The sequence below is a fragment of the Alishewanella sp. WH16-1 genome (assembly GCF_001441695.1).
GTDB lineage: Bacteria > Pseudomonadota > Gammaproteobacteria > Enterobacterales > Alteromonadaceae > Alishewanella > Alishewanella agri.
On sequence record NZ_LCWL01000009.1, the window covers coordinates 1 to 56,566 of the forward strand.

The window sequence follows — 56,566 nt, forward strand, 5'->3', positions numbered from 1 at the left end:
CCCGGCGCACGCATAAAAAAACCCGCCGCAGCGGGTTTTTTATTCCTAAGCAACTAGCTTACAGAGTAATGCCTTTGACGCGGGCTTTCTCTTTAATATAACCTTCGTAGCTGTTAGCTTGACGCGCAGTCGCAGAGTCACGTTTGGCTTGCTGCAATGCAGCAAAGGCTTCACGCAGTTTACCCTGGCTCAGATACGCATCTACCATGCTCATATGCACCCGACCAGCATTGCTAGATTCACGCGCTAACGAAGCTTCAAAGGCTTTGATGGCATCGTTATAACGTTGAATCGACATATATGCAAAGCCTTGGCGACGATAGGCGTCAGCTTCGTTGGTCAGAGCTGCCAGCTCACCGTAGTATTGCGCAGCTTTGCCAAACTCACGCGCCGCCTGGAAGTTAGAAGCAATGGCCGTCAGCATAGTACGATCTTTTTTGATCTTACCGCTCTTTACGTATTTTTCATAAAGAGTTGCTGCTTTGTATGGAATATTGTTATTCGCATACATCTGACCAATTAACTTTAACTCCGACTCTGATTCCAAATAGCCGTTGTTATAGGCAATTTGTAACGCACTAAGCGACTTCTCGTAGTTTTCTACCAGAGTGTAAAAGTTACCCAGGTATACCCAGAACTGGCGCTCTTCTGGGAACAATTGCACCATAGTTTCTACGGTTTCGACTGTCTTTGGATAATTCTTTGACTCGTACAGTGCGCCCATCTTCAACATATAATGTTGCTTATTGGGCTCTCTGGCATACCGAATCGCATTATCAATCGGCACCAGCACTTTCTGGTAGTCCTGCAGTTGATAGTACGCGTTGGCAATACGCAGGTAGACGTCGGCATCATTTTCACCGGTAAAACGCAGCCAGGATTCATAGTTTTTGATTGCTTCCCGATGCATATTTTCCATCGATTGCAAATCAGCAACTAACTTAAGCGAGCTTGCCTGGTCGGCAAAACTCAGCACATCCGGCTTAGTCGCCTGTTCCAGATATTTGATCGCCTGCTTAGGGTCTTTCTGGGCGTATAAGTTACCAATAAAGCGCGCTAAGAAGGCATTATCGAAATCATTACCACCACGGATTTCCAATAGTACCTGCAGCGCTTCATCAACTTTTTCTTCGTTGTAAAGCTCAAAGGCTTTGGTAACACCACGGCCCACCCGTTCACCGGGCAGCTGTGTTTTACGGCTTTTACGCTCTTCGATACGGGCGCGGTCTGCGTCAGTCAGTGTTACTTGTGCCATCGCCGGCACGGTAAAACTAACGGCCGCAGCGACCATTAATGCTGAAGTAAGCAGAGATAATTTTTTCATACCTTAGCCTCCCTGAGCCATATCTAAAGTAAAGTCCAGCTGTACCTGTTGGCCAGGCTGACGCACTGGTTTACCGTCAACAACTTTCGGGCTGTATTTCCAGCGCCGTAACGCACGAATTGCTTCACGGTCAAATACGCGGCGTGGTTCAGCTTCAATCACTTCAACCTCGTCTACGCTACCATCTTCCATAATAGTAAAACGTAATCTTACCCAACCTTGCAAACCATCACGTGCAGCCTGCACAGGGTAGCGCGGTTCAATCCGGACGATAGGTGTTGCATCACCGTCACGTAATAATGAACCCGGGTCGCCCAAACCTGTGTTAGCGCCTAAATCCAAGCCTGGCATATTGAATGATACTGCACCGGCAGTATTACTCATCTCAGGCTCCGGCTGCGGCTGCTTTGGCGGTTGCGCTGGCGGCGGCGGTGGTGGTGGCGGCGGTGGACGCCGTACCTGCGTATCTGAATCCGGCGGTGTCGTATTAATCTCGATGATAATACGCTCCTGCTCAGGAGCCCGGCGTTCGCCGCTGCCCTCAATGAGCAGCGCCATAATCAGAAACAACAGGAACGTTACCACGGCACCGATAATTAACGATGTTAGGAAACGTACCATAATTAGTTGTTCTCCCCGGCAACAGTAATGACCAGTGACGGGTCAGCTGCTTTAATCTGATCCATAACTTCCATTACTACACCGTGTTTAGCTTCCTGATCAGCCTGGATAATAATGGTATCCGTTGGTGATTCAGCTCTTAAACGTTCGATGTTTGCAGCTACCCGCTCTACGTCAACCGGACGCTTGTCCATCCATACTTCACCATTTGCACGGATTGCAATAAAGATGGTTGCACTAGGCTTCTGCGTGGCTTGAGTCGCTTCAGGTTTGTTGACGTCAATACCGGCTTCCTTCACGAATGAAGTGGTTACGATAAAGAAAATCAACATAATGAAAACGATATCCATCATCGGCGTAATGTCGATTGCGGCTTCTTCGTCTTCGCGTATACGTTTACGTGCCATACAAATTCTCTCTTAATGATGCGGTAAGTGGTCAACGAGATCTGCTTTTTCCCGTTTAACTTTCACTTCCAGCCGCGAACTGAAAAATACACCCGACAAGGCAGCAACCATACCGGCCATTGTTGGAATAGTTGCCATGGAAATACCCGCCGCCATAGTGCGTGGGTTACCGGTACCTTGGGTGGCCATAATATCGAACACCGCAATCATACCGGTTACTGTTCCAAGCAGACCCACTAAGGGGCACATCGCAACCAGTGTTTTAATCAGTAACATTCTTTGATCGAGTAGATCCTTAGCTTCAGAAATCCAGCCGTCACGGATTTTATGCGCATACCAGGAAGTCGTATCTTCCCGGGCATCCCACTTCGCAATGATTTCCGCTTTTAACTTCGGAAACACCGACGTGACATACCAGTAGCGCTCAATCATCAATACCCACATAACGAAGAGCACTATGGCGACAACGTACAGGACGTTGCCTCCCGTATGGATAAAATCCTGTACCGATTCCCACAGCCCTGCTAGCTGGAGTATCATTAGGCTTTCTCCTTCTCCGCGTGAGCAGCGATAATACCAGCGCTTTGCTCATCCAGAATTTGTAAAATTGACTTAGCACGAGACTGTACAATGCTGTGTGCGAACAGTAATGGTAAGGCACACACCAGACCCTGAGCAGTTGTTACCAGAGCAAGAGAGATTGAACCGGCCATCAGTTTCGGGTCACCAGTACCGTACAGCGTAATTTGCTGGAACGTCAGGATCATACCGATAACGGTACCTAACAGACCCATCAGCGGACCAACAGCAGCAAACAGTTTGATCAAACCAATACCACGGTCAACTTTTGGTGTTTCACGCAGGATAGCTTCATCCAGTTTCAGTTCCAGGTTTTCCACATCAGCAGTTTTGTTGTCATGGTAAACTTTCAGGATACGACCCAGCGGGTTGTTGTCTGAAGGATTGTTCAGGTTCTTCAGCTGAGCGCGCATCTTGCCGCCAACTGCTGACAATACCAGCAACCGCTCTAATGCAATCAGTAAGCCTACAGCTAATAACGCAATGATTAAGTAACCAACGGTACCACCCTGATGGAAGTATTCCATAAAGGTTGCGCGCTGCTGGTTCAGACGTAACAGAGAGTTACCTTTGGTTGGGTCTACGTACAGGCTAGACAATTCACCTGCAGACGCGCTGTTAAAGGCGGCAACAGTGTTATGAATTTTAGACTGTGGAGCACGGCCCAAAGGTTGGATCTGGTCAGTGTCTACGTTACGGATTAAATAGTCGGTAGCAGTCGTCAGGTGGAAAGCACCAAAACGGGTCACGCGCTGAGTTGAAGTACCACCAGCCAGCTCAACCACTTCGGCATCAAACTTGGCGATCTTACCTGATTCAGTCATCTCGGTTAACATCGCTACCCACAGATCTTCCATCTGCTCTAAGGTTGGCAGTTCGGTTGCTGCAGCAACTTCGCGCAGAGACACATCACGGCCAGGGTATTGAGCGCTGATAATTGAGCTGCTAATGGCACCTACAGTTTTGTTTGCAGTCTGGCGAACCACACCGAACACTTCACCCATGGTACCTAGTGCACTTTCTAATTCCTGTTGCTTTTGTGCAATAAGAATGTCGTTTTGTGCATATTCTTGCTGTAAACGTTTACCGCGGGCTTCTTCTTCTGCCAGCTGACGTTTAGCAGTGTTTAACAGTGCTTGTTTATCAGCACGCTCTGCCAGGAAAGCACGTTCACGCTCCTGGTTGATACGGCCTTCAACGGTACGTTGCTGTTGAATTTGCTGTAATAACTGATCCAGCTTTTCAGTGTTTGCAGTCGCGTTAAAGGCTACTGAAGCAGAAAGGGTAACTGCCGCAGCGACGACTAAACTTTTAATTGCCATTTTCATCTATTCTTACTCCGCTGCGAAAAGTGGTACACGATCCATCTCAAGCGTGGCTTCACGACGTGCCATCTTGATGAAATTGCTGACCGAAGTCAGGTATGAATCAGGTAACTTATCCCAGCTGCCGCTGCTCTTATTGTAAACCCAAGCTGAAGCGCCATCCAATGCCATTGCCATCAGTGCTAAACGACCGATATGCACGTAATCAACAGTAATTTCGCTACCACCGTTGTTCAGCGTGCCTTGGAAAGCGGCTAATTCAGTGCCGTAGCCCATTTCAATTTCATAGGCTTCCAGGATTTGGCGGAATTGCTCAGAACGCTGTACGTCTGAACGGGCCATCAGGTCACGCAGACGCTGAACACGCTCTAAACGACGCTCAGTACGCAGTGGGATGTCGGCATTAATAAACTGCTCTAACGAGTCAATCATGCGGAACATCAAAGGTACAGTGCCTTGGTTGGTTTTTTCTAAACCGTCGATTTGACGCTGGATAGAATTGATCTGACGTTGCTGGTCAGCAACCAGAGTTGCTAAGAAGTCGTTGTATACTTTCAGGTTGTCTGTCTGATCTACAACAACACGGTATTCACCCAACAGTTCCTGAGTCTGTTCGTAAATCGTGTTGATCTTTTCCTGAGATTGTACTGCCGCGCGCTGGATTTGCGCGTTGGCCTGATGCAGATCTTTTAAGTCTGCTGCTACAGCTGCGCCAGCGAAGGCAAAACTGCCCGCCAGTGCTGAGGCAACGAGGCTCATATGAATTTTTTTATTAAACATAGTTCCCAACCAATTATTGCTGATTAACGTAACCTGATGTTGTAAGGGTCGCCGTTTAACAACGACAGCAGACCCTCGTTTAGAGGGTAAACCGCCCGCATCATTACAGGTAAAACGCGGGTTGTCAACACACACCCCGCGCTTAAAAGGCTGTAATCATGCGCCTTGAGCAGCGGTTTAGCACCAATTTTAAGCAGCGATAAACAGAATCATCATTTTGTTTATCGCCTATTAAAAACTCTGGTTATTTAATGTTCGGTGTTAACTTCCCCGAGACATATAAATCTACCATCGCATCCAATGACAACGGCTTGATTTTACTGCCTTGCCCGGCACAACCAAAGGCTTCATAACGGGCAATACAGATATCCGCCATTGCTTTTACGGATTCCTGTAAATATTTGCGCGGATCGAATTCCGCCGGGTGTTTTGCCAGATAACGGCGAATCGCACCGGTAGAGGCTAAACGTAAGTCAGTATCAATATTAACTTTACGCACCCCGTATTTGATCCCTTGCTGGATTTGCGCAACCGGCACACCATAGGTTTCCGGAATAGCACCACCATATTCATTGATAACTTCTAACCAATCCTGTGGCACGGAAGACGAACCATGCATCACCAAATGCGTATCCGGGATCCGCTGATGAATGGCTTTAATGCGATCGATCGCCAGAATGTCATCTGTTGGTGGCCGGCTGAACTTGTAAGCACCATGAGAAGTGCCACAAGCAATGGCTAACGCATCAACCTGCGTTTCACGCACAAACTGCGCCGCTTCTTCCGGATCGGTCAACATCTGGTCATGACTGAGCTTACAATCCGCGCCGATGCCGTCTTCCTCACCCGCTTCGCCGGTTTCCAACGAGCCCAGACAACCTAATTCACCTTCAACTGACACACCACAGGCATGCGCTATTTCCACAACGCGACGCGTTACTTCGACGTTATAAGCATAGTCCATTGGCGTTTTGCCGTCTTCACCCAGTGAGCCATCCATCATCACTGACGAAAAGCCCAGTTGGATTGAGCGCTGACACACCGCCAGTGAAGTGCCATGATCCTGATGCATTACCACCGGGATATGCGGAAACTCCTCTACCGCGGCCAGAATTAAGTGCCGCAGGAAAGGCGCACCGGCGTATTTGCGGGCACCGGCCGACGCCTGCACAATCACCGGGCTGTCGGTTTTGTCTGCCGCCAGCATAATGGCACGCATCTGTTCAAGATTGTTTACGTTAAACGCCGGCACGCCATAACTAAATTCGGCAGCGTGATCCAACATTTGCCGTAAGGATATCAGAGCCATGAGGTCCTCTCTTTTATACTAAGGTACAGTTTCAGAATAATAGTTTTATGTCTTTTTTATGAATTTTATCGATGAAGCCAGGTTATTTTAAATTCTGCGCCCGTTCTTCCAAAATTGCCACTGCTGGTAAGGTTTTTCCTTCCAGAAATTCCAGAAATGCACCACCACCGGTCGAAATATAGGAAATTTGCTCTGCCACACCATATTTATCAATCGCCGCCAAAGTGTCACCGCCACCGGCAATTGAAAACGCCTCGCTTTGTGCGATAGCTTCAGCCAGCGCCTTGGTACCGGCACCAAACTGGTCAAATTCAAACACACCGACCGGACCATTCCAGACAATGGTACCGGCGTTTTTCAAAATGGAGGTTAATTCAGCGATGGTGGTCGGGCCAACATCAAAAATCATATCGTCAGCAGCTACGGCAGCGACGTTTTTCAACTCAGCCGTTGTTTCGGCACTAAAGGCTTTACCTGTTACCACATCGGTTGGTACCGGGATATTACCACCCCGGGCTTTCGCCTGCGCCATTAGGCGCTGTGCTTCCGGGATCAGGTCGTTTTCACACAGGGATTTACCGACATTGTGGCCCTGAGCGGCAATAAAGGTATTGGCAATACCGCCCCCCACAATGAGCTGATCAACAATACCGGACAGTGACTCCAGTACGGTCAGCTTGGTGGAGACTTTAGAACCTCCGACGATAGCAACCAGTGGTCGTTTTGGATTTTTCAAAGCGGCAGCCAAGGCGTCCAGCTCTGCGGTCAGTAACGGACCGGCGCAGGCGACCTTAGCATACTTGGCGACACCATGAGTCGACGCCTGAGCGCGGTGCGCTGTACCAAAGGCATCCATCACGAACACATCGCAAAGCGCGGCCAGTTTTTGCGCCAGCTCATCGTTGTTTTTGCCTTCGCCTTTATTAAAGCGTACGTTTTCAAATACCACCACTTCGCCCTGTGCAACCTCAACACCCTTTAGGTAGTCTGCCACCAGCCGCACCGGTGCCGTTAAGGCTTTAGCCAGATAGTCTGCTACCGGCTGCATTGAGGATTCGGCGTCAAATACGCCCTCTTCCGGCCTGCCCAGATGTGACATCACCATCACCTTCGCGCCCTTAGCCAGCGCCAGTTCAATGGTAGGAATTGCGGCTTTTAAGCGTGCATCTGAGGTTACCACGCCGTCTTTAACCGGTACGTTTAAATCTTCGCGGATCAGTACACGTTTACCGTGCAGATCTAAGTCGCTCATACGGATCACAGACATCTTTCTCTCCCTGGGATTAAACTCGAATTAAGGTTGCAATTAAAAATTTTGGCTCATCACTCTGGCGGTATCCAACATCCGGTTAGCAAAGCCCCATTCGTTATCGCACCACACCAGGCATTTCACTAATCTTTTGTGGCTAACGCGGGTTTGGCTGCCATCGACAATGCAGGAGTGCGGATCATGGTTAAAGTCGACCGACACCAGCGGCGCTTCAGTGTAATCTAAAATGCCGCTCAGTGCGGTCTGACCGGCTGCACGCAATACCCGGTTAATCTCGATGATGGTCACGTCCTGATGCAGGGTAACGCTAAGATCCATCGCCGTAACATTAATAGTGGGTACCCGCACTGCGATGGCTTCAAAACGCCCGGCCAGATGCGGCATAATCCGCTCGATGCCGAGCGCCAGCTTGGTATCCACCGGAATAATCGAATGGCTGGCAGCGCGGGTGCGACGTAAATCCGGATGATAGGCATCAATCACCTGCTGGTCATTCATCGAGGCATGAATGGTCGTAATAGTACCGCTTTCAACACCAAAGTGCTGATCCAGTACCTGGATCACCGGTACAATACAGTTAGTGGTACAGGAACCGGCCGATACCACCTGCATCTGCGCGTCTAGCAAATGCTGATTAATGCCGTAAATTACTGTTGCATCGATATCGGCGTCCGCCGGGTGCGAAAATAACACTTTTTTGGCACCGGCCTGCAAATGCCAGTTGGCATGCTCCCGGCTGTGAAAAACACCGGTACACTCCAGCACAATATCCACCTCAAGCTCGCGCCAGGGTAACTCCAGCGGATCAGGCTCATTAAAAAGTGCAATCTTGTCGCCGGCGACACTCAAGCCACCCGGGATCGCCGCAACCGGATAGCGAAAACGGCCATGGGCACTGTCGTAACGTAACAGATGCGCCACACCTTCGGCTTGCGCCAGCTCATTAATCGCCACCACCTGTAACTGCTGTTGCCAGCCGTTTTCATAAATGGCGCGCAAAATGTTGCGACCAATACGGCCAAAGCCGTTTATTGCCAGTTTAATTGTCATAAGCTCAGCATGAAAAAACGGGCCCGGTGAGGGCCCGTTACAAAACCAGAATTACGCCAGCAAGGTTCTGGCAGTCGCCAGCACGTTGGCGGCAGTAATACCAAAATGTTCAAATAGCTGCTCAGCCGGTGCCGACTCACCAAACGTCTGCATGCCGATCACAGCGCCATTTAAACCGACATATTTATACCAGGTATCCATAATACCGGCTTCCACCGCAATCCGCTTGCTAACACTGGCTGGCAGCACGGCTTCACGGTAACTGGCATCCTGTTGCTCAAACACATCAGTCGATGGCATAGAGACGACTCGCACCGCCTTACCTTCGGCTTGCAACGTTTTAGCAGCCTGCATCGCCAGCTCGACTTCGGAGCCGGTAGCAATGATAATCAGCTCAGGCGTCGCGGCAGAGTCCAGCAGCACATAGCCACCGCATTTAATGGCAGCCAGTTGCTCTGCGGTACGGGCCTGTTGTACCAGATTCTGGCGGGTAAAGATCAGCGAGCTTGGGCCATCATGGCGCTCAATCGCTTGCTGCCAGGCCACCGCTGACTCCACCTGATCACAAGGGCGCCAGTTCATCAGATTCGGAGTGACTCGTAAGCTGGCCAGCTGCTCGACCGGTTGATGTGTTGGGCCATCTTCACCCAAACCAATTGAATCGTGAGTATAAACAAAGATCACTCTTTGCTTCATCAACGCAGCCATCCGCACTGCATTACGGGCATATTCCATAAACATCAGGAAGGTCGCGCCGTAAGGCACAAAGCCACCATGCAGCGCGATACCATTCATCATGGCAGACATGCCAAATTCGCGCACTCCGTAGTAAACATAGTTACCGGCGGCATCGTCTCTGGTCAGCGGCTTAGAACCTGACCATATGGTCAGGTTGGAGCCGGCTAAGTCGGCCGAGCCCCCCATAAACTCCGGTAATAGCGGGCCAAAGGCATTCAGTGCATTTTGTGATGCCTTACGGGTGGCGATAGTTGCCGGGTTAGCTTGTAATTGCTCAATATACGCCTGACTTTGTGCTGCCCAATCGGCAGGTAAGGTACCGGCATTGCGACGCTCAAACTCAGCAGCCAGTTCCGGATAAGCTTTTTCGTATGCCGTAAAGCGCTGTTGCCAGCTTTGTTCTGCTGCCGCGCCAGCCGCCTTGGCATCCCAGTCAGCATAGATATCCGCCGGGATTTCAAAGGGGGCGTAGGGCCATTGTAAAAATTCGCGGGCAGCGGCAATTTCCGCTTCACCCAGCGGTGCACCATGGCAGTCATGGCTGCCACCTTTATTCGGTGCGCCATAACCGATCACAGTTTTGGTACAGATCAGTGTTGGTTTGTCGGTCACGGCGCGTGCCTGTTCAATGGCCGCTTTAATCGCTTCCGGATTATGGCCATCAACATTGGCCACCACATGCCAGCCGTAGGCTTCAAAGCGCGCCGGGGTATTATCGGTAAACCAGCCTTCGACATGACCATCAATCGAAATGCCGTTATCATCCCAGAATGCAATCAGCTTACCTAAACCAAGGGTGCCCGCCAAGGAACAGGCTTCGTGCGAAATACCCTCCATCAAACAGCCGTCGCCCAGGAACACATAAGTATAGTGGTCAACAATATCAAAACCGGGACGGTTAAACTGCGCCGCCAGCGCTTTTTCGGCCAGCGCCATCCCCACCGCATTGGTAATACCCTGCCCCAGCGGTCCGGTGGTGGTTTCTACGCCCGGCGCATAACCAAACTCCGGATGGCCCGGGGTTTTAGAATGCAACTGGCGGAACTGTTTTAGATCATCCAGTGACAATTGATAGCCGCTCAGATGTAACAGCGAATAGATCAGCATCGAGCCGTGACCATTCGACAGTACAAAGCGGTCGCGGTCGGCCCAGCCAGGGTTTTGCGGGTTATGTTTCAGATAGTCACGCCATAACACTTCGGCAATATCGGCCATCCCCATAGGGGCGCCCGGGTGGCCTGATTTAGCTTTTTGCACCGCGTCCATACTTAAGGCACGGATGGCATTGGCGAGTTGTTTACGAGATGGCATGCAGACTCCTGACAAATTGCGCTGATTATTCAGACTTGAGGTTTGCAGTGTAACCCGACACAGGCTGTTACCAAAATGATTACTGTGGGGGTTTAGATGGCCGTATTTTCACCCAGCCGCCGCCAGATGGCAAATGATTATCTGTGGCCTTTTTTGCAGCGCGGTGATCTGGTAGCTCGCGTTTACGTAATTTCCGGCATGAAAGACGTCTGGGCGTAAATTTTTCTGGTAATCGCCGGGGGCTTTCACTAAAATAAGCGGCTATTTTTTTGGCGCCTGCCGGCTAAACTGAACTGGCAACAGCTGCGCCTGCTTAATCTCAGCGCTGTGACGGTGTCACGGCGCTTTATGTATTAACTAACGTGGTGGAAACTAACAGATGGCACAACATATTTTCACGTCTGAGTCTGTATCTGAAGGGCATCCGGATAAAATCGCTGATCAGATTTCCGATGCGGTACTGGATGCGATCCTGGAACAAGACAGCAAGGCGCGTGTTGCCTGTGAGACCTTCGTTAAAACAGGTATGGTGTTAGTCGGTGGCGAAATCACGACTTCTGCCTGGGTTGATATCGAAGAGCTGGTACGCAAAACCGTACGTGAAATTGGCTATACCCATTCTGATATGGGTTTTGACGCCGACTCCTGCGCTGTATTAAATGCGATTGGTAAACAATCACCCGATATCAATCAGGGTGTAGATAAAGCTGACCCGCGCGAGCAAGGCGCGGGTGACCAGGGTTTAATGTTTGGCTACGCCAGTAACGAAACCGACGTGCTGATGCCAGCGCCTATTACCTATTCACACCGTCTGGTACAGCGTCAGGCCCAGGTGCGTAAAGACGGTACCCTGCCGTGGTTACGCCCGGATGCCAAGTCGCAGTTAAGCTTTATTTACGAAGACGGTAAGCCAGTCGGTATCGATGCTGTAGTATTATCTACCCAGCACTGTGACACCATCAGCACCGCTGACCTGCGTGAAGCGGTAATGGAAGAAATCATTAAGCCAGTATTACCGGCGGAGTGGTTAAACAGCAAAACCAAGTTTTTTATCAACCCAACCGGTCGTTTTGTGATCGGTGGCCCTATGGGTGACTGTGGTTTAACCGGCCGCAAGATTATCGTAGATAGCTACGGTGGTATGGCGCGCCATGGTGGTGGTGCTTTCTCTGGTAAAGATCCATCAAAGGTTGACCGCTCAGCGGCTTATGCTGCCCGCTATGTCGCGAAAAACCTGGTTGCGGCTGGCCTGGCAGAGCGTCTGGAGCTGCAGGTATCCTATGCTATTGGTGTTGCCGAACCCACTTCAATCAGCCTGGAAACCTTCGGTACCAGCAAACTGAGTGAAGACGAGCTGATCAAACTGGTACGTGAGCATTTCGATCTGCGTCCTTATGGCCTGATCCAAATGTTGGATCTGGAGCGGCCAATTTATCAGCCGACGGCGGCTTATGGCCACTTCGGTCGTAACGAGTTCCCGTGGGAGAAAACCGATAAAGCTGAGCTGTTACGTCAGTACGCAAAGTAAGCGACTTAATGCTTAACAGCTGAAAAAGGAGAGGAGACTCTCCTTTTTTCTTTTTAATTTGGCGCTTCAGCCGATTTGCCGCTTACCCGAGGCGCGCTTTTGTGTATTATTAGGGCGTTTTAGCCTCCAGGGTCTGATTGCTGCTGGCAATCACACAATAAAAAAGCAAGAAAAAGGAACTGCTATGTCAGAACAAACCGCCGCCGTGAAAAACGGCTGGATGAACCGTGCGCTCAATACCATTGAGGTGATCGGGAACAAATTACCCGATCCGGCCGTGCTCTTTGCACTGTTAATGGTTATCGTCTGGGGCCTGTCCTGGTTATTTTCCGGGATGACCTTTACTGAAATTGACCCGAGAAGCGGCCAACAGGTACAAATCGTCAATTTGCTGTCCGGTGATGCCTTAACCTTATTCGCCTCCAATATCGTAACGACCTTCGTTAACTTCCCACCACTGGGTGTGGTGCTGGTTGCGATGTTAGGTTTAGGGGTAGCGGAATATACCGGCTTTATTAATGCCGGTTTACGCTCAATCCTGGCCGTAACACCAAAGATGTTATTAACCCCAGTGTTAATTGCCGTGGGTGTCCTAAGCCATGTGGCGGTAGATGCCGGCTATGTGCTGGTGATTCCGCTGGGTGCGGTAATTTTCTATGCTGCGGGCCGTCATCCATTGGCCGGTATCGCCGCAGCCTTTGCCGGTGTCTCCGGTGGTTTCTCGGCCACTTTCTTTGTGCCCTCCAGCCTGGACCCGTTACTGGCCGGTATGACACAGGTTTCAGCTCAGCTGCTGGATCCAACTGTTACCATCAACCCGCTAAATAACTATATCTTTACCACCGCTTCTACCTTCCTGATTGTATTAGTTGGCTGGTTTTTAACGGATAAAGTGATTGAACCGCGCCTGCAAGCCACTAAGGTTGATGGCGATACATCACAAATGGTGAAAATGGATGCACTTAGCGCCCAAGAGCGGAAAGGCTTACGCGCTGCTGTGATTTCGATGTTTGTCGTTGCCGCCCTGCTGGCGCTGAGTATTGTGCTGCCAACCGTTACGCCTTGGGCCGCCCCGGCTGAGCAAGTTGTCGAGGGGATGAACCCGCTGCTGGTTGCTGCCTCGCCACTGATGAAGTCGATTGTAACGTTGATCTTTGTGTTCTTCCTGGTACCAGGTATTGTCTATGGCTATGTCGCCGGCACGGTACAAACTCACCGCGATGTGATCAAAGGCATGAGCAATGCGATGAGTGGTATGGGCTACTATATCGTGATGGCGTTCTTCTGTGCGCTGTTCCTGTATGCCTTTAACCAGTCGAATCTGGGGGTATTACTGGCGTTAAAAGGCGCCAATGCGTTAAAAGCCATGGGACTGCCACTGGCAATGACATTGGTAGGTATCGTGTTTTTATCCGGTTTAGTTAACCTGGTTGTCGGCTCTGCTTCTGCCAAATGGGCTCTGATTGGCGCTATCATGGTGCCGATGCTGATGGAACTGGGCATTTCACCGGATCTGACCCAGGCAGCCTACCGCGTTGGTGACTCTTCGACCAACATTATCACGCCACTGCTGCCGTACTTCCCGCTGATCGTTGTGTTCTGTCAAAAGTATGTGAAGAACAGCGGTATTGGTACTCTGGTAGCGTTAATGCTGCCCTACTCTATTGCGATGCTGGTACTCTGGACTGCCTTCCTGCTTGGCTTCTGGGCACTGGATATTCCGCTGGGCTTAGGTGCCTCATACGAGTATATTCCTAACCGCTAAGCAACACGCGTTTTGACTAAGGCCCTGCGGGGCCTTTTTTTATCGATTAGCAGCGGGTTGGCGCGAAACACTGTTAATATTAGCCTCAGGCTTTTTTCAGTTAAACAGAACGACAAGATGCGAACAATACGAATCTACCAACCATTAGCCTTGCCAGCCGGCGCTAAGCTTGCCCTGAGTGACGACGCGGCCAACCACGTCGGCCGGGTGCTGCGAATGCAAGCGGGACAGCCATTACAATTGTTTAATGGCGATGGCAAAAACTATGCCGCTACCATCAGCGAAGTCGGCAAGAAACAGCTATGGGTTACTATCGACAGCAGCAGCGACAATCCGGTCGAATCACCGCTGCGTATCCACTTAGGTCAGGGCATTTCCCGCGGTGACCGGATGGATTTCGCCATTCAAAAAGCAGTAGAGCTTGGCGTGACCGAAATCACCCCACTTTTTACCGAGCGCTGCGGCGTAAAACTGGATGCCGAGCGTTTGGCGAAACGTACCGAGCAGTGGCAAAAGATTGCGATCAGTGCCTGCGAGCAAAGCGGACGCAGTGTGGTGCCAACAGTGCATACGGCGGTTAGTTTGCAACAATGGCTGGCCTCCCCAACAAAAGCTTTAAGGCTGACCTTGGATCCGCGCGCTGCCGCCACCATTAAGACCCTAACTCCGGCCAGCGATATTCAGTTGGTAATAGGTCCGGAAGGTGGCTTTACCGATACTGAAGTCAGCCAAACCGCGGCCGCCGGCTTTACCGGTATTACGCTGGGTCCGAGAATTTTGCGCACTGAAACGGCAGCGCTGACCGCGATCAGCGCCCTGCAACTGCAATTTGGCGATCTCGCCTGAGGATAAGCATGACAGCAATTAAACTTGGCATCGTGATGGACCCGATTGCGGACATCAATATCAAAAAAGACTCCAGCTTTGCCATGCTGCTGGAAGCGCAGCGCCGCGGCTATGAAATCCACTATATGGAAATGGCGGATCTGTATTTACTGCAAGGTCAGGCCCGCGCCCGTACGCGTTTACTGAGCGTCGAGCCCAACCCGGCGCGCTGGTATCACTTTGGTAGCGAACAGGATCTGGCGCTGAGCGAGCTCAACGTGATTCTGATGCGCAAAGATCCGCCCTTTGATACCGAATATATCTATGCCACCTATATGCTGGAGCGTGCCGAAGATGCCGGCACGCTGATTGTCAATAAACCGCAAAGCCTGCGCGATGCCAACGAAAAGCTCTATACCAGCTGGTTTAGTCAGTTTACGCCGAAAACCCTGGTTAGCCGCGATGCCAAGCGCTTAAAAGCCTTCTATCAGCAAGAGCAGGACGTAATCTTAAAGCCTCTGGATGGCATGGGTGGCGCCTCGATCTTCCGCTTAAAACCTGAAGATCCGAATGTCAGTGTAATTTTAGAAACGCTCACCGCCCATGGCAGTCAGTATGCGATGGCGCAGCGCTATATTCCGGAAATTGTCGATGGCGATAAACGAATCTTAGTGGTTGACGGCGAACCTGTGCCATACTGCTTAGCACGGATCCCCGCTTCGGGTGAAACCCGCGGTAATTTAGCCGCCGGCGGCCGTGGTGAAGCCCGTCCGCTGTCAGACAGCGACTGGGCCATTGCCAAAGCCATAGGCCCAACCTTAAAGGCCAAAGGTTTAATCTTCGTCGGTCTGGACGTGATCGGTGACAAACTGACCGAAATTAATGTCACCAGCCCGACCTGTATTCGGGAAATCGAAGCCGCCTTCCCGATCAGTATTACCGGTATGTTATTTGATGCTATCGAGCGTCGCCTGGCAGCAGGTTCGTAGTAAGTTGGTCGCACCACAGGTTGATCAAGGAGAACAGTATGCAAGGTTTCCAGAATCATTTTTTAATCGCGATGCCATCACTGGACGATCCGATGTTCAAACGCAGTGTCACTTACCTGTGTGAACATAACGAAGAAGGCGCCATGGGCATAGTGATCAATCATCCGATGAATGTGTCACTGGCTGAGCTGTTAGAGCAGCTGGAAATCAGCTATGACGCCAAGAGTCCGGCGGCACAGGCTAAGGTGGTTGCGGGCGGGCCGGTACAGCATGACCGTGGTTTTGTGTTGCATACCGCCAAACCCGGTTATCACAGCAGTTTACAGCTGGAAAATGGTTTGATGGTCACCACCTCGAAAGATATTTTGCAGGACCTGACTACCGACCAGGCGCCAGAGAAATTCATACTGGCGCTGGGTTATGCTGGCTGGACTGCCGGCCAGCTGGAACAGGAAATCGCCGATAACAGCTGGTTAGTGATCCCGGCTGACAACCGCATTATTTTTGATCTTAGCCATGCCGAGAAATGGCAAAAAGCTACGGCCAGTATTGGTATTCAACCGTGGCAACTTACCGGTGAGGCAGGACACGCCTGATGACCGCCCGCACCATTTTATGTTTTGATTATGGTACTAAAAGCATCGGCGTGGCCGTAGGCTCAGAGCTTACTGGCAGCGCCACTTTGCTCGCGGCGTTAAAAGCCAAAGACGGCATCCCGGATTGGCAGCAAATTGAACGCTTAATTCAGGAATGGCAACCACAGCTGTTGTTAGTGGGCTTGCCACTGAATATGGACGGTAGCGAGCAGGAGTTTACCGCCCGTACCCGTAAATTTGCCAACCGCTTACATGGCCGCTTTGGTTTACCTATCGCTTATCATGATGAGCGTTTATCCACCGCCGATGCGCGTAGCCGCTTATTTGCCGAGGGCGGTTATCGCAATTTAAGCAAAGATAAGGTGGATAGCCTGTCGGCGCAGATTATTTTTGAAGGCTGGTATGAACAACAAAGTTAAACCGGCGTTAGCGCCGGGCTATTATCAGCATTATAAAGGCGCTTATTATCAGTTGCTGGACCTTGCTCGTCATAGTGAAACCGAGGAGTGGCTGGCGATCTACCGGGCACTGTATGCTGACTTTGGCCTTTGGGCCCGCCCTGCCACAATGTTTGCCGAAAACGTTGAAATTGCCGGTGAGCTGATCCCACGTTTTCAGTATATCGGCACTGAGCCGCCGGCAGGTTTAAGCCTGCCAGTTGCCGATTAGGCTGCCAGCATTAACCTTGCTGCTGCCGGTACCACTCGCCTAAAATCAGGCTGGCCGCAACACTGACATTCAGTGACTCTACTTTGCCTGAGCCCGGAATTTGCAGCGCAATATCGGCACTCTTGGCCACATTTTTTGATACGCCAAACATCTCTTCGCCAAATACAATCACCACTTTGGCTGGCAAGGCCGTGTTATAGAGCGAGCTGCCGCCATGGCTGGATGTGGTAATCAGCGTATAGCCCGCGTCTTTACAAAGCTTAAGCGCCAGCGGCAAATCATCACATGCCAGGCCATCGACAAACTCACCACCGCCTTCAGCGGTACGTAAAGCGGCACCGGATTGTAATAACTGCGGCTCGCGCATAATAATGCCGTTTACGCCAAAGTGGGCGCAGCTACGGGTAATGGCGCCCAGATTGTGCGGATTGCCGACCCCATCCAGTGCCAGTAAACAATCCTGTTTACGCTTTTGCCGCAAATACAGCGCCAGGCTGGTGACCGGCTTGCGTTTCACCAACAGCACTATGCCACCGTGGTGCTGACTGCCGGCCACTTTTTCCAGCTCAGTCTCATCCACCAGATGGTAGGCTCGCTTTTGCTGCGCCAGATATTTCATTAAGTCCGCAAATCTGGGCGCTAACTCGCTGTTGATATAAAGCCGGATAATCGCTTCCGGGCGCTGGCGGAATAACTCGCGACAGGCGTTTTCGCCATAAACTTTGCTTTCCTCCTGACGCGGCGCCTTTGCCGTTTCTTTGGCAGCGGCCTTCGGCGAGCTTAGCCCAGCCGTAGCACTCAGGCTAACAGCGGCTTTCGCTTTTGTCTGGCGCTGCCAGGGCTTTTGCAGTGGGTCGCGGCTTTTGGCGGCGGATGATTTCTTGTTGCTGGCAGACATGCGGAGTCCTGACGGGTTAACTAAGCTTAAGACCGGCGGCTATGATACTTGTTTTTTTACGCTAACGCAGTATCCTTGCCAGCCTGAACCCGATCTAAGGTTAATGCATGCTCAGTTACCGCCACAGTTTTCACGCCGGCAATCATGCCGATGTGTTAAAACATCTGACCGAAGTTGCCATTCTGGATTACCTGCTGCAAAAAGATAAACCGCTGTGCTATCACGATACCCATGCCGGTGCCGGCCTGTACAGCTTGCAAAGCAGCCAGGCGCAGAAAACCGCCGAATATACTGAGGGTATCGGCAAGCTGTGGCACTATCAGCCGCAAAGCCCGTTGCTTGGTAAATATCTGGATCTCGTAAAGCAGTTAAACCCGGATGGCGAACTGAATTTTTATCCCGGCTCACCCAAGATTGCCGCTATGCTGCTGCGCGCCGGCGATCAGCTGCAGGCCACTGAGCTGCATCCGAGTGATTTTCCGCTGCTGCAAAGCCAGTTTTTACAGCGTCGTTTAACGCGGATTGAGAATATTGATGCCTTCGCCGGTATTAAGGCGATGCTGCCACCTTTAGTGAAACGCGGCCTGGTATTAATCGATCCGCCCTATGAGCTGAAAAGCGAATATCAGGATCTGATTAAAGGCCTGCAGGAAGCCTATAAACGCTTCCCACAAGCGACCTATGCTATCTGGTATCCGGTAATTGAGCGTAGCAGCATTGAAGCCTTTATTGCCGCCATTGTCGCCACCGGCATTAAGAATCAGCTACGAATTGAATTTAACCTGCATGCCGACAGCCCGGGCCATGGCATGACCGGTAGCGGTATGCTGGTGATTAACCCGCCCTATACCCTGGCACAAAGCCTGGCACCGGCGCTATCTGAAGTGCAGCAACAGCTGGGCAACCCTGCCAGCCGCTATCAGATTATGCAAATTGTTGGAGAATAACCATGCGCTTGGCTATTGCTGTTTTATTGTTAACCCTGAGTAGCTATAGCTATGGCTTTGGCCGCACCGGTCATGCCATGGTGTGTGATATGGCCTTGCAGCTGTTATCCGCTAAAGCCCAGCAGCACGTTGCCAGCCTGGTTGAAGCCTCGCCGCACCATGAGTTTGGTGCTGCCTGTGCCTGGCCGGATGAAGTGCGTAGTCAGGAGGAGTTCCGCTGGACGGCGCCGCACCACTACGTCAATATGCCGCGCGGCGAAAAACAGGTTAAAGCCGAATATTGCCCGGAGCAGGGCTGCATTTTATCGGCAATTAGCATGATGCAGCAGCGCCTGAGCGCAGATAGCAACGACTGGCAAGCCCTGCTGTTTTTAGCACATCACCTGGGTGATCTGCATCAGCCATTGCATGTCAGCTATGCTGATGACCTTGGCGGCAACCGCACTGCCGTCTACTTCTACAGCCATGAACAGCCAACCAATCTGCATGGCGTCTGGGACGGCAATATGCTGACTAAGCTCGGTTATGATGAGGATTTTCTGCTGCAGGAGCAGTTATTTGAACAAATTACCGCTGAACAGCGCACCAGCTGGCAACAGGACGAGGTACTGGATTGGGCTAATGAGTCGGCGGCCATTACCTATGATATTTATCAACATTACCGCCCCGGCATGTTGATTGACGATGCCTATCTGGAACAATACCAGGGGGTGCTGCTAACCCGCTTGCAGCAGGCAGCAGTGCGCTTGGCGTTGGTTCTGGAGCTGATTTTCGGTGAATAACTTGGGGTATCTGACCCCGAACCCAGGTTCGGGGTCAGATACCTTTGGTTCAATTAGCGGATCCAGCCTTTACTGATTTGCCGGAATAACTCTGTACCAGCCCGCTCCAGCCATTCAAAGGCAACCATCTCACGACTCACTAATACTGCACCCGCCTGCTGCATCCGGTTTAACCCCAGGTGCTTGTTCTCCGCGGTACGGGAGCCTACCGCATCCGTCACCACAAACACCTGATAGCCTGCCGTCAGCAAATCCATAACGGTTTGCAGCACACAGACATGGGTTTCGGTGCCGATTACCACCACCTGACGGCGACCACTCTCCGTCAGGCGCTGCTGAATATGGGCTTCGCGCCAGGCACTAAAATGGATTTTCTCCAGCACTGCATCAGGTGTCAGCCATTCCAGTATCGAAGGTAGACTATGTCCGAGGCCTTTGGGATAGTGTTCAGTCGCCAGCGCCGGCACCTGACATAAACCCGCTACCTGTAACAGCCAGATCGCTGCGCGCTCAACTTCATCAGTCAAGTCGATGGCGGGTGCCAGTTTTGTTTGTAAATCGATCACCAGTAGCTGGCTTTGCCCGGCGTTAAGTAACATGAAGTACTCCTGAACTGATTCGGCTGACTTAAAACAGCTAACTTAAAATTGACCGCGCCATAACGCATGACAAAGGCTTTCATCTTTATCCCGGCTTAACAGAATACGCGCCAGCACCCGGTCCGGTGCACCAGCTGCACCCGCTAAACCAATTTGCGCTTCAAAGTGCAGCTGTGGATCCAGCTCAGCGCCGGCAAGCTCTTCCCAGCCCTCTCCCGGCGGAACTAAATCAACATAACTCTGGCTTTCATAATGTTGCTGATAGGCCTGATAGTCACTGGCGGTTAAGTTATCGACCGCCAGCTCTTCGAAAATCGCAAAAGCATGGTCACAGAGTTCATCCAGTGACCAGAGTTCTACATCGTGCATCTTATTCTCCTGCATAATCTGCCGCAGTATAACACCGCTCTGACAGACGGGCAGCTTTTGCTGCTAAAGAGCGCATTATGCAAACGGCAATCAGTGTATAATCATCGGCATAAAAATTCAGGCTCTGCCCGTTAATCTCGTCCACAGGCAGATCCGCTTACAGGTTTGGTTATGTATCTTTGTCCACTTTGTCAGGCGCCCCTTACACAAGAAGCAATGCAGTACCGCTGCCCGCAGCGCCATAGCTTTGACGTGGCCCGCGAAGGCTATGTAAATTTGCTGCCGGTACAGCAAAAGAAATCCAAAGATCCGGGTGATAATCAGCTGATGATGCAAGCGAGGCGGCATTTTTTGCAAGCTGGCTGGTATCAACCGGTAGTCAGTGTTCTGCTCGAACAACTTGCCGTCTTGCCGGTTACCAGGCTATTGGATTTGGGCTGCGGTGAAGGTTATTACAGTGGGCAAATTCAGCAAGCACGACCTGAATTACAACTTTATGGCGTAGATATTTCTAAAGCGGCGATTAAAGCTGCTGCCCGGCAATATCCGGCAATCCGGTTTGCTGTGGCCAGCAGTTATCAGTTGCCTTTCGCAGCAACCAGCTTTGATGCCATCCTGCGGATTTATGCCCCGTCACTGGATGCGGAGCTGTGCCGGGTACTCGCCGATGGCGGTGTGTTGCTGAGTGTTAGCCCGGCACCGGAACATTTACAGCAAATTAAAGCCTCTTTGTATCCGCAGGTGCGGTTACACAGTGACGATATCATCGCCATCAGTGGCTTAAAGCATATCAAACGGCAGCGGCTAAGCTTTCAGTTACAACTGCCGGCCGATGATTTACGGGCGCTGATTACGATGGTGCCACTGGGCTGGAAATTTAACCCGGAAACCCTGGCTGCCTTTATCGCTACAAAACCGGCGGTACAATGCGATTTCTACCTGGATCTGTATCAAAAGTGATATCGCTTCGCAGACGCGCGATACCAAACCAACAGCAGATTTAGCAATCTGCTGTTTTTGTCTTGGCGGCCGGTAATTTACAGCCAGCCAGCATCGCAGCGCGATCCTGCTGTTGTAGTGCGGTAAACATCGTTGACCAGAAATGCGTACTAAGTTCGGCCAGTACATTAGATTCAGCATTTAGCAGGATCACCAGACCTAACTCCCGCTCTTTCGAGTATGCGACTTCCGCCCGAAAACCCTGTACCCAGCCACCATGATAAACCAGTTGTTCCTGGCCAAACTGATAGACCCGCCAGCCCAGGGCGTAATGGGCATCTTTGATATAGTCCCGCCACATTCTACGCCGTAAGTCGCGCACTGTACGCACCCGCTTATTGGTAATTTCCGCTAACTGTGGCTCGGATAACACATCGGGATTATAACCCAGCTGTGCGATTAGCCAGTATCCCAAATCCACCGCGCTGGCATTCACCCCGGCTGCCGGTGCATAACGGTAATAACTTTCACTTACCGAGCGTGCATGCCATTTACCTCTGGCTTTTACATGGGGTGCAGCGCGGTTGGGGCTATTTAAATAGGCTTCAAGACCAACGGAAGCCGTCGGCATCTTTAACGGTTCAAAGATATTACGCCGCAGCAAGGTGGCATAGTCTTGCGAGGTGGTTTGCTGCAGTACCGGTTCAATCAGGCTAAACAACACATTCTGATAACCATAGCATTGTCCCGGGTTACACAGCGGATCCAGCTTTTTAAAATGCGGAATAATCCGCTCCGGCTCAAAATTAGCCTCGATAAGATTGTCGTAGGCATTAGCAATGACCCCGGTGCTCTGCGCCAGTAAATGCTCAACCTTGAGTTTGTTGTTGTAGGAGCGGGTTTTAAAACTAAATTCCGGTACATAGCGCACTACCGGATCGTCCCAGCGAAAATGTCCCTGCGCCGCCATAATGCTCGCCAAACCACCGGCAAAGGTTTTCGAGACCGAGGCGATTCTAAATACCGTGTAAGCATCAACTGGCAGCTTGGAGCCAACCTCGCGCACGCCATAACCTTTGGCCGCAACAATCTGGTTTTTATAAACAATAGCGTAGGATGCACCGGGGATCCCCTGCTCTTGCATTTGCTGCTGGAAATATTGATCAAAACTCTGCACCAGCTCAGCCGGTACCTCGGCTTTAGCCGCAGCCGTCGCGAACAACAATCCCAGTATCAGTAAAAGTCTGGACAACATTATCAAACCTTCAGTTTTGGCATGGCGTTAGCCTTTGCCTTACATCTTAGCAACTGGGCGCAGCCTGACGCCAGTGCAAGGCGTAATTCTTTTACAGTAACGCCAGAACCAGCAGCCGGATCCAAATAACCCATAACACGACACAGCCGAGTAAAAATACCCGAAAACGTTGGCGTAAAATATTACGGCCAATGTGGATCCAGCTATGCCAGATCCGCAGCACCACGAAGGCGGCACCTAACAACAGAAAGGTCAGATCGGCCAAGCCCAGTTGCAGCGTAAACACCACACTGAACAAATACAGCATCGGCATTTGGAATTGGTTGTCGAAATTACGGCTGGTGGCAATCACCTGCTCATTGGCGCCCCGTAAATCCATAGTCTGAAAGGCCGTAATGCTGATTTCCTTATTTTTCGCAGCGCGGATCCGACGCCGGCCCATTAAAATCATCACGACACTGGTTAAAAGTATCTGCACAAATACCGGTATTAACAGCCATTTTTCCATTTTATTCGTCTCGTTTTCAGTAACATCCGACCAGTATGCCTGTATTGTGCGACCGCACCAAGGGTGATATCGAAACTTTTTTTCTGCACCTGCTACCTAAGCTTGCGGTATGATAAAACCCGGCGTCGCACTTGGCGCAAGTTATGAGGTGTGGATGGAAAAATTAAATGCGGTGATGTTAATCAAAGCGCTGGCCAGTGAACAGGATGGTTTGTGTTTAGTCCGGCAGTTAGTGCAGTGGTTGTCTTACCCCCGTTTTAGTTTCGAGCGCCGCAAACGCAACCAGAAGTTACTGGAGGCGCTGCCCCTGCACAAAGCTGAATGTGCCAAGATTGCTGATACCATCTTACATTGGCTAACCCAGGTCCATTTATACCCAGCGTTAGTGAGTTTGGGTGTGTTTTCCCGCCGTGGATTTTTTCGGGAACTCTCCGGCCGGCTGTATGAAAAAATTAACCCGGCACCACGCGACCTGAGCGAGTTAAAAGATGTGTTAGCCGAGCTGTATAAAGAAATCCGCCATGATGACGATGACGATCCCGCCGCAGCGTTATTATTCCGGCAATTAACCGAGTTATTGCTCGCCCATGCCAGCACAGCACAACTGCAAAAACTGGATGGGCATTTACATGAAGAGTCGTTGTGTGCGCTGGAAATGCTGAGTGTCTGGATCGCCGCTGAGGAAATGGAACCTGACTTAATGCGGTTAGATAAACGGTTGAATAATATCGATTCAGCCTTTATTGCACTGCACCGTGAACTGACGCAACTGGTTACACATTGCCGGCAGCGCCTGCAGGATACAAGGTTGCCAGCTTATGACGTCGCACACTATCAGGTAATGCTGGAGCAGTGTCATGAGCAGGTTGACCGCTTACGCCGCCGTGCTGCGGCTGCAGGTAGCACCGTTGCCGTGGCACACTTGCTGGAGCGGCTGGAACAAACGCTGGAGCGCATTGCCCAGCTGGTTGAGTTGGTCAGATGTGAGGACCCAGCCAGCTTGCGTGCACAAAGCCTGCAACTGACCGAGCAATTGCTGGATATCAGCCGGGACAATAGCAGTGTGCGGGCCCTGTGGCGCAGCAGCACGCAGCTCTTATCAAAGAGTATTAGCGTCAATAAAAGCAGCCATGGCGAACACTATATTGCCCGTGACAAAAGTCAGTATTTGCGTTTATTCGCGTCGGCAGCCGGGGCCGGCGTGATTATCGCCAGTATGGCGCTGCTAAAAATTTATATTGAACGCCAGGAGCTGTCACCGTTCGCTAATGCGTTATTGGTCAGCCTGAATTATGGCTTAGGTTTTGTGCTGATCCATATGTTGGGCTTGACGGTCGCGACCAAGCAACCGGCAATGACGGCAGCCAGTTTTGCGGCTGAAGTCGAGAAAGGCGAAAACGGCCGGGCGGCGCACAAAAAGCTGGCGAACCTGTTGTTAGATGTAAACCGCTCACAATGGGCGGCCGTCTGGGGCAACGTCAGTATCGCGGTATTAACCGCATCCATTATTGCCCTAAGCTATGCGTTGTGGGCCCAGCAACCACTGCTTAGCAGCAGTGAAGTGAACTATCAATTACAGGCAGTATCGCCCTGGCATGGTTCACTGTTTTTTGCTGCCATTGCCGGTGTTTGGCTGTTTTGTTCCGGGATTATTGCCGGTTTTTTTGAAAACCGGGCCAACTATCTCGATTTGCGGCAACGCTTATTTCACCACCCGTTGTTACGTAAAATATTACCGGAACGTCCCCGCCGTGCCGTGGCCGATTACTGGCACGATAATTACGGCCCCATCGCCGGTAATTTTATTTTTGGCATCTTATTAGGTATGACCGGCTATCTGGGCTATCTGCTTGGATTACCGCTGGATATTCGGCATGTGGCCTTTGCCTCAGCCAATCTGGGTTATAGCACCGTTAGCGGTGAGCTTGGGCCTTTTAGCTTTCTGTTTTATCTGGTGCTGGTGTTATTGATTGGTTTTGTCAATCTTTGGGTAAGTTTTACGCTGGCATTAAACGTGGCGCTGCGCGCCCGGGGTACCCGGATTGGTCAATTTTCTTTACTGCTCAAAAGCGTACTGGAGCAAATTAAACAAAACCCTCTCAATCTGTTTTTTCCGGTGACGGTATTAGCGAAAACGACTGCCAGTGCCAAAAAAACTGACGATTCCTCTCCCGCCAATGAATTAATAAACAAGGGAAAATAATGGCGCAACTGTATTTCTATTATTCGGCGATGAATGCCGGTAAATCGACATCCTTGCTGCAAAGCGCATATAACTATCAGGAAAGAGGCATGGTCGTGGCGATTTACACCGCCGCGTTAGACCATCGCTTTGGTTTGGGTAAGGTCAGCTCCCGCATCGGCCTGGCAATGGATGCCCATGTATTTGATGGCAACTTTAATTTTGTTGAACACGTTTCCAGTATCGTTGCACAAGGCCGGCTCGATTGCGTACTGATTGATGAAGCGCAGTTTTTAACTAAAGCTCAGGTGCGGCAGCTTACCGATGTGGTCGATAAGCTGAGGATCCCGGTTCTGGCTTTTGGTTTACGAACCGACTTTTTAGGTGAAACCTTCGCTGGCAGTCAGGCGTTGCTAGCCTGGGCTGATAAGCTGATAGAGTTAAAAACCATTTGTCACTGTGGTCGCAAAGCCAACTTTGTGGTGCGTTTAGATGAGCAGGGTTTACCGGCAACCGCAGGTTCACAGGTGCAGATCGGCGGTAACGAAAGTTATGTCTCGATGTGCCGGCAACACTTTAAAGATTTGGTTTGGCAAGATCCAGATTAGTCGCTGGCGTTCAGGTTTTCAGATCGATGCGCTGATGAATATTATGCCAGTTATCCGGGAATTTACCTTGCAGTACATAGGAAAAGGCAATTAACTCGGCAATGATCAGATAAAGCTCGCGCGGGATCTGTTCGCCCAACTCCAATTTGCTAAGCAGGCGGGTCAGTTCGGCGTCTTCATGGATTAATACACCATGCTCGCGCGCCAGTTCAATGATATCCTTTGCCAGCTGACCGTGGCCTTTGGCGACAATAAGCGGTGCCGCCTGGCCATCATACTTTAGTGCGGCGGCGATTAATTCCGGTTGTTGATCTGCCTGGCCGGTCATCAACGCCCCCGCCTAGCTTCGTTTTTGGCGGTGTAAATTAAACAGCAGTTCAGCCTCAGCTCTGGGTAATTCGCACTCTCGAATGATCTCTTCCAGATCAGCGCCCAGCTCAACCATTTTCACTGCACGGCTATAAATTTTACTTTCCGGATCACTTAACGCTAGCGCTTGTTGTTGCTCTTGTAGCTCGGCCAACTCTTGCTGTAAACGCTGCTGTTGCTCCTGTATCACCAACACGCGCTGGCCAACGCCAATTACACCCGCTCTGAGCTCTTCGGTCTCGGTTTGCAGCGACGCTTTCTGTTGTTGTACCGACTCCAGTTGTGCGGTTAATACCTGTAGCTGCGCCTGTTGCTTGTTAAATTGTGACCATACCCAGACCATCACTGCAGCAAGTAACAGTACCGGGAACAGGATTAACAAGTAGAGTGTTAGGCTATCAGTCATCAGATACTACTGATCTCATCCCATTCTTCATCGTTTAACATCTTGTTGAGATCCACCAGGATCAACAACTCACCTTCACGATTCGCCACGCCCTGAATAAAGCGCGCGCTTTCATCAGTGCCTACATTAGGTGCATTTTCAATTTCAGACTGTTTCAGGTACACCACTTCCGCCACACTATCAACCAGAATACCGATAACTTGTTTTTCTGCTTCGATAATGACAATCCGGGTATTGTCACTGACTTCGGCTGGCGGTAAGCCAAAACGGGCACGGGTGTCGATAACGGTTACTACGTTACCGCGTAAATTGATGATACCCAGCACATAATCAGGTGAGCCAGGTACCGGGGCAATTTCGGTATAGCGCAGTACTTCCTGAACCTGCATCACGTTGATGCCGTAGGTCTCTTCCTGCAAGCGAAAAGTCACCCACTGTAATACCAGATCAGCGGCCTGATTTTTATCAGCCTGGCCAGAAAACTTATTGCTCATCTACAGCTCCTTATTGGTTTGCGGGTTCAGGCGTTGACATCCAGCCCCTGGTTCAACAACTTAACCAGCTCATCGACATCAACCAACACACATTTCTGTTCTTTAATCAGGCCAGCCATCCAGGGGCGTTTCCCTTCCTGCTCGCGCCATTTTATCTGCTCCGGCTCCAGATTAATGGTATCAATCAGCAGCTCACAGCACAGGCCCCAATCACTGGTGCCAAGCATAATAACATATTGATAGTTTAGCTCTGTTGCCAGTGTAGCAGTATATTTTTCTGGCATCACCCAGCGTGCCGTATCGACCAACTGAATTTTTTGTGCCCGGTGTAACATAATGCCTTTGAACCAATCTGCTTTACCAGGCCAATTATTAATTGGGCCCAGTTCATGAATACCACCAAGCTCTGTCAGCGGTACGGCAATTCTGAGGCCAGCGACACTGAAGAATAGCGCCTGAAAACTACCTTTCCGGTAAGCCTTTTCTACTTTTAGCTGCGGCGGAGGCGTTACCGCCAACCGCTCGGCGATCGGGATAGCCCGCTCGCGGAGTACCGGTGCTGCGACAGGCGCAGCGGTTTCTGTAACAACAGGTGCCACCGTAGCTTTAGCCACAGGCTGCACAACCTGGGTCTGTACCGGCGCTGCCACTACCTTTTCAACAGGCGCGGCAACGGGCGTGGCCTGCGCCAGTAAGCGATTTAACTCGGCTTTCTTCGTCTCAGCTAAGGCCGTTTCCTGTGAAGCCAGCGGCTCGTCTTCCGTTAGCAACGCAGACAAGTAATGCTGGATAACTTTTTGACTGGCAATTAAGTGGCTCATATTAAGCCTCCGGACCTAATTGCAACAAATAGGTCAGTAGCGTGTTATAAGCAAAAACCCCGCGTGATGTGCCAGCAAAGACGTTTGGCGGGGTTTGCGCCAAGGAAGCATCACGAAATTTGGTGTCTACCGGTACCACTGCCGACCAAACCCGATCCTGATACTTTGCTTTCAGCTCTTTGTAGGCTTCCAGCGAGGCTTTGGTCCTTTTGTCATACATAGTAGGAATAATGGTAAAAGCCAACTCTTGTTGCGCATTACGCATTAACGCCATGGTAGCAATCATCCGCTCCAGACCTTTCAGGGCAAGAAACTCGGTTTGTACCGGGATCAACACCCGATCACAGGCCGCCAGTGCATTCACCATCAGCACTCCCATCACCGGCGGACAATCAACCAGCACATAATCATAATCCCGGGAAATCAGTTTTAAGGCTTTCTTCAAAATCAAGCCCATACCTCCTTTGTTACCCATAGATCGATCTAAGGTCGCAAGTGACATTGAGGCAGGCAAAATATCAAGCCGCTCCGCGGTACTCGGACAAAGCGACTGTAAGATCTCTTCGCGGGTAATGGTTTTACCACGGGTAAAAATATCGTAGACGCTGACTTCTAACTCTTCAGCATCAATGCCGAAGTAATAAGTCAGCGATGCATGAGGATCCATGTCTACCAGTAACACGCGATGCCCGCGCTCTGCCAGTAAACCACCAAGGGTCACAGTGGTGGTCGTTTTACCCACGCCACCTTTTTGATTCGCAATTGTCCAAATAACCACGTCTAAGGATCCTGTTGTTCGGGCAGCGCATCCGGATTGTCACGCCGGGTGGTAATTCTGATACCGCCACCGGGCAGCGCAATCACTCTGATACTGCCCTCTTCTTCAGCCATTGTTGATTGCGCAGTCGATTCCGCCGCAGCGGCATTTTCACCATTGGATGCCGCGACCGGGCGATGGCCAAAGCGTGAAATCGCAATTTCAACTTTACGGTTCGCCGCTCTGCCGGCAGCGGTACTATTATCTGCTGCTGGCGCATACTGTCCATAACCTTCGATCGCCATCCGGTGTGACGGTGTACCCAGGCTCTCCAGCAACCGAACCACTGAGGTAGCACGCGCTACCGACAATTCCCAGTTCGACGAAAATAATTCATTAGCAATAGGGATATTATCAGTGTAGCCGCGAATGCGTAAAAAATTATTGATTGGGTTAATAATTTTACTAATTTCCTGTAACACGACCCGCGCCGAACTATTGGTATTGGCGCTACCGGATGGAAAAAGTAAACCGCTGTTCAGTTCAATAATCAACCAGTCCTGCTCCTCCCGCACCCTTGCCAATCCTTGTTCGACTAATTGACTTAATGACTGTGTTAATTCTTGCTCCAGCGATTCCAGCGGACTACCCAGAAACTGTTGATCTAATTGCGCCAGGCGGGTCGCATCAGCAACTAATTCCGGACCTTTAGCCGTATCGATAGAGGAGCCATATTTTGGCAGTTCGCTTTGCGGTGTATTTTGCGTAAGCAGGGCTGGCCCGGTGACGCCGGTTTCACTTTGTTTTGGTTTTTCAAACACCCGGGTCAGGGATTCGGTCAGCACGCTGAACTCCTCATTTTTGACCAGAGATAGGGCATACAGCACGACAAAGAGCGCGAACATTAACGTCATATAGTCGGCGTAAGACACCAGCCAGCGGTCCAGATCTTCGCGTTCGCCCTTATGATGCAGTTTACGCTGGCGGTACATCAGCTACCCCGGCAGATAAGTAGCCAGTTTTGGCTCAATCGACTTTGGATTCTGACCTTGTGCAATCGAGACCAGCCCTTCAATAATCAACTCGTGGTACAGGCTTTGTTGATGAATCAGGTTCTTCAGCTTATTACCAACCGGAATAAACACCAGGTTAGCAAACCCCACGCCATAGATAGTGGCCACAAAAGCCGTGGCAATACCGGCGCCTAACAAGGTCGGATCGTTAATATTCGCCATCGCCTGGATCAAGCCCAATACTGCACCGATAATACCTATGGTTGGGCTGTACCCGCCCATAGCTTCAAAAATACGGGCGCCACGCAACAAGCGCTCACGCTCCAGACTTAACTGAGCGTCCAAAGTCGCTTGCAGTTGCGCTGCATCGGCACCATCGACCAACAGATTTAAGCCTCGGTGTAAAAAGGGATCAGACTCCTGTAAAGCAGCTTCTTCCAGCGATAAAAAACCATTGCTGCGCGCGGCCATCCCCCAGTCAACAATACGGCTAATAGTGCGCTTGACTGGTAAGCGGGAAGATTGAAAGACCCAGGGTAATAAACTCACCCCGAGCCGGAACTGACTAAAAGGCGTTTGTAACATCACAGCGCCAAGGGTACCGCCAAGCACAATAATAAAAGCCGGAAAATGCAATAAGGTGCTGAGGCTGCCGCCCTCCAGCATAAAACCACCAGCGATCGCAATTAAAGCCAGTACCAGACCGGTTAATGCCAGTTTATCCATGCTTAAGCTCCGTCAATAATCTGGAGGCGACATCTTCCAAACTGACCTCTACATCCATTAATCCTGCTGCGGCGATAGCTTGTGGCATACCATATACGACGCAGCTGGCTTCGTCTTGCGCCCAAATTGCTGAGCCTTGCTGCTTTAATAACCGCGCGCCTTCCCGACCGTCAGCGCCCATCCCGGTCAATACGACTGCCAGTACCTTGTCGTGAAACACCTTTGCCGCTGTGGCAAAGGTAATATCAACACTGGGTTTAAAGGTAATGCGTGGCGAGTCATCTTCTTTAATGCGCAGCCGGGCCTGACTTTCACTGCCATCAACCAGCATTTGCTTACCACCAGGTGCCAGATAGGCGACACCGGGCTTTAATACATCGTTATCTTCGGCTTCTTTAATCGTGATCTTGGCCAGGCTGTTCAGGCGCTGCGCAAAAGCGCCGGTAAAGGCGGCTGGCATATGTTGGATCAAGATGATTGGCAGTGGAAAGTCTGCCGGCAAGGCAGTAAGAATGCGCTGCAGTGCCACAGGGCCACCGGTTGAGGTCCCAATCGCCACCAACTTATAGTCTTTGCCACTGGCAGCAAAGTGAGTGCGCGGTGTTAAGGCCGGGCGTTCGAAGCGGCCAACGCGCTCGGTGTCGGTAGCATGTCTAAGCTCTGGCCGCTGCGACTCTAAAGGCCGCCGGGCCAGCGTCGAACTGGCTGAGCGAGCCAATACCGAACTACTAAAAGTACTACGTCCCAACGGCCGACGCCTGGCGACAGCCCTAACCCGCTCCCGCAGCACATCCCCGGCTTCCTGCTTGTCACGGGCGATGTCTTCGAATTTCTTTGGTAAAAAATCAACCGCCCCGGCTTCCAGTGCGTCGAGTGTCGCTTTGGCGCCCTCATGCGTCAACGAAGAGAACATCAGGATCGGGATACGCTGGACTTTCAGAATTTCCCGCACCGCCGAGATACCGTCCAACACCGGCATTTCGATATCCATGGTAATCACATCAGGTTTCAGCGCTAAGGCTTTGTCGACGGCCTCCCGGCCATTAACTGCACTGTCGATGACCTCCAGTTCCGGATCCGCTGACAAGATTTCTTGTAATCGTCTGCGGAAAAAGCTGGAGTCATCAACAATTAATACCCGAATGGCCATAAAATCCCTATTTACCCATGGAGTCGGTTGAATTGTTCAAATTTTATTTTTGACTTTTTCGCGTAATGCTTTAACAAATTCGGTACATCAAGGATCAGTGCGATACCACCGTCTGAGGTGATGGTCGCCCCGGCCATACCCGGTGTGCCTTGTAACAGTGCGTCCAGCGCTTTGATCACCACCTCTTCCTGACCAATTAACTGATCAACGACGAAACCCACTTGTTGCTGACCGATTTGCACTATCACCACATGACCTTGCGCCCGGCGCAGCTTTTTATCCGAGTTTTTCACCAGCCAATGCTCAAGATAAAACAGCGGAATAGCTTTGTTGCGCACGACAATAGTTAACTGACCATCGACAATATTGGTTTTCGCCAGATCCAGATGGAAAATTTCATTCACGCCCGCTAGCGGCAACGCAAAGGTTTGTTTGCCAACAATCACCATCAGCGTGGGTAAGATCGCTAAAGTAAGCGGAACTTTAATTTCCAGCAGTGTGCCTTCGCCAAGTTTGGAGTGGATGTGTACAGTGCCGTTAAGCTGGGTAATTTTGGTTTTCACTACATCCATACCAACGCCACGACCTGAGATATCAGAGATTTGCTCTTTGGTGGAAAAACCAGGCGCAAAAATCAGATTAAAGGCATCGGTATCTGACATCCGGGCGGCGGTATCGGTATCGATAACCCCACGCTTGATCGCCAGTTTTTTTAATTTCTCCGGATCCATACCGGCGCCATCGTCCTGAATGGTTAGCAGGATATGATCGCCCGCTTGCTGTGCTGCTAATTTCACGATCCCGGTGCGCGGCTTGCCGGCGGCCTGACGGATATCCGGCAACTCAATGCCGTGATCGACCGAATTTCGCACCAAATGCACCAGCGGATCGGCTAAGGCTTCGACCAGGTTTTTATCCAGATCGGTTTCTTCACCTTCCAGAATAAGTTCAATATCCTTTTTCAGTGAGCGCGCTAAATCCCGCACCACCCTGGGGAAACGGCCAAAGACTTTTTTGATGGGCTGCATCCGGGTTTTCATGACGGCGCCCTGAATATCGGCGGTCACAACATCCAAATTAGCAATCGCCTTACTCATTTCTTCACTTTGCGCTGAACTGGACAGGCTTACCAAACGATTACGCACCAGCACCAATTCACCAACCATATTCATAATTTGGTCAAGGCGTTTGGTATCAACCCGTACTGTGGTTTCCGCGGCAACTGCGCCTTTATCTGCCGCAGCACCTGCTGCCGGCGCGACCGGTGCTTCTGCTGCTTTTGCAGGTACTGCAGCAGGAGCGGCTACTGGCTCCGGAGTGGGCTGGCGCTCTACTTCGGCTTTCGGCGCGGCGTCTACCGGGGCTTTACCTTTGCCATGCAGCTGATCCAGCAGCGCTTCAAATTCATCGTCGGTAATTTCATCGTCTTTTTTCGCTGCCGCCACCGGTGTTGCTGTCGGTGCTGGTGACGCGGGGCTCGCTTTTACTTCAGGCTGGAAACTACCTTTACCATGTAACTGATCCAGTAAGGCTTCAAACTCATCATCGGTAATATCATCACCAGACGCTGACGATGCCGACGGTGTTGAAGGCACAGCTGCAGCTGCTGTTGACCGGCCAGGTGCACCTGCACCATGTAACTCGTCGAGCATCCGCTCAAACTCATCCTCGGTCATGCTATCGAGATCATCGTCACCGGACGCCGCTACAGCAGGGGCGCTTGGGGTAACTGGTGCTTCAACTTTCGGGCTGACGGCTGCAGGTGCAGCGTTTGGTGCGGCTTCGCCTGGTCGTTCGGGTTCAGAGTAAAAATGCAGTGCATCCAGTAGGGCTGGATCGGCTGGTGTCAGTGGTTGCCGCGCTTTGACTTCTGCAAACATCGCATTGACAGCGTCTAACGCTTGCAAGATCACGTCCATCAGTTCCGGGGTAACCTGACGCTTACCGGTGCGCAGAATATCAAACACATTTTCTGCACCGTGGCAGGCATCGACCAGCTCACCTAATGACAGAAATCCAGCGCCACCTTTTACGGTATGGAAACCGCGAAAAATCGCATTTAACAAAGCGGTATCTTGTGGATTATTTTCCAGCTCAACCAGCTGTTCCTGTAACAGTTCAAGTATTTCGCCCGCTTCGACCAGAAAGTCCTGGAGGATGTCTTCATCCATATCAAAACTCATCAGTAAGCACCTCCGTTAAAAACCTAAGCTGGATAACAGGTCATCCACATCGTCCTGGCCGTTAACCACGTCGTCCCGATCCTCTTTATCGATGATCGGTCCCTCAGCTTCACCCGCCAGAACTTTTTTCTTCGCTGGTTTTTGTTCCAGAAATTGGGTGTTACTTTTACCAAAAGCCGTTAACAAGCCGATTAAACTTTCTTCAACTTCCCTGACCAGCTCAATGACCCGGCGTAAAATCTGCCCGGTCAAATCCTGATAATCCTGCGCCATCAACACGTCAGTGAGTAACTGATTTAACAAGGTTGACTGATCGACGGTCTGTTTTAAAAAGCCATCCATGCCATGGCACAGTGTTTTGAATTCACCCAGTTGTAATTGCCGTGTCATCAGCTTCTGCCATTGCGGCATAATACGATTAAGCTGTTGGTTTAATTCGTCGGCAATCGGCAGGCAGGACTCTACCGCATCCATAGTACGGTTGGCGGCCTGTTCTGTCATATCAATAACATGGTTCAGACGCTTTTTCGCGTCTGGAATATCCTCTTCGAGAATATTACTAAGGGAGGGATCAATCTGAAAATTTTTAAGGGAGTCATGCAGTTGGCGGGTAAGTTTCCCCACTTCTGCGAACAGCTCTGATGAACCTGGCATACCCAGTTGCTGCACCAGTTGGTTCGCAATGTCCTGCTCACCCATTTCCAGTAATTGGACTAATTCCTTAGCCTGTTCAAGTGTAATCAGCGGGGCCGTAGCAGCAGGCATGGTGTGACTCCTCGGTTAAATACGGCTTAACCTATCCGCTCGAATACCTTCGCCAACTTTTCCTGTAAGGTTGCAGCAGTAAAAGGTTTGACGATATAGCCATTTACGCCAGCCTGCGCGGCGGCGATGATTTGTTCTTTTTTGGCTTCGGCTGTGACCATCAGTACCGGGATATGCTTCAATTTGGCATCTGCGCGAATGGCGCGCAGTAAATCAATGCCTTGCATGCCTGGCATATTCCAGTCCGTTACCACGAAATCAAAGTCACCACCTTGCAGCATCGGTAAGGCAGTGCTGCCGTCATCTGCTTCAGATATGTTGGTAAAGCCCAAATCGCGCAGCAGGTTTTTGATAATACGTCTCATGGTTGAAAAATCATCCACCACGAGAATTTTCATGTTCTTATCCAAAGTCCCCTCCGAAGAGAAAGTCGTCCTGCAAAGCAGGAAACATTACAACCAAGCCTGCATTCGGGCTTTTAACCGCACCAATGCCTGACTATGAATCTGACTGACCCGTGACTCGCTGACATCCAGCACCGCCCCGATCTCTTTTAAGTTTAGTTCGTCATTATAATACAACGACAATACTAACGCTTCCCGCTCCGGTAAACTACTGATATGTTTTACTAAGGCTGAATTAAAGGCTTCATTAGCCTGTTCTTGATACAGTTGATCATGTTCAACATCATCCGCCGTAACCAGCACATCTTCAGATATTCCCAAGTCTTCAATACCAATAATCCGACCAGAGCTTACATCACTAAGCATATGATGATATTCATCTAAAGAGATAGCAAGTTTTTCTGCAACTTCAAAGTCCCTAACATCGCGACCTAACTGCGCTTCCAGTTCGGCGATGGTATCGGCAATCAGGCGGGCATTACGGTGCACCGAGCGTGGCGTCCAGTCGCCACGGCGGATATCATCAAGCATCGCGCCGCGGATCCGAATGCCGGCGAAGGTTTCAAAACTGGCGCCTTTAGAACCATCGAAGTTTTTCGCAGCTTCTAACAGGCCGATCATGCCGGCTTGGATCAGATCATCAGCTTGAACACTGGCCGGTAAACGCGCCAGTAAGTGGTAGGCTATACGCTTAACCAAAGGGGCATGGCGTTCCACCATTTGTTGCATCTGGTCCACACCACCATAAGCGGCTAACTTACTGTTCACAGAACCCCCTACTCAGATTGCGGCTGCACCAGTTGTTCCAGAAAGAATTCCAAGTGACCGGATGCCGTATCAGGCAAGGGCCATTTCACGGCTTTTAATGCTAAGGCTTTTACGGCCATACTGGCAGCTGTGGTCGGATAGGCGTCAATAAAGGCTTTTTGTTTGCGCGCCGCCCGCCGTACGTTTTCGTCCTGCGGTACTGTTGCAACCAACTCCAGACTGACATCAAGAAATCTGTCGGTAACACGAGTCAGTTTAGCAAATAATTCCTGCCCTTCTTTGATGCTTCGCACCATATTGGCAACAATTTTAAATTTTTCTACCCCATGATCACGGCTGAGAATTTTCATCAGGGCATAGGCATCGGTAATCGAAGAGGGTTCATCACAGACTACCACCAGCACATCCTGTGACGCCCGCGAGAAACTCAGTACCATATCCGAGATACCAGCCGCGGTATCCACCAGTAACACGTCAACCGGGGTCTGCAACTCACTAAACGCCCGGATCAGGCTGGCATGCTCGACCGGCGATAATTCGGTCATGTCCTGATTGCCGGACGTCGCTGGGATAATTTGAATGCCAAAAGGCCCGGTGACCAAAATATCGTCTAGGGTGGCAGTACCTGCCAGCACATGAGACAAGTTTTTTTCAACTCTAAGACCAAGCATCACATCACAATTCGCTAGTCCTAAATCCGCGTCCAGGACTAACACTCTCTTACCGAGCTGTGCCAACGCCATAGCAAGGTTCAGGGTGATGTTGGTTTTACCTACCCCACCTTTGCCACCGGTAATCGATATGACTTTGCTTTTTTGTTTATTCATGCGTCTGAGACCACTGGCCTGATCATCTGCTGCTAATTTATTAGGCATACACTGCATCTGCTTGAGACATCTCATTCTGGTACCACTGATGTGATGGTGCACAATGTTGTAATCGTAATTGTTCGGCCTGTGCCACCAGCTCTGCTGCGTCTGCCACTTTTAAGTCTTCAGGTACCCGCTGCCCGTCGGTCAGATAACTAATAGGCAACGCCTGTTGCAACGCCACGTTAATGGCTTCACCCAGACTTAAACATTCATCGAGCTTGGTAAAGATACAACCTGACAGCGCTATGCGCTTGAATTGTTGCATACTTTCCTGCATCACTTTTGCCTGTGCTGTTGCAGACAATACCAGATAACTACGGATTTTGACACGAGAGTTATGCACCAGTGATGCCAGCTGTTCAGCCAGACGCAGATCCCGTTGGCTCATGCCGGCGGTGTCAATCAGAATCAGTTTACGTTGTTGCAGTTGATTCAACAAGATTGAGAGTTCCTCACTGTCTTTTGCTTGCTTAACCGGACAACCAATAATCCGGCCGAAGGTTGCCAGCTGCTCGAAAGCACCAATGCGGAAACAATCGGTGGTGATCAATGCGACTTGATCGGCGCCATGCCGTTTGGCAAAGCCCGCGGCCAGTTTTGCTACTGTGGTCGTTTTGCCAACGCCCGTCGGCCCAACCAACGCGACCACACCGCCACGGCGTAAAATGTCATCATTAGTCGTCGTTAACTGCCCGGCAAGTAATTCCAACGCAGTTTGCCAGGCATCTTTAACATTTAAATCTTCTGGCATAAAGCACGCAAGTTGATCAGCCACCTGCTCCGACAACCCCAGTTGTTGCAGATTTTCGATCACTAATGCCCTTACCGGCTCGCGTCGTGCCAGATCCTGCCACATTAATCCAGAAACCTGATGCTGTAACAATTGGCGCATTGAAAACATTTCCGCCTGCATTTGCGCAAACTGTTGTTGCATCAGCTCGGCTTGCTGTTGTTGTAATTTGCTTAACTCCTGCCATTGCGGCGAACTCATCGCCTGAGCGGCAGAATTTTGACGTTCAAACTGTGGCGCCCGGTTCACGGCAGCGGCTGGTGCCTGGCCAGTAGATGGATCTGCAGCAACGGCTGGCTTAGCATTAGCCGATGCCAGTTCACGACTCTGTTGCTTTAGCATCTGCCGGGCTAACAAGGCCCGTAGCGAATCGGCCGGCTCTGCTTCGGCCTGATCATCAATCCGGATATTGACTTTTGGCTCGGCGCGCTTGGTCAGCGGCGTAATATCTTCCACCCGCGCGTTTGCGCCTGGCTTGCTGCTGGTGGCAGGTTCGGCATCAATAGCGGCAACAATTTCTACCCCTTCAGCGACCTTTTTATTTGACAGGATAATCGCATCAGGTCCGAGAAACTCTTTGACTTCAGCCAGGGCGCTGCGCATATCTTTGGCAACAAAGCGTTTGATTTTCATGAGTTACTCCTAGTTCGACTGACCGATAACGCTAACAATGCGGATTTGCTTATCATCCGGAATCTCCTGATACGACAGCACCCGTAATCCTGGAATAGTGTATTTCACGAATCGTGCCATCACTGAGCGTAAAATTCCTGACGTCAACATTACCGCACTTTCGCCAGTCAGCTCTTGATTCTGATGCGCTTCTTGTAACGACTGTTGGATGCGATCGGCTAATCCCGGTTCAATGCCGGCGCCGTCGTTACCGGCTGCCTGCATGGATTGATGCAGCATTTGTTCAAGTTCTGGTGCAAAGGTAATAACCGGAATTTCCTGTTTGCTACCCACCACTTCCTGCACGATCAGCCGACGCAGCGCAATACGGCAGGCCGCGGTTAACACGTCAATATCCTGACTCTTAGCACCATACTCCACCAGTGTTTGCACGATAGTACGCATATCACGGATCGGCACACCTTCGTGCAGCAAGTTTTGTAGTACTTTGACCACAGCGGTCAGCGGCAGGGTCTCCGGAACCAGACCCTCTACCAGTTTCGGCGAGTGCTTACCGAGCATATCCAGCAGATTTTGTACTTCTTCGTGGCCTAGCAGGCTGGCGGCATTATTGGTCAGAATTTGACTAAGATGAGTGGCAACAACCGTGGCAGCATCAACCACGGTATAACCCAAGGTTTGCGCATGCTCACGCTGATCTTTGCTGATCCAAACGGCATCTAAGCCAAATGCCGGATCTTTAGTGGCGATGCCTTTGACGGTACCAAACACCTGCCCCGGGTTAATCGCCAGCTCGTTATCATGGCGCAGTTCTCCCTCACCGTTCGTCACTCCCATTAACGCCACCCGATAGCTGTTGGGTTCCAGATCCAGGTTATCGCGAATATGTACCGGCGGCACCAGGAAACCTAATTCCTGCGATAGCTTTTTACGTACACCTTTAATCCGGTTTAATAGCTCGCCGCCCTGCGCTTTATCGACCAAGGGGATTAAACGGTAACCCACTTCCAAACCGATAACATCTACGCCCTGAACATCATCCCAACCAATTTCTTTAACCGGCTGACTATCCGCCATTTGCTGACCACTTACGTTAGCAGGTCGGGGCTGTAGTTGTGCGACCTTAGCCGTTGCCAGTTTTTTGGTATACCAGGCAACGCCACCCAACAGAGCCGCTAATGATAGAAAGGCGAAATGTGGCATACCGGGTACAATTCCCATCAGGGTCATCACACCGGCGGCGATAAATAACACATCAGTGTTATCACCAAGCTGACTTTGCATCTGCTTGCCGAGATCACCCTCTTTATTCTGCCGGGTGACGATAATCGCTGTACCGATAGACAGTAATAAACCGGGAATTTGTGCTACCAGGCCATCACCAATCGTCAGTAAGGTATAAATTTCCATCGCCTCGCCAAAACTGAGGCTATGTTGCATCATGCCGATAAACAAGCCACCAACCAGATTGATCACCAGGATTACAATGCCAGCTATGGCATCACCTTTGACAAATTTACTGGCACCGTCCATCGAGCCATAAAAATCGGCTTCACTGGTGACTTCTTCGCGGCGGGTACGGGCTTCTTCCTGCGTAATCAAACCAGAGTTAAGATCAGCATCAATCGCCATTTGTTTACCTGGCATCGCATCCAGCGTAAAACGGGCTGACACTTCAGCGATTCGACCAGCACCCTTGGTCACCACCACAAAGTTGATGATAATTAAGATCAGGAATACAACGATACCAACGGCATAGTTACCGCCAATTACCACCGAGCCGAAGGCTTCAATGACGGCACCCGCGGCGTCACCACCATTATGCCCTTCAAGTAACACCACCCGGGTGCTGGCAACGTTCAGCGCTAAACGCAGAATAGTTGCCACCAGCAGCACGCTGGGGAAAATACCAAAATCCAGCGGTCTTTTGGTGTAGATAGTCACCAGTAGCACCACCAGTGCCAACGCAATATTAAAAGAGAACAACACATCCAACATCAGCGGCGGTAGCGGTAATACCACCATCGCTAACGCAGCCAGGATCAGAATGGGCGTGCCCACTCCCTTGAGATGCCGAAGATGAGCTTTATCGAATTTACTAAAATACTGGGCTAACTGCATGCGTGACCTGACAAAGTGTTGACACAACGGCAGGTTTCAGCAAGAAGTGTTCCATTGTGGATATCTAGTCGCGCAAGTGGCGAAATTAGCAGCGCTAACGAATCACCTTAGTGCCGCACATCCTCAGGAATAGGTAACTCTTTTGCCAGCGCTTTCGGGCGACTACCTTTGCCTTTACGGTACAGATTAAGCTGGAATACATAAGCCAGCACCTGCGCAACCGCAGCAAACAACTGCTCCGGGATCGGATGGTCCAGCTTGGTGGTGTAATAAATGGAACGCGCCAGCGCCGGCGACTCAATAATCGGGATTTTATGCTCAGTGGCAATTTTCCGGATATGCATCGCCACCTCATCCACACCTTTAGCGACCACTGCCGGTGCCCGGAATTTACCCTGATCGTATTTAAGCGCCACGGCATAGTGCGTTGGGTTAGTCACGATTACATCTGCCGTTGGTACCTGCTGCATCATACGCTTCATCGACATCTGCATCTGGGTACGACGAATACGGGCTTTGATTTCCGGGCTACCTTCAGTGTTTTTATGTTCGTCCTTGATTTCCTGTAACGACATTTTCAGTTGTTTGGTATGATTCCAAACCTGATAGGGCGCATCGACCACCGCAATCACCGAAATACTGGCGCATAGGCCCAAAAACAACCACCCCAGAAAATACAACGCTGATTCGATATTATTTGGCTCGCTCATCAGCGACAGCGACATGATGTCCATAAAAAAGACTTTTAGCAGCACATAAGCAACGCCTACGACTACCGCGACTTTCAAAATACTTTTTAACAACTCCATCAGCGCCTGTAAGCCAAACATCCGTTTAAAGCCCTGGATTGGACTCATTTTACTCGCTTTGGGGCCCGCGGCCTCCCAGCTAAAATTAAAACCTCCCAACAAAATGCTGCCAACAAAAGCGGCAACCAGAATCAGCGAAAAGATACCGGCTAACGGCGCAGCTAACTCTCTGCCGGCATCACCCCAGGCGGTAAACATACTATTGGTTTCAAAAATATCTTTTTGGTCCAGCCGCATCATGCGCTGGCCAATATTCAGCATCGCCATGGCCAGCATCTTGCCAAATACCAGCAATGCCGCCGCGCTGCCGATTAACACAAAAGCCGTGCCAAGGTCATTTGAGCGGGCGATTTGGCCCTTTTTTGCTGCGTCTTGCAGCTTCTTGGGGGTGGGCTGTTCGGTTTTTTCGGCGCCGGAATCTTCTGCCACGTCAGCCTCCTAGCAACCAATCAGCCGGCAGCTATAGTCGATGACATGCTCCCATTGCTTTTCATAATGAAATAAGAAGGTATCCAGCGTCAGCCAAAGGATCAGTAAGCCGGATAACATAGTAATCGGGAAACCGATCGAGAAGATATTCAGCTGAGGTGCAGCGCGGGTCATAATGCCAAACGACAGGTTTACCACCAGCATGGCGACTATGGGTGCTAAAGCAATAGCCAGAGCGGTAGCAAACATCCAGCCACCAAACTCAATAATGGTCCAATAGCTGGTTACATCCCACCACTCGCCGTTAATTGGCAGCGTTTCAAAACTAAACACCAGCATCTGAATCATAATCAGATGACCGTTAAAGACAAAGAATAATAAACTCGCCAGGATCAGGTAAAACTGACCAATTGCCGGCACTGTCATGCCACTGGCCGGATCGGCCATCGACGCAAAAGCCAAACCGGTTTGCGTTGCCAGTAACTGACCGGCCAGCACGAAGGTATTGATAAACATCAACGAAATAAAGCCCAGCGCGAAACCAATCGTCAGCTGCAACATCACCTCTAACACCATGGCAAAGGAAATCAGCTCTGGGTAGACGGTTTTGGGCAGCATCGGCATCATCACCACCGTGATCAACACCACCAAACCGGTTTTTATCCGGGTGGGGATATTACGCACGCCCAGACCCGCCATAATCATCAGCATGCCAGATACCCGACACAGCGGCAGCAAAAAATCCGCTATGGTCTGCATCAGGGTCGCCATCAGAATTTCCATTGGCGCTGACCTAACCCACAACCTGTGGAATACTTTGGTACAATTCGATGGTGTAGTCCATAATGACCCGCACCAACCAATGACCGCCGAAAATCAGTGCCAGCAAGGTGACAATTAAGCGTGGTAAGAAGCTTAAGGTTTGTTCGTTAATTGAAGTTGCCGCCTGAAACACCGCCACAACTAAGCCCACAAACAGCGAAGGCAAAATAATGGCACTAACCAGCAAAATCACAATAAATAAGGAGTCGCGCAGCACATCGACAAAGGTTTCCGGACTCATGTGCCAACTCCATAACTGGTCGCCAGAGTCCCCATCACTAAGATCCAGCCATCCACCAAGACAAACATCATCAGCTTAAACGGCAGCGAAATAATCATCGGTGATAGCATCATCATACCCATCGCCATCAGCACACTGGCCACGACCAGATCGATAATCAGAAACGGGATAAACAACATAAAGCCAATTTGGAACGCGGTTTTCAGCTCACTGGTGACAAAAGCCGGAATCACCACCGTCATCGGATAATCCTGCGTATTCTCGGCTACCTCCAGCCCGGCAATCTGAGCAAAGGTATCCAGGTCGCGCACCCGGGTCTGATGCAGCATAAAAGCCTTTAACGGCACAATAGCCGCGTCCAGCGCCTGCACAGGATCCAGCGTCTCTTCCAGATAAGGCTGGATCGCCTGTTCATTAATAGTTTTGAACACCGGCGCCATAATAAAAAAGGTTAAAAATAACGTAATACCGATCAGCACCTGGTTTGACGGGGTTTGCTGTAAACCGATAGCCTGACGCAAAATTGCCAGTACTACGATGATGCGGGTGAAGCTGGTCATCATAATCACCATCGCCGGAATAAAACTCAGCGCGGTCATAATCGCCAGTACTTGCAGCGTTACACTATAGGACTGAGAGCCATCGGCATTGGTGGTAACAGTAACGGCCGATAAGGTGCCATTATCGGCCAGCAGTTGTGGGCTTAGCAGCGCCAGCAACAGAATAAACAGCAATCGCAGCATGCAAACATCTATTTTTTCAGGAATGACTGCAGCTGTGTATGAAAATCTGATGCCAACTTTTCTTCCGGAAGAGGATTTTCTAATTCAAACAGCAAATTGATGCTGTGAGGCGTTACACCTATCACCCGCTGTTTTCCTTGTATTTCAATAATTAAGATACGTTCACGCTGCCCGAGTGGCAGGGTGCAAATTACTTTCATATGCCGGCTGCCCGGCAGGCGCAATGTCAATTTTTTGAATAACCAGCCCAGACCCAACACCAACAAAATCACCAGTGCCAGAGAAATGGCGATTTTGCCAAGCGCCATTGAACCACTGCTATTATCGCTGCCAGGGTTTAATACAGCGTCACGGCTGACTAACCGGTTGGGACGGCTATTTTCAGTGGGCAAAGGTTCGGCAACTGGCTCCTCTGCCGGACTCTGTGCCGCTGCTGTTGCTACTTGTTGGCTTGGCTCTGCTGCCACCTGATTCGATGCGGTAACACCAATGGGTGACAGCAGCAGTAGCAGTGATAACGCAAGTTTTGCGACCAGTTTTAGCATCAGCGCAGCTTCTTAATCCGTTCGATCTGACTAATCACGTCAGTCAGCCGGATACCGAATTTGTCGTTCACCACAACAACTTCGCCGTGCGCGATTAGCGTGCCGTTTACCAGCACATCCAGCGGTTCACCGGCGATCCGGTCCAGCTCCACAACTGAGCCCTGATTCAGTTGTAGCAAGTTGCGGATGCTGATTTTGGCCCGACCGACTTCCATTGAGATGGTAACCGGAATATCCAAAATGGTATCCAGCTTGCGTTTATCAACTGCGGCACCTTTTTCATCCTGCAACTCTTCCAGTTCGACGGCTTTAGCTTCGCCCTCGGCCTCCGCCATGGCGGCTGCCCATTCGTCCATGGTGTCCTGATCATTTGCCATTTTGTTTACCTTCTGTCTCTGTCGCTGAAATTCAGATCAGCTTCTAATTCTGAGATATCGGCATCATTATCCAGACGCCGGCCACCTTTGGTGAACACCTGTAGTTCTGACTTAACAGATTCAGGGCGTTTAATTTTTTCAATAATTTTCAGCGCAACGTTATCGCGCGACCGTCCGACCTTAGCCCGGAAGGTGGGCAGATCCTCAACCATAACCGTGACATGCCCCGGAATATCAACCGGGATAATATCACCAGCTTTTAGCTCCATAATATCGCGCAGCGTTAAATCTACATCCAGCATACGGGTGGTGAGATCGACTTTCACATCCATAATTTCATCACGCAAGGCTTTCGACCAACGTAGGTCTGTATCTTCCTTGTCGCTTTGTACCCCGGCATCCAACAGTTCACGTATGGGCTCCAGCATCGAATAAGGCAGCGCGACATGGAAATCGCCACCACCGCCGTCCAGTTCAATATGAAAGGAGCTGATCACCACCACTTCGGTCGGACTGACGATATTAGCCATCGCCGGGTTAACTTCAGAGTCAAGGTACTCGAATGACACGTCCATTACCGGCGCCCAGGCCTCTTTATAATCTTCAAAGATTAACTTCAGCAGCATCTGAATAATGCGCCGCTCGGTCGGAGTAAATTCGCGGCCCTCTATCTTGGCATGGTAGCGGCCATCGCCGCCGAAGAAGTTATCTACCAGAATAAAGACTAACCGCGCTTCCATGGTAATCAGGCCTGTGCCCTTTAACGGCCGAAAGCGCACCATATTCAAGCTGGTTGGTACAAACAAAGTGTGCACATACTCGCCGAATTTAATCATTTGCACGCCGTTTATTGAGACCTCTGCAGTACGACGCATCATATTAAACAGGCTAATCCGCATATGGCGGGCAAAACGCTCGTTAACCATCTCCAGGGTCGGCATCCGGCCACGGACAATGCGATCCTGAGATGAGAAATCGAACTGCATAGTGCGGGAGCCGTCACCGGGCTCACTGGCGTCGACTTCTTCTTCGACAACTTCATCAACGCCATGCAATAGCGCATCTATTTCATCTTGCGATAATAAATCCGACACTGTTGCTCACTCTTATTGCATGACAAAACCGGTAAACAGAATTTCTGCTACCACCACAGTACCTACCACGTCCAGCATGGCATTTTGTAAATCAATCAAAGCGCGGTTTTTCAGCTCTTCTTTACCGGTCGTTGTAATCAACTCATCGGCATTTGCCGCACTAAAGGTTGCTAATAAGGTACCTTCAATTAACGGGATATGTCTCAGCGCTAAAGCCTGATTCGCATCACCGCGCACCATTATTTGTACCCGAATCTGAACTAAGCGGTCCCGGCTACTGCCTGCCACATTAAACACAAAAGGCCGGGGCATCTGTACATATAACGCCGAACCGCTGATCGCTGCATTTTCTGCGCTCCCTGTTGGCGCAGCGCTCTCCTCAACTAAATCCTGAGGGGCACTACTCTCGTCCGACAACAGAAAATACCCGCCAGCCACTATCACCGCCAACAATACGGCAGCGCCGACTAATATCAACTTTTTGCGTTTTGCTGCCTTATCAACTAACTCTAACTCGTTATCGGCCATCGCTATCGGCTCCCGTCCTGGCTGAGTACCTGCTACTGGTTATTATGCTCACTGCGGTTTCGCTTTGTAAACGAAAAGTCCGGTCGATAGAACGACAATAGCGGATTATGCATAATAATCCACCAGCCTTTCCCGATGTTGTACCTCAACCGTGTTGGCAGCAGGCAAATCATCATTAAAATTTTCTGCTGAATTATTTGCTGTTTGTCCCGGGCGCGAGCTACCATCACCATTACCTTGCTGCTGCCGGCTATGTTGCTGCACCTGCCCTTCTCCGAGCTGAATCCCCTGTTGCTGCAACAGCTCGCGCAAGCGTGGCATTTGTTGTTCTAATAATTCTTTTGCGTGTTGCTGCTGCACAATAAACTGCACTGAGGCCTGTTCCTGCTGTAAGTTAATGCGGATTTGCATCTGCCCTAACTCGGCGGGATCAAGACGGATTTCTGCCACCTGAATATTCTGTCGCACCATTAACTGCACGCGTTCGCGTAACTGCCCCGCTGCATCTTGCTGCTGCAAATTAAGCTGTTTAAGTCGGGCGCTTAGCTCAGGCACTGGTGTTTTCTCACTTGCACGCTGAGCGGCTACAACGCTGGCAACTGAGGCGTCAAGCCGGGCCAGTTGCTGCTGAAAGCTCTCGCTCTGAGTGCTACCTTGGCCTGAGGAGCCAGATGCCAGCGTCACTTCTAACCGACTCGGTTGAAATAAGCGTTGCTCGGTTCCCTGTTCCGCTCCCCGCTCATCGCCGGTAGATTTAGCATTGGTATCGATCTTTAATACATCATTGCTACTGGCCATGTTAGCTGGTTGTTGACTAGTCTGCCGGCTGGCTTTTGACTCCTGAGTGCTGGCAGAATCAGCAGGACTTAATGCAGTACGAGCCACTGCCTCTGCCTGCACTGCTACCTGAGGTGCAGCTGTCGCGTCTATTAAAGGCCTTACGTCCTCTCGTATGGTATTACCGGCAATGTCGCGTTCTGCCCCTTCCCGGCCAGACAAGGCAGATGTCGTTGGTGTCATGACTGGCTGAACTAGCGCATCCGGCGCTGTTGAAGCTTGGTTTAACGCTTTACTTTGGCTCAGTTCAGTGACTCCAGATACAGCGCTTGCTTCTTTTTCTTTGCTGCTGACTGATTCGACTGGATAAGTTGATTGCGCGGCTGCTGGCTGCTGCTCACTTGTATGAGCGGCCTTAATTACACTCTGTGCTATTGCCGTTGGCTTAGATTTGGCATCATTACCCTGGCTTTGTGCAACCTGTGCTGACAGTTTAGCCTCTGATGCAGATCGATCAGCCCGTTTTTGTTCCGCTTCTCTTTGCTGAGCTTTAGGCGCAGTAGCAGAAATAACTTCACTCTGCTCTGTTCCCGGCACCGGAGTTAAACCATCGTCAGGTAACTGGGTATCGGCCAGCGTAACCGGTTGTGATTGTGCTTGCACACTGCCTGTCGCCTTACGCTCGTTATTTGCTGTTGTGACTGCAGGATTAGGCACAGAGGTGATGCTGTCTTCAGACAATACCGGTGTCACAGCTTTTAATTTAGTGTCATCCTCTTTATTGCCGGCATGAGCTGTCAAATCTTTGTCAGATGCAACAGGTAAAGCCGTGTCGCGAATAACCGAAAGTTCATCTTCAACCGGCTCAGCCTTATCAAGCTGCGGCTGCGGCACTATATGGTGCTGCTCAGCGGCAGTGTCCGCTTTTTTCTGTAACTGACTGGCAGTGAGGTTAGCACGTTGGATTAAGCCCAGCAGCTCGCCAGCTGCGTCAGTAACGTTTGAAGACTCGTCAGATGCTGTTGGTTGCGTATTAGTATCAGCAGATTCATTAGCTGCCTTGCTAAGTTGAGTGTCTTTGCCGGGCACCGCCGGCTTGGCTTGATGATTTACCCCGTGTCCCACGTCTTGTGTTACAGCGGCAACATCTTGCCGGACAGTTCCATCGGCTTGTTCACTTGCCAATACTTGCCGGAAGCGCTCGGCCTGTTGTTGCAGCTCCGGACTCGTCTGACTAAGGTTAGCCGCTGACGCGTCAATACTTAACATATTGTCTGTGCTGCTAAATAACACTGAAAACTGTAAACCCTGTGTCATGTTTATGATGCCTTCTGTCAGCGGTTACTACGGGTAGCAAACTGGTTTATAACCATTGCATACAAAAAACAGGCCACTTTTTGTGATTAGTAATGTTCAGCCAACTGCTGTTGATAAAAACGCTGTGCCGCATATTCGTCGGCCAGTTTCTGTTGTTGCCGTTGCTGCAGCAACTGTTCGCGCTGCTGTGCCTGTTCGACTAATTTTTCCAGGGCTTTACGTTTGGTTTGCATCTTCAGCCAGCTTTGCCGGCGTTGCTCCGCAACATTGCGGCTTTGCTGCACCACCCGCCCCTGCTGACTGAGTGCCTCATCAAGTTTGCTGATAAAGGCAACGTACTGGTTGTACAACCGGCCACCCAAGCCAATGGCGCCTTGTTGCATACTTTGTTGGATATACTCTGTGCGATAATTCGCCAGCCCCTGATATTTTTGCTCCGCCAACTGAAACTGCTGCTGCGCTTTGACAAACTGCGCCTGCAGTTTTTCTTCGCGCTCTTTTTGTACCCGGATTAACATCGCGAGTTTATTACTGCTCATGCTCTACCCCGCTGCGTTGGCGCTAACTGACTCAAGGCCGTTAAACAATCGTCATAGGGCACCACTTCTTTCATGCCCTGCTGCAAAAATTGGTTGATCCGCGGCAACATGTTGATGGCCTGGTCCAGTTGTGGATCGCTACCGCGAACATAAGCACCAATAGCAATCAGATCTTTGCTTTGCTGATAACTGGCGTAAAGCTGCCTGATACTGCGCGCCAATAACTGGTGCTCTTCACTGGTAATGGCTGGCATCACCCGGCTGATGGATTTTTCAATATCAATCGCCGGAAAATGCCCGGCATCAGCCAGGTTACGGGACAGTACAATATGCCCATCCAGAATAGCGCGGGATGCATCGGCAATAGGGTCCTGCAAATCGTCTCCCTCTGATAACACGGTATAAAATGCAGTAATCGAACCCTGATTACCCGAGCCGTTGCCGGCTCGCTCAACCAGTGCTGGCAGTTTAGCGAATACCGAGGGCGGATAACCTTTGGTTGCCGGTGGCTCTCCCACCGCCAGGGCGATCTCGCGTTGTGCCTGCGCATAACGGGTAATAGAATCGATTAACAGCAATACATCCAAACCCTGATCGCGAAAGTACTCCGCCACCTGGACGGCCGTTTCGCAGCCTTTTAAGCGCATTAACGGCGACACATCGGCCGGCGCGGCGACCACGACAGAGCGCGCCTTACCGTCTTCACCGAGGATTTCATCGATAAATTCTTTCACTTCGCGGCCACGCTCACCCACCAGGCCGACGACGATAACATCGGCAGCGGTACCGCGGGTCATCATACCTAACAGCACGCTCTTACCTACGCCGGAGCCGGCAAATAAGCCCATACGCTGGCCCTTACCCACCGTCAGGATCGCATTAATCGATCGCACCCCAACATCCAGCGGTTGCTTAATCGGCCGGCGATGCAGCGGGTTAATAGCTTTGCCTTTACCGCTGGCGTATTGACTGGCGGTAATAGGGCCTTTGCCGTCAAGTGGCCGGCCAACGCCATCAATCACCCGGCCTAACAACGCCATGCTCAGTGGTATACCTTTATATTGCAACATCGGGGTGACTTTGGCGCCGGGGACTACGCCCTCGATCTCTTCCTGCGGCATCAGAAATACCCGATCCTGGGCAAAGCCGACGACTTCGGCCAGAATTTCACCGCGGGCACTTTCTACCAGACAGGCCTGGCCAATAGCGGCACTGCAGCCGGTGGCTTCCAGTGTCAAGCCGACAACCCGCACCAAGCGGCCGGATACTGCCGGGCGACTGCGATGAATATATTGATGTTGCTGCTGCAAATGTTGCAGCAGACTTGCGCTATCGGCCATAAGTACTCAATGAGTTTGCCGGTGCGAAACCGGCAGCATTAATCTGATGTAGAGGCCTGATGCAGGAAGTGTTCCAGACTGGCGTTTACGCGTTGTGTCAAACTTCTGTCGACACTGGATTTTTCGGATTCAACCAGACAACCACCACGCTCCACTGTGGGCTCTGCCCGCAATTGCCAGTGTCGCTGCTGCAGCTCTTCTGCACTGTAATACTGCTGCAAAATCGCCAGATCATCCGGATGCAATTTAATCCGCATTTGTTCGGTTTGTAGTGGCAAGGCCGATGTGGCTTCCTGCACCGCTTGCAGGATCACCTGAGGGTTAGTGGTTACTTCTACACCAATCACCGCTTTCGCCATCGCCAAAGCCAGTTCTGTGATCCCGCTAGCGACCTGCTGATCTAAACCGGATAACGGCTGTTGTAATTGCGATAGCAGCTCAGTAAGTTGGGTGAGCTTGTTATCGATTTCTTGTTGCGCCTGACTCAATCCGAGCTTTTTGCCCTCAGCCAGGCCTTGTGCCGTGCCATCCGCCAAGCCCTGCTGGCGTCCCTCGGCGTAGCCTTTACCAAAGCCTTCTTCTTTGCCTTCGGCAAAACCTTCGTCATACGCCGCCTGGCGGATCTGTTCCATATCCTCAGCGGTTAAGGGTTTATACTCCGGGTTTTCCTCCTCTGGCACGACTAGCTTTGTCGCCGCAGGCCGCCGCAGGTTCAGCGCATTAGTCTGGCCTGGCTTTAACTCGGTTTCTTCAGTTAAATCCAACGTTTGCCAGGCTCGCAGCTGTTCTTCTACTTCAGCGTCGGGTGAAAATGGCTTTTTGGAACGAAAGGCATCGGTTGTCATGCTGTTTGTTTAACCCTTACAGGAATTCCTCACCGCCACCACCGCCCAGCATAATTTCACCGGCATCTGATAAGCGCCGCGCCACAGACAGAATTTCTTTCTGCGCCGTTTCGACCTCACTGACCCGCACCGGCCCCATCGCTTCCAGATCATCCTGCAGTAATTCAGCCGCGCGTTTTGACATATTTTTGAAGATTTTCTCTTTCAGGTTTTCGTCTGTGCCTTTCAGCGCCTTCATCAACACATCTTGCTGCACTTCACGCAGAATGGTTTGAATACCACGATCATCCACATCAATCAGGTTTTCAAACACAAACATCAGATCCTGAATTTGCTGTGCCATCTCTTCGTCATGCTCGCGGATAGCATCCATCAGCTGACCTTCCAGGTTGGTATCCAGGTAGTTCAGGATATCGGCAGCCGCTTTCAAGCCACCCATTTTCGCTGTTTGCGCGCCAGCCTGACCAGCAAACTGTTTCTCCATAATTTCATTTAGCTCTTGCAGCGCTGCCGGTTGGACTTCTTCCAAGTTGGCAATTCGCATCGTCAAATCCAGCCGCACTTTTTCCGGGAATTGCGATAAAATTTCCGCTGATTGCTCTGGCTCTAAATAAGATAAAACGATGGTTTGAATTTGCGGGTGCTCGTTGCGAATAATATTGGCAACCTGTTTTGAGTCCATCCACTTTAACGAGTCCAAACCACGGGCACCGCCACCCAGCACAATCTGGTCAATCAGATTGGCGGCTTTTTCTTCACCCAGTGCCGCGGTCAGGGCACGCTTAATAAATTCTTCACTCTGGAAGCCGATAGTACTGAAATTCTGGATCTGCTCAATAAAGCGCCGGTGCACCGCAGCAATTTTAGCCTGATTCAGATCCGTGGTTTGCGCCATCGCTAAACCGACCTTTTGCACCTGTTTCGGTTCCAGATGTTTTAGGATTTGTGCGGCATCCTCTTCTGACAAACTTAGCAGCAGGATGGCAGCTTTTTCGACACCATCCAGTTTACTGATGTCGAATTCTTTTATCGCTTTATTCTCACTCATCTTCAGCTAACCAGTTTTTAACGACCAGAGAGGACAGTTCAGGTTCGTTCGCTACCAGCGCCCGCACCGCTCTTAATAAATCTTCGTCACCATGCAGATCTGGCAGCATCAGGGTACCATCTGGCGCAAAACCTACGGCTTTGTCGTCGAACGTTGAGGCGGCCATATCGAAATCATCACCTAAATCCAGGTTCTGACTTAACGCATTTTCATCATAGGCATCAGAGGTATCGGCCGGATTCATCAGCTTTTGCAGCATGGGTTTGACTATCGCCAGCATAATGACAATAACCAGCAAGGCGCCCATCACCACCTTCACCACTTGCAGGAACCAATCCTGCAAATAAAATGGCACTGTGGTATCTACCGCCACTTCCTCGCGCACAAAGGGCACTGAAATCACTTCAATACTATCACCACGCTGGACATCAAAGCCAACCCCACCTTGCAACAGGCGGCGAATATTCTCCAGCTCAGCCTGATTGCGCGGTGTCGGTACCACAGTACCATTCGCAGCGGTCACATTTTGATAGTCTACTGCCACCGACACGCTTAGCCGGCGGATAATACCACTTTGCTGACTGGTATGGCTGATAGTGGTATCCAGCTCAAAGTTGCGGGTGGACTCGCGATGGTTACGCCCTGGTACGACGGCCTGGCTATTGTTACCGGTTGCCTGCTCCGGGATTGCCGATGGCATCGGTGGCTGATTCGATAAGGCACCGGGCACGCCGCCGCTACTGCCGCCAACGCTACTTTCTTCAATTACCATTTCACTGCGTACTGCCGGTAAATCCGGATTAAACCGTTTCTGCGTTTGTTCGATGGCGGTAAAGTCCATCACCAGATCTACTTGCGCGGTATAGTTACCTACCCCCAGCACTGGCATCAGAATAGAGTCAACTTTCTGACGATATTCGTCTTCTCGGCTACGTTGAATTTCCAGCTCACGCCTGTTACGGGCCGCGCTACCATCTATTGAACCTGAGTTTAACAGCCGGCCATTTTGATCCGTTACCGTTACCCGGCTCGGAGCCAGCCCTTGCACTGCAGAGGCAACCAGATCGACAATGGCATCAACTTCACTGTCACGGATCACCCTGCCGCCGCGCGCGGTAACCAAAACCGTCGCTGATGGCTGTGCTTGCTGCCGGGCGAAAACATTTTCTTTTGGAATGGCTAACAGCACCCGGGCGCGGGCGACGCTTTGTAACTCTTCAATGGTACGCGCTAATTGTTGTTCGCGGCTATGTTTCAGGCGCTCCATTTCCAACCGCTGACTGACGCCAAAACCGCTATCCTGCAGTAAAAACTCAGTGCCAAGTGAAGGTTCATTGGTCATGCCGGCACGAGACAAACTTAAGCGCACGTCCTGTAATTTATTCTCCGGAACCAGAATGACATTACCTTCAAGTTTATATTTAAATTTTTGCGCATCAAGGTGATCAAGAGTTTGAATCAGCTCCTGGGTACCGTAAGTGCCCAACGGCCGCATTTCTGGCGCCCGTGCCCAAAGGATTATCAGAATGGCGATGGCCAGACAGATAGTTAAGGCCACAATCAGCGTGATCTGGCGTACCAAATCGCCGCCGCTATTAAATGAATTTAAAATGCTGCCTTTGCTCTGCCCCTGAGCCTCGGTATTAAAGTCGGTATTGGTCAATGCCAGCTCAGTTGATTGATTCTCTGCCACCTTGCTTCTCCTACTGCCTGCCTAGCTTAAACCGGCATTGACATAATTTCTTTGTACGCTTCAACCACTTTATTGCGTACCTGCACTGTGGCTTCAAAGGCCAATGATGATTTTTGTGATGCGATCATGGCTTGAGCCAGTGATACTCTGGGATCTCCCAGCTCAACAGCATTGCGCATCGCACTGGCCTGTTGCTGCAGATCATTAACGTTACCCAGGGCATTTTTAAATAAGGTCGTAAAATCAGACTGGCTACCATTAACCGGCGCGATATCCATGGCGGGTTTAGCGTCTGCCGGTAAGGCTCTGGCCTGGCTGGCCATGCTTTGCATTTGTGCGTATAACGCCTGACCTTTGATTTGCATAAGAGTGCCTGTCAAAAATTTACTGTTAAGCTGATACAGGGACTAAAGCAAGGGCTATGCCATCTCCGCAAGGGCTATGCCACCTCAGCAAGGGTTACGCCACCTCGATACCGAGGTCGCGCATTCTGGCCAGTTTATAACGTAAAGTACGGTCACTGATCCCAAGCCTGGCGGCGGCCTCTTTGCGTTTATGATCACAAGCACGCATGGTAGCCAGAATTAGCTTGTGTTCCTGTTGGTGGATTTCGGCTTTAAAGTGGCTTTCTTCCGCCAGCGTTTCGGGATGCGGACTGGCAGCGCTTGGCACAAAAGGATGGGATTCGAGCAGGATATCGTTCGCCTCAAGTTGGTTGCCACTTTGTAAAATCAACGCCCGTTGCATCACATTATCCAGCTCACGAACGTTACCCGGCCAGTTATAGCCGACTAAGCGCTGTTTCGCCGCGGCGGTCAACGACGGGATACTGCGTTCCTGCTGTCTGGCATACCTTGCCAGCAGATGCTCTGCCAACGGCAGGATATCACCCGGCCGCTCGCTTAACGCTGGCCAGCATAGTGGAAACACATTTAACCGGTAATACAGATCCTCGCGTAGTACGCCGTCATTAACAGCCTGACGCAGCTCGCGATTGCTGGTAGCCAGAATGCGGATATCCAGTTTAATCAGCTTACGACCGCCCAGGCGCTCAACTTCGCGCTCCTGGATCACCCGCAGTAGCTTGGCCTGCAGGTTTAGCGGCATTTCGGTCACCTCATCTAATAATAAGGTGCCGCCATTAGCTTGTTCAAACTTACCCGGGCAGGCATTTACCGCACCGGTAAAGGCGCCTTTTTCGTAACCAAATAAGGTTGCTTCCAGCATATTCTCCGGGATCGCCGCACAGTTAATCGCGACAAAGGGTTCGCTACTGCGGTTGGACTGCTGGTGAATATAACGCGCCAGCACTTCTTTACCCGAGCCGCTTGGGCCCAAAATCATCACACTGGCCTCGCTGCGCGCTACTTTTTCTGCCAGTTGTAACAGCGCCTGACTTTTCGGATCGGCCACTACCGGCTGATTAGCCGACGTTGAGGCCGCTTTCACATAGCGACTGACCATCGAGACCAGCACTTCCGGTGAGAAAGGCTTACTCAGATAGTCAATGGCGCCCAAACGCATCGCTTCAACCGCATCCTGCACGTTAGCGTAGGCGGTCATTAATAACACCGGCAGTTGCGGATAATGCTCATTCAGGGTTTGCAGTAAACTCAAGCCTGACACTGATCCCATCTGCACATCTGATACCACCAGCTGGACTTTTTGCTTTTTTAACAGTAACAGCGCCTGTTCGGCGCAGTCAGCCGCCAGTGGCGCATAGCCAGCCAGTAACAAGGTGTCGCACAGGGCTTCGCGTAAACCGGCATCATCTTCGACGACTAATACCACTAAATCAGACATGGCTGGTCTCCTGTTGCAGCTGTTTGTTTTTTAAAGCCACTCTGCCTTTCGCAACTGGCGTCATTAATGGCAGCGTAATCGCAAAACAGGCACCGCTTAGCTGGCCTGTGGGCCGCTCGGCAGGCAGTAAATAACGGATCTGCCCCTGATGACTCTGGATCACCGCCTGTACCACTGCCAGCCCCAAACCACTGCCTCCGGCTTTGCGGGTAAAAAAAGGCTCGAAAATATGCGGTAATAACTCAGGCGCAATGCCTGGACCGTTGTCACTGATTAGCAAAGTAAGCTGCGAACCGGTTTCGCGTTGCAACACGACACGGAACTGCCCGCCGGAGCCGGTTGCCTGGATGCTGTTTTGCAGTAAATTTAATAAGGCTTCACACAAGCTTTGCGGATTAGCCAGCAGTAGCAGTTCAGCATCAGCGCAGCATAACTGGAGCTCAGCCCTGGCGCTGGCTAACATCGCCTCGCTGCGCTCGGAAAACATCTGCAACAACTGCGGCAGATTTACGGCTTGCACCGCTTGCGCAGTACCGGAACGCGCAAAAAGCAACATATCATTGACCTGCTGCTCTAACTCACGCAAACGTAACACCAGTTTTTGCTGGAATTGCTCACGTCGCGGCACTGCCAATTGCGGACTGGCTAAATTCTCGGCGTAGAGCATAGCTGAGGCTAAGGGGGTACGGATTTGATGCGCCAGCGTGGCCATCATTTTGCCGAGGGTTGACAGACGTTGCAGATGATTCAAGCGTTGCTGTAAGGCGCGGGTTTCAGTTAGGTCAGTCAGCACGATCAGCTGGCCAGGGTTTAACGCACTGATCGCAATGTGCAGGCGACGCCCGTCTTTAAGTGACACTTCCAAACCATCGTCGCTACGTGGCTGAAAACAGCGGTTGATCACAGTTAACCAGCGCTGCCCCAGCACTGGTTCACCCAACATTGCCAAAGCCACCGGATTGGCCTCCACTACCAGACCTTTGGCGTCAAGAATAATGACGCCGGAAGGCAAAGCCCGCAGAATTTGCTCAAAACGTGAGGTATCAGACATTGGGTTACATAGCTCAGGTCTGGTGAATAACTAGACCTGATTATGCAGAGATTATGCCAGCATTAAAATTATGATTTATAAGAACTTATCCAGTCAAAAAACTGACAACCCTTATTCATC

The 56,566-nt window shown here is 50.9% G+C and carries 62 protein-coding genes (1 of these 62 cut by a window edge); 13 read left to right on the forward strand and 49 right to left on the reverse strand.

Features of this window, described 5'->3' with window-relative positions; all coding sequences use genetic code 11:
• Positions 1-58: 58 nt before the first annotated feature.
• From AAY72_RS00955 to tkt, 10 genes are all read right to left on the reverse strand, one after another.
• Positions 59-1,324: a tetratricopeptide repeat protein gene (locus tag AAY72_RS00955; RefSeq protein WP_057785219.1), complete on the reverse strand. Its 1,266-nt coding sequence runs from the start codon at positions 1,322-1,324 to the stop codon at positions 59-61.
• A 3-nt stretch (positions 1,325-1,327) separates the two neighbouring features.
• Positions 1,328-1,945, reverse strand: coding sequence for an energy transducer TonB (locus tag AAY72_RS00960; RefSeq protein WP_057785220.1), 618 nt, complete (start codon positions 1,943-1,945; stop codon positions 1,328-1,330).
• Between the two features lie 2 nt (positions 1,946-1,947).
• The gene (locus tag AAY72_RS00965) at positions 1,948-2,352 is read right to left on the reverse strand and encodes a biopolymer transporter ExbD (protein WP_057785221.1); all 405 of its coding nucleotides are present in this window, start codon (positions 2,350-2,352) and stop codon (positions 1,948-1,950) included.
• Positions 2,353-2,364: 12 nt separating this feature from the next.
• The gene (locus tag AAY72_RS00970) at positions 2,365-2,892 is read right to left on the reverse strand and encodes a MotA/TolQ/ExbB proton channel family protein (RefSeq protein ID WP_082628912.1); all 528 of its coding nucleotides are present in this window, start codon (positions 2,890-2,892) and stop codon (positions 2,365-2,367) included.
• Positions 2,892-4,259 carry a MotA/TolQ/ExbB proton channel family protein gene (locus tag AAY72_RS00975; RefSeq protein ID WP_057785222.1) on the reverse strand — a complete coding sequence of 456 codons (1,368 nt, stop codon included), beginning with the start codon at positions 4,257-4,259 and terminating at the stop codon, positions 2,892-2,894. Before AAY72_RS00975 ends, AAY72_RS00970 begins: the two co-directional genes overlap by 1 nt.
• A gap of 6 nt (positions 4,260-4,265) precedes the next feature.
• Complete coding sequence (locus tag AAY72_RS00980; protein ID WP_057785223.1) at positions 4,266-5,036, reverse strand: DUF3450 domain-containing protein; 771 nt, start codon at positions 5,034-5,036, stop codon at positions 4,266-4,268.
• Between the two features lie 244 nt (positions 5,037-5,280).
• The gene (gene fba / locus AAY72_RS00985) at positions 5,281-6,345 is read right to left on the reverse strand and encodes a class II fructose-bisphosphate aldolase (RefSeq protein ID WP_057785224.1); all 1,065 of its coding nucleotides are present in this window, start codon (positions 6,343-6,345) and stop codon (positions 5,281-5,283) included.
• A gap of 82 nt (positions 6,346-6,427) precedes the next feature.
• Positions 6,428-7,612, reverse strand: coding sequence for a phosphoglycerate kinase (locus tag AAY72_RS00990; RefSeq protein ID WP_057785225.1), 1,185 nt, complete (start codon positions 7,610-7,612; stop codon positions 6,428-6,430).
• A 39-nt stretch (positions 7,613-7,651) separates the two neighbouring features.
• A complete protein-coding gene (gene epd / locus AAY72_RS00995; protein WP_057785226.1) occupies positions 7,652-8,665 on the reverse strand; it encodes an erythrose-4-phosphate dehydrogenase in 1,014 nt (337 codons plus the stop codon).
• Between the two features lie 51 nt (positions 8,666-8,716).
• Positions 8,717-10,714 (reverse strand): transketolase, encoded by a 1,998-nt coding sequence (gene tkt, locus AAY72_RS01000; protein ID WP_057785227.1) that lies wholly within the window; start codon positions 10,712-10,714, stop codon positions 8,717-8,719.
• Positions 10,715-10,810: 96 nt separating this feature from the next.
• On the opposite strand from tkt, the gene AAY72_RS16985 reads away from it, so the two are divergent.
• The 8 genes from AAY72_RS16985 to AAY72_RS01035 all read left to right on the forward strand — a co-directional run bounded on the left by AAY72_RS16985 (position 10,811) and on the right by AAY72_RS01035 (position 17,086).
• The gene (locus tag AAY72_RS16985) at positions 10,811-10,933 is read left to right on the forward strand and encodes a hypothetical protein (RefSeq protein WP_255355678.1); all 123 of its coding nucleotides are present in this window, start codon (positions 10,811-10,813) and stop codon (positions 10,931-10,933) included.
• Positions 10,934-11,093: 160 nt separating this feature from the next.
• Positions 11,094-12,242, forward strand: a complete 1,149-nt coding sequence (gene metK, locus AAY72_RS01005) for a methionine adenosyltransferase (protein ID WP_008949640.1) — start codon at positions 11,094-11,096, stop codon at positions 12,240-12,242.
• 184 nt (positions 12,243-12,426) lie between these two features.
• Positions 12,427-14,007 carry an AbgT family transporter gene (locus AAY72_RS01010; RefSeq protein WP_057785369.1) on the forward strand — a complete coding sequence of 527 codons (1,581 nt, stop codon included), beginning with the start codon at positions 12,427-12,429 and terminating at the stop codon, positions 14,005-14,007.
• A gap of 117 nt (positions 14,008-14,124) precedes the next feature.
• Positions 14,125-14,853, forward strand: coding sequence for a 16S rRNA (uracil(1498)-N(3))-methyltransferase (gene rsmE, locus AAY72_RS01015; protein WP_057785228.1), 729 nt, complete (start codon positions 14,125-14,127; stop codon positions 14,851-14,853).
• An 8-nt stretch (positions 14,854-14,861) separates the two neighbouring features.
• The gene (gene gshB, locus AAY72_RS01020; protein ID WP_057785229.1) at positions 14,862-15,821 is read left to right on the forward strand and encodes a glutathione synthase; all 960 of its coding nucleotides are present in this window, start codon (positions 14,862-14,864) and stop codon (positions 15,819-15,821) included.
• Between the two features lie 38 nt (positions 15,822-15,859).
• Positions 15,860-16,417, forward strand: coding sequence for a YqgE/AlgH family protein (locus AAY72_RS01025; RefSeq protein ID WP_057785230.1), 558 nt, complete (start codon positions 15,860-15,862; stop codon positions 16,415-16,417).
• Positions 16,417-16,836, forward strand: a complete 420-nt coding sequence (gene ruvX / locus AAY72_RS01030) for a Holliday junction resolvase RuvX (protein ID WP_057785231.1) — start codon at positions 16,417-16,419, stop codon at positions 16,834-16,836. Before AAY72_RS01025 ends, ruvX begins: the two co-directional genes overlap by 1 nt.
• Positions 16,820-17,086 (forward strand): DUF1653 domain-containing protein, encoded by a 267-nt coding sequence (locus tag AAY72_RS01035; RefSeq protein ID WP_057785232.1) that lies wholly within the window; start codon positions 16,820-16,822, stop codon positions 17,084-17,086. The genes ruvX and AAY72_RS01035 overlap by 17 nt, the downstream gene beginning before the upstream one ends.
• 10 nt (positions 17,087-17,096) lie before the next feature.
• Here the strand turns inward: AAY72_RS01035 and AAY72_RS01040 are convergent, their stop codons facing one another.
• On the reverse strand, positions 17,097-17,984 hold the full coding sequence (locus AAY72_RS01040) for a tRNA/rRNA methyltransferase (protein ID WP_057785233.1): 888 nt from the start codon (positions 17,982-17,984) through the stop codon (positions 17,097-17,099).
• A 107-nt stretch (positions 17,985-18,091) separates the two neighbouring features.
• Here AAY72_RS01040 and AAY72_RS01045 point away from each other — a divergent pair, with 107 nt between their 5' ends.
• Together AAY72_RS01045 and AAY72_RS01050 are read left to right on the forward strand one after the other, a co-directional pair.
• Positions 18,092-18,931, forward strand: a complete 840-nt coding sequence (locus tag AAY72_RS01045) for a 23S rRNA (adenine(2030)-N(6))-methyltransferase RlmJ (protein ID WP_057785234.1) — start codon at positions 18,092-18,094, stop codon at positions 18,929-18,931.
• Positions 18,932-18,933: 2 nt separating this feature from the next.
• Positions 18,934-19,713 (forward strand): S1/P1 nuclease, encoded by a 780-nt coding sequence (locus AAY72_RS01050; RefSeq protein ID WP_057785235.1) that lies wholly within the window; start codon positions 18,934-18,936, stop codon positions 19,711-19,713.
• 53 nt (positions 19,714-19,766) lie between these two features.
• Here the strand turns inward: AAY72_RS01050 and AAY72_RS01055 are convergent, their stop codons facing one another.
• From AAY72_RS01055 to AAY72_RS16635, 3 genes are read right to left on the reverse strand one after another with little or no spacing between them, the layout of a single operon-like run.
• Positions 19,767-20,312: a hydrolase gene (locus AAY72_RS01055; RefSeq protein WP_057785236.1), complete on the reverse strand. Its 546-nt coding sequence runs from the start codon at positions 20,310-20,312 to the stop codon at positions 19,767-19,769.
• 42 nt (positions 20,313-20,354) lie between these two features.
• The gene (locus AAY72_RS01060; protein WP_057785237.1) at positions 20,355-20,681 is read right to left on the reverse strand and encodes a DUF440 family protein; all 327 of its coding nucleotides are present in this window, start codon (positions 20,679-20,681) and stop codon (positions 20,355-20,357) included.
• A gap of 1 nt (position 20,682) precedes the next feature.
• Positions 20,683-20,826 carry a hypothetical protein gene (locus AAY72_RS16635; RefSeq protein ID WP_156411255.1) on the reverse strand — a complete coding sequence of 48 codons (144 nt, stop codon included), beginning with the start codon at positions 20,824-20,826 and terminating at the stop codon, positions 20,683-20,685.
• A gap of 26 nt (positions 20,827-20,852) precedes the next feature.
• Here AAY72_RS16635 and rlmA point away from each other — a divergent pair, with 26 nt between their 5' ends.
• Positions 20,853-21,641, forward strand: a complete 789-nt coding sequence (gene rlmA / locus AAY72_RS01065) for a 23S rRNA (guanine(745)-N(1))-methyltransferase (protein WP_057785238.1) — start codon at positions 20,853-20,855, stop codon at positions 21,639-21,641.
• 40 nt (positions 21,642-21,681) lie between these two features.
• Here the strand turns inward: rlmA and AAY72_RS01070 are convergent, their stop codons facing one another.
• On the reverse strand, positions 21,682-22,875 hold the full coding sequence (locus tag AAY72_RS01070; RefSeq protein WP_008983092.1) for a serine hydrolase: 1,194 nt from the start codon (positions 22,873-22,875) through the stop codon (positions 21,682-21,684).
• A 91-nt stretch (positions 22,876-22,966) separates the two neighbouring features.
• Positions 22,967-23,383 (reverse strand): MAPEG family protein, encoded by a 417-nt coding sequence (locus AAY72_RS01075; RefSeq protein ID WP_008983091.1) that lies wholly within the window; start codon positions 23,381-23,383, stop codon positions 22,967-22,969.
• Positions 23,384-23,537: 154 nt separating this feature from the next.
• On the opposite strand from AAY72_RS01075, the gene AAY72_RS01080 reads away from it, so the two are divergent.
• Together AAY72_RS01080 and AAY72_RS01085 are read left to right on the forward strand one after the other, a co-directional pair.
• Positions 23,538-25,586 (forward strand): recombinase, encoded by a 2,049-nt coding sequence (locus AAY72_RS01080; protein ID WP_057785370.1) that lies wholly within the window; start codon positions 23,538-23,540, stop codon positions 25,584-25,586.
• Positions 25,586-26,173, forward strand: coding sequence for a thymidine kinase (locus AAY72_RS01085; protein WP_008983089.1), 588 nt, complete (start codon positions 25,586-25,588; stop codon positions 26,171-26,173). The genes AAY72_RS01080 and AAY72_RS01085 overlap by 1 nt, the downstream gene beginning before the upstream one ends.
• Positions 26,174-26,183: 10 nt before the next feature.
• Here AAY72_RS01085 and AAY72_RS01090 read toward each other — a convergent pair whose 3' ends face one another.
• From AAY72_RS01090 to AAY72_RS01250, 33 genes are all read right to left on the reverse strand, one after another.
• Entirely contained in the window at positions 26,184-26,501 is a 318-nt protein-coding gene (locus tag AAY72_RS01090) for an EscU/YscU/HrcU family type III secretion system export apparatus switch protein (RefSeq protein ID WP_057785239.1), read from the reverse strand.
• 12 nt (positions 26,502-26,513) lie between these two features.
• Positions 26,514-26,948, reverse strand: coding sequence for a DUF2802 domain-containing protein (locus AAY72_RS01095; RefSeq protein WP_057785240.1), 435 nt, complete (start codon positions 26,946-26,948; stop codon positions 26,514-26,516).
• A complete protein-coding gene (locus AAY72_RS01100; protein WP_057785241.1) occupies positions 26,948-27,442 on the reverse strand; it encodes a chemotaxis protein CheW in 495 nt (164 codons plus the stop codon). The genes AAY72_RS01095 and AAY72_RS01100 overlap by 1 nt, the downstream gene beginning before the upstream one ends.
• Positions 27,443-27,468: 26 nt before the next feature.
• Positions 27,469-28,263, reverse strand: a complete 795-nt coding sequence (locus AAY72_RS01105; protein ID WP_057785242.1) for a chemotaxis protein CheW — start codon at positions 28,261-28,263, stop codon at positions 27,469-27,471.
• Position 28,264: 1 nt separating this feature from the next.
• On the reverse strand, positions 28,265-29,041 hold the full coding sequence (locus tag AAY72_RS01110; RefSeq protein WP_008983084.1) for a ParA family protein: 777 nt from the start codon (positions 29,039-29,041) through the stop codon (positions 28,265-28,267).
• Between the two features lie 2 nt (positions 29,042-29,043).
• On the reverse strand, positions 29,044-30,012 hold the full coding sequence (locus AAY72_RS01115; protein WP_057785243.1) for a flagellar motor protein MotB: 969 nt from the start codon (positions 30,010-30,012) through the stop codon (positions 29,044-29,046).
• Positions 30,013-30,015: 3 nt separating this feature from the next.
• Positions 30,016-30,759 carry a flagellar motor protein gene (locus tag AAY72_RS01120; RefSeq protein WP_057785244.1) on the reverse strand — a complete coding sequence of 248 codons (744 nt, stop codon included), beginning with the start codon at positions 30,757-30,759 and terminating at the stop codon, positions 30,016-30,018.
• Positions 30,752-31,909, reverse strand: coding sequence for a chemotaxis response regulator protein-glutamate methylesterase (locus tag AAY72_RS01125; protein ID WP_057785245.1), 1,158 nt, complete (start codon positions 31,907-31,909; stop codon positions 30,752-30,754). The genes AAY72_RS01120 and AAY72_RS01125 overlap by 8 nt, the downstream gene beginning before the upstream one ends.
• 11 nt (positions 31,910-31,920) lie before the next feature.
• Entirely contained in the window at positions 31,921-34,092 is a 2,172-nt protein-coding gene (locus AAY72_RS01130) for a chemotaxis protein CheA (protein WP_057785246.1), read from the reverse strand.
• Positions 34,093-34,107: 15 nt separating this feature from the next.
• A complete protein-coding gene (locus AAY72_RS01135; protein ID WP_008983079.1) occupies positions 34,108-34,857 on the reverse strand; it encodes a protein phosphatase CheZ in 750 nt (249 codons plus the stop codon).
• A 26-nt stretch (positions 34,858-34,883) separates the two neighbouring features.
• The gene (cheY, locus tag AAY72_RS01140; protein WP_008949667.1) at positions 34,884-35,267 is read right to left on the reverse strand and encodes a chemotaxis response regulator CheY; all 384 of its coding nucleotides are present in this window, start codon (positions 35,265-35,267) and stop codon (positions 34,884-34,886) included.
• A gap of 42 nt (positions 35,268-35,309) precedes the next feature.
• Positions 35,310-35,990 (reverse strand): RNA polymerase sigma factor FliA, encoded by a 681-nt coding sequence (locus tag AAY72_RS01145; protein WP_197408356.1) that lies wholly within the window; start codon positions 35,988-35,990, stop codon positions 35,310-35,312.
• A gap of 47 nt (positions 35,991-36,037) precedes the next feature.
• Positions 36,038-36,904 carry a MinD/ParA family protein gene (locus tag AAY72_RS01150; protein WP_057785247.1) on the reverse strand — a complete coding sequence of 289 codons (867 nt, stop codon included), beginning with the start codon at positions 36,902-36,904 and terminating at the stop codon, positions 36,038-36,040.
• Complete coding sequence (flhF, locus tag AAY72_RS01155; protein WP_057785248.1) at positions 36,897-38,324, reverse strand: flagellar biosynthesis protein FlhF; 1,428 nt, start codon at positions 38,322-38,324, stop codon at positions 36,897-36,899. Before flhF ends, AAY72_RS01150 begins: the two co-directional genes overlap by 8 nt.
• A gap of 9 nt (positions 38,325-38,333) precedes the next feature.
• The gene (gene flhA / locus AAY72_RS01160) at positions 38,334-40,445 is read right to left on the reverse strand and encodes a flagellar biosynthesis protein FlhA (RefSeq protein ID WP_008983075.1); all 2,112 of its coding nucleotides are present in this window, start codon (positions 40,443-40,445) and stop codon (positions 38,334-38,336) included.
• A gap of 107 nt (positions 40,446-40,552) precedes the next feature.
• Complete coding sequence (gene flhB, locus AAY72_RS01165) at positions 40,553-41,683, reverse strand: flagellar biosynthesis protein FlhB (protein ID WP_057785249.1); 1,131 nt, start codon at positions 41,681-41,683, stop codon at positions 40,553-40,555.
• 9 nt (positions 41,684-41,692) lie between these two features.
• Positions 41,693-42,466 carry a flagellar biosynthetic protein FliR gene (gene fliR / locus AAY72_RS01170; protein WP_197408354.1) on the reverse strand — a complete coding sequence of 258 codons (774 nt, stop codon included), beginning with the start codon at positions 42,464-42,466 and terminating at the stop codon, positions 41,693-41,695.
• 10 nt (positions 42,467-42,476) lie between these two features.
• Entirely contained in the window at positions 42,477-42,746 is a 270-nt protein-coding gene (gene fliQ / locus AAY72_RS01175; protein ID WP_057785250.1) for a flagellar biosynthesis protein FliQ, read from the reverse strand.
• Positions 42,743-43,489, reverse strand: coding sequence for a flagellar type III secretion system pore protein FliP (gene fliP / locus AAY72_RS01180; RefSeq protein WP_008983071.1), 747 nt, complete (start codon positions 43,487-43,489; stop codon positions 42,743-42,745). The genes fliQ and fliP overlap by 4 nt, the downstream gene beginning before the upstream one ends.
• A gap of 8 nt (positions 43,490-43,497) precedes the next feature.
• The gene (fliO, locus tag AAY72_RS01185) at positions 43,498-44,034 is read right to left on the reverse strand and encodes a flagellar biosynthetic protein FliO (RefSeq protein ID WP_057785251.1); all 537 of its coding nucleotides are present in this window, start codon (positions 44,032-44,034) and stop codon (positions 43,498-43,500) included.
• Positions 44,034-44,411 carry a flagellar motor switch protein FliN gene (fliN, locus tag AAY72_RS01190; RefSeq protein ID WP_057785252.1) on the reverse strand — a complete coding sequence of 126 codons (378 nt, stop codon included), beginning with the start codon at positions 44,409-44,411 and terminating at the stop codon, positions 44,034-44,036. Before fliN ends, fliO begins: the two co-directional genes overlap by 1 nt.
• Before the next feature lie 5 nt (positions 44,412-44,416).
• Positions 44,417-45,505, reverse strand: a complete 1,089-nt coding sequence (fliM, locus tag AAY72_RS01195; RefSeq protein WP_008983068.1) for a flagellar motor switch protein FliM — start codon at positions 45,503-45,505, stop codon at positions 44,417-44,419.
• Between the two features lie 12 nt (positions 45,506-45,517).
• Complete coding sequence (fliL, locus tag AAY72_RS01200) at positions 45,518-46,033, reverse strand: flagellar basal body-associated protein FliL (protein ID WP_057785253.1); 516 nt, start codon at positions 46,031-46,033, stop codon at positions 45,518-45,520.
• A gap of 105 nt (positions 46,034-46,138) precedes the next feature.
• Complete coding sequence (locus AAY72_RS01205; RefSeq protein ID WP_057785254.1) at positions 46,139-48,127, reverse strand: flagellar hook-length control protein FliK; 1,989 nt, start codon at positions 48,125-48,127, stop codon at positions 46,139-46,141.
• Between the two features lie 86 nt (positions 48,128-48,213).
• Entirely contained in the window at positions 48,214-48,666 is a 453-nt protein-coding gene (gene fliJ / locus AAY72_RS01210; RefSeq protein ID WP_057785255.1) for a flagellar export protein FliJ, read from the reverse strand.
• Positions 48,663-50,006, reverse strand: coding sequence for a flagellar protein export ATPase FliI (gene fliI / locus AAY72_RS01215; protein ID WP_057785256.1), 1,344 nt, complete (start codon positions 50,004-50,006; stop codon positions 48,663-48,665). The genes fliJ and fliI overlap by 4 nt, the downstream gene beginning before the upstream one ends.
• A 38-nt stretch (positions 50,007-50,044) precedes the next feature.
• On the reverse strand, positions 50,045-50,851 hold the full coding sequence (gene fliH / locus AAY72_RS01220) for a flagellar assembly protein FliH (protein WP_057785257.1): 807 nt from the start codon (positions 50,849-50,851) through the stop codon (positions 50,045-50,047).
• A 16-nt stretch (positions 50,852-50,867) separates the two neighbouring features.
• A complete protein-coding gene (gene fliG, locus AAY72_RS01225; RefSeq protein WP_008949684.1) occupies positions 50,868-51,899 on the reverse strand; it encodes a flagellar motor switch protein FliG in 1,032 nt (343 codons plus the stop codon).
• Positions 51,892-53,592: a flagellar basal-body MS-ring/collar protein FliF gene (gene fliF / locus AAY72_RS01230; RefSeq protein ID WP_057785258.1), complete on the reverse strand. Its 1,701-nt coding sequence runs from the start codon at positions 53,590-53,592 to the stop codon at positions 51,892-51,894. Before fliF ends, fliG begins: the two co-directional genes overlap by 8 nt.
• Before the next feature lie 26 nt (positions 53,593-53,618).
• Positions 53,619-53,957, reverse strand: a complete 339-nt coding sequence (fliE, locus tag AAY72_RS01235; RefSeq protein WP_008983060.1) for a flagellar hook-basal body complex protein FliE — start codon at positions 53,955-53,957, stop codon at positions 53,619-53,621.
• A gap of 94 nt (positions 53,958-54,051) precedes the next feature.
• Positions 54,052-55,395, reverse strand: coding sequence for a sigma-54 dependent transcriptional regulator (locus tag AAY72_RS01240; protein WP_057785259.1), 1,344 nt, complete (start codon positions 55,393-55,395; stop codon positions 54,052-54,054).
• Complete coding sequence (locus tag AAY72_RS01245) at positions 55,388-56,446, reverse strand: PAS domain-containing sensor histidine kinase (protein WP_057785260.1); 1,059 nt, start codon at positions 56,444-56,446, stop codon at positions 55,388-55,390. Before AAY72_RS01245 ends, AAY72_RS01240 begins: the two co-directional genes overlap by 8 nt.
• Positions 56,447-56,557: 111 nt before the next feature.
• Positions 56,558-56,566: the end of a sigma-54 dependent transcriptional regulator gene (locus AAY72_RS01250; RefSeq protein WP_008983057.1), read on the reverse strand. The gene runs 1,476 nt beyond the window's last position; 9 of the gene's 1,485 nt are visible here — the last part of the coding sequence; its start codon lies off the right edge, out of view; it ends in the stop codon at positions 56,558-56,560.

Excerpts from the sequence above, each read along its gene's own strand:
- AAY72_RS01095 (WP_057785240.1), bottom strand. The coding sequence starts at position 26,948 with ATGACTGATAGCCTAACACTCTACTTGTTAATCCTGTTCCCGGTACTG.
- fliJ (WP_057785255.1), bottom strand. The coding sequence starts at position 48,666 with ATGAGCAGTAATAAACTCGCGATGTTAATCCGGGTACAAAAAGAGCGC.
- flhF (WP_057785248.1), bottom strand. The coding sequence starts at position 38,324 with ATGAAAATCAAACGCTTTGTTGCCAAAGATATGCGCAGCGCCCTGGCT.
- fliQ (WP_057785250.1), bottom strand. The coding sequence starts at position 42,746 with ATGAGTCCGGAAACCTTTGTCGATGTGCTGCGCGACTCCTTATTTATT.
- AAY72_RS00965 (WP_057785221.1), bottom strand. The coding sequence starts at position 2,352 with ATGGCACGTAAACGTATACGCGAAGACGAAGAAGCCGCAATCGACATT.
- AAY72_RS01130 (WP_057785246.1), bottom strand. The coding sequence starts at position 34,092 with ATGAGTTTTGATATGGATGAAGACATCCTCCAGGACTTTCTGGTCGAA.
- epd (WP_057785226.1), bottom strand. The coding sequence starts at position 8,665 with ATGACAATTAAACTGGCAATAAACGGCTTTGGCCGTATTGGTCGCAAC.
- AAY72_RS00990 (WP_057785225.1), bottom strand. The coding sequence starts at position 7,612 with ATGTCTGTGATCCGTATGAGCGACTTAGATCTGCACGGTAAACGTGTA.
- fba (WP_057785224.1), bottom strand. The coding sequence starts at position 6,345 with ATGGCTCTGATATCCTTACGGCAAATGTTGGATCACGCTGCCGAATTT.
- fliP (WP_008983071.1), bottom strand. The coding sequence starts at position 43,489 with ATGCTGCGATTGCTGTTTATTCTGTTGCTGGCGCTGCTAAGCCCACAA.
- AAY72_RS01085 (WP_008983089.1), top strand. The coding sequence starts at position 25,586 with ATGGCGCAACTGTATTTCTATTATTCGGCGATGAATGCCGGTAAATCG.
- AAY72_RS01100 (WP_057785241.1), bottom strand. The coding sequence starts at position 27,442 with ATGAGCAATAAGTTTTCTGGCCAGGCTGATAAAAATCAGGCCGCTGAT.
- AAY72_RS01115 (WP_057785243.1), bottom strand. The coding sequence starts at position 30,012 with ATGTACCGCCAGCGTAAACTGCATCATAAGGGCGAACGCGAAGATCTG.
- fliO (WP_057785251.1), bottom strand. The coding sequence starts at position 44,034 with ATGCTAAAACTGGTCGCAAAACTTGCGTTATCACTGCTACTGCTGCTG.
- rlmA (WP_057785238.1), top strand. The coding sequence starts at position 20,853 with ATGTATCTTTGTCCACTTTGTCAGGCGCCCCTTACACAAGAAGCAATG.
- gshB (WP_057785229.1), top strand. The coding sequence starts at position 14,862 with ATGACAGCAATTAAACTTGGCATCGTGATGGACCCGATTGCGGACATC.
- AAY72_RS01205 (WP_057785254.1), bottom strand. The coding sequence starts at position 48,127 with ATGACACAGGGTTTACAGTTTTCAGTGTTATTTAGCAGCACAGACAAT.
- AAY72_RS01040 (WP_057785233.1), bottom strand. The coding sequence starts at position 17,984 with ATGTCTGCCAGCAACAAGAAATCATCCGCCGCCAAAAGCCGCGACCCA.
- AAY72_RS01150 (WP_057785247.1), bottom strand. The coding sequence starts at position 36,904 with ATGCCTAATAAATTAGCAGCAGATGATCAGGCCAGTGGTCTCAGACGC.
- AAY72_RS01060 (WP_057785237.1), bottom strand. The coding sequence starts at position 20,681 with ATGCACGATGTAGAACTCTGGTCACTGGATGAACTCTGTGACCATGCT.
- AAY72_RS01245 (WP_057785260.1), bottom strand. The coding sequence starts at position 56,446 with ATGTCTGATACCTCACGTTTTGAGCAAATTCTGCGGGCTTTGCCTTCC.
- AAY72_RS01090 (WP_057785239.1), bottom strand. The coding sequence starts at position 26,501 with ATGACCGGCCAGGCAGATCAACAACCGGAATTAATCGCCGCCGCACTA.
- AAY72_RS00980 (WP_057785223.1), bottom strand. The coding sequence starts at position 5,036 with ATGTTTAATAAAAAAATTCATATGAGCCTCGTTGCCTCAGCACTGGCG.
- AAY72_RS01055 (WP_057785236.1), bottom strand. The coding sequence starts at position 20,312 with ATGTTACTTAACGCCGGGCAAAGCCAGCTACTGGTGATCGATTTACAA.
- AAY72_RS01075 (WP_008983091.1), bottom strand. The coding sequence starts at position 23,383 with ATGGAAAAATGGCTGTTAATACCGGTATTTGTGCAGATACTTTTAACC.
- AAY72_RS16985 (WP_255355678.1), top strand. The coding sequence starts at position 10,811 with ATGGCCGTATTTTCACCCAGCCGCCGCCAGATGGCAAATGATTATCTG.
- AAY72_RS01135 (WP_008983079.1), bottom strand. The coding sequence starts at position 34,857 with ATGCCTGCTGCTACGGCCCCGCTGATTACACTTGAACAGGCTAAGGAA.
- AAY72_RS01050 (WP_057785235.1), top strand. The coding sequence starts at position 18,934 with ATGCGCTTGGCTATTGCTGTTTTATTGTTAACCCTGAGTAGCTATAGC.
- AAY72_RS01145 (WP_197408356.1), bottom strand. The coding sequence starts at position 35,990 with ATGCAACAAATGGTGGAACGCCATGCCCCTTTGGTTAAGCGTATAGCC.
- fliL (WP_057785253.1), bottom strand. The coding sequence starts at position 46,033 with ATGGCCGATAACGAGTTAGAGTTAGTTGATAAGGCAGCAAAACGCAAA.
- fliI (WP_057785256.1), bottom strand. The coding sequence starts at position 50,006 with ATGGCCGATAGCGCAAGTCTGCTGCAACATTTGCAGCAGCAACATCAA.
- AAY72_RS00960 (WP_057785220.1), bottom strand. The coding sequence starts at position 1,945 with ATGGTACGTTTCCTAACATCGTTAATTATCGGTGCCGTGGTAACGTTC.
- metK (WP_008949640.1), top strand. The coding sequence starts at position 11,094 with ATGGCACAACATATTTTCACGTCTGAGTCTGTATCTGAAGGGCATCCG.
- ruvX (WP_057785231.1), top strand. The coding sequence starts at position 16,417 with ATGACCGCCCGCACCATTTTATGTTTTGATTATGGTACTAAAAGCATC.
- AAY72_RS00955 (WP_057785219.1), bottom strand. The coding sequence starts at position 1,324 with ATGAAAAAATTATCTCTGCTTACTTCAGCATTAATGGTCGCTGCGGCC.
- AAY72_RS00970 (WP_082628912.1), bottom strand. The coding sequence starts at position 2,892 with ATGATACTCCAGCTAGCAGGGCTGTGGGAATCGGTACAGGATTTTATC.
- AAY72_RS01045 (WP_057785234.1), top strand. The coding sequence starts at position 18,092 with ATGCTCAGTTACCGCCACAGTTTTCACGCCGGCAATCATGCCGATGTG.
- AAY72_RS01025 (WP_057785230.1), top strand. The coding sequence starts at position 15,860 with ATGCAAGGTTTCCAGAATCATTTTTTAATCGCGATGCCATCACTGGAC.
- fliG (WP_008949684.1), bottom strand. The coding sequence starts at position 51,899 with ATGAGTGAGAATAAAGCGATAAAAGAATTCGACATCAGTAAACTGGAT.
- AAY72_RS01080 (WP_057785370.1), top strand. The coding sequence starts at position 23,538 with ATGGAAAAATTAAATGCGGTGATGTTAATCAAAGCGCTGGCCAGTGAA.
- AAY72_RS01125 (WP_057785245.1), bottom strand. The coding sequence starts at position 31,909 with ATGGCCATTCGGGTATTAATTGTTGATGACTCCAGCTTTTTCCGCAGA.
- AAY72_RS01010 (WP_057785369.1), top strand. The coding sequence starts at position 12,427 with ATGTCAGAACAAACCGCCGCCGTGAAAAACGGCTGGATGAACCGTGCG.
- fliN (WP_057785252.1), bottom strand. The coding sequence starts at position 44,411 with ATGGCAAATGATCAGGACACCATGGACGAATGGGCAGCCGCCATGGCG.
- fliE (WP_008983060.1), bottom strand. The coding sequence starts at position 53,957 with ATGCAAATCAAAGGTCAGGCGTTATACGCACAAATGCAAAGCATGGCC.
- AAY72_RS01035 (WP_057785232.1), top strand. The coding sequence starts at position 16,820 with ATGAACAACAAAGTTAAACCGGCGTTAGCGCCGGGCTATTATCAGCAT.
- fliR (WP_197408354.1), bottom strand. The coding sequence starts at position 42,466 with ATGGAAATTCTGATGGCGACCCTGATGCAGACCATAGCGGATTTTTTG.
- AAY72_RS01240 (WP_057785259.1), bottom strand. The coding sequence starts at position 55,395 with ATGTCTGATTTAGTGGTATTAGTCGTCGAAGATGATGCCGGTTTACGC.
- AAY72_RS01105 (WP_057785242.1), bottom strand. The coding sequence starts at position 28,263 with ATGAGCCACTTAATTGCCAGTCAAAAAGTTATCCAGCATTACTTGTCT.
- AAY72_RS01120 (WP_057785244.1), bottom strand. The coding sequence starts at position 30,759 with ATGGATAAACTGGCATTAACCGGTCTGGTACTGGCTTTAATTGCGATC.
- AAY72_RS00975 (WP_057785222.1), bottom strand. The coding sequence starts at position 4,259 with ATGAAAATGGCAATTAAAAGTTTAGTCGTCGCTGCGGCAGTTACCCTT.
- fliH (WP_057785257.1), bottom strand. The coding sequence starts at position 50,851 with ATGACAACCGATGCCTTTCGTTCCAAAAAGCCATTTTCACCCGACGCT.
- flhA (WP_008983075.1), bottom strand. The coding sequence starts at position 40,445 with ATGCAGTTAGCCCAGTATTTTAGTAAATTCGATAAAGCTCATCTTCGG.
- AAY72_RS01070 (WP_008983092.1), bottom strand. The coding sequence starts at position 22,875 with ATGTTGTCCAGACTTTTACTGATACTGGGATTGTTGTTCGCGACGGCT.
- rsmE (WP_057785228.1), top strand. The coding sequence starts at position 14,125 with ATGCGAACAATACGAATCTACCAACCATTAGCCTTGCCAGCCGGCGCT.
- tkt (WP_057785227.1), bottom strand. The coding sequence starts at position 10,714 with ATGCCATCTCGTAAACAACTCGCCAATGCCATCCGTGCCTTAAGTATG.